45 protein-coding genes and 2 pseudogenes (1 of these 47 running past the window's edge) are annotated in these 57671 nt (G+C 43.5%); 23 read left to right on the forward strand and 24 right to left on the reverse strand.

The window, feature by feature from the left end; genetic code table 11:
- Nucleotides 1-20: 20 nt before the first annotated feature.
- The 3 genes from ACQKCP_RS10625 (at nt 21) to ACQKCP_RS10635 (ending at nt 3062) form a co-directional block, all read left to right on the forward strand.
- The gene (locus ACQKCP_RS10625) at nt 21-1130 is read left to right on the forward strand and encodes a hypothetical protein (RefSeq protein WP_427612294.1); all 1110 of its coding nucleotides are present in this window, start codon (nt 21-23) and stop codon (nt 1128-1130) included.
- 30 nt (nt 1131-1160) lie between these two features.
- Complete coding sequence (locus ACQKCP_RS10630) at nt 1161-2003, forward strand: hypothetical protein (RefSeq protein ID WP_427612295.1); 843 nt, start codon at nt 1161-1163, stop codon at nt 2001-2003.
- Between the two features lie 144 nt (nt 2004-2147).
- Complete coding sequence (locus ACQKCP_RS10635) at nt 2148-3062, forward strand: histone deacetylase family protein (RefSeq protein ID WP_427612296.1); 915 nt, start codon at nt 2148-2150, stop codon at nt 3060-3062.
- A gap of 32 nt (nt 3063-3094) precedes the next feature.
- Here the strand turns inward: ACQKCP_RS10635 and ACQKCP_RS10640 are convergent, their stop codons facing one another.
- From ACQKCP_RS10640 to coaBC, 3 genes and pseudogenes are all read right to left on the reverse strand, one after another.
- A complete protein-coding gene (locus ACQKCP_RS10640; protein ID WP_427612297.1) occupies nt 3095-3877 on the reverse strand; it encodes a TSUP family transporter in 783 nt (260 codons plus the stop codon).
- A 68-nt stretch (nt 3878-3945) separates the two neighbouring features.
- Nucleotides 3946-4362: pseudogene (locus tag ACQKCP_RS10645) on the reverse strand (phosphopantothenoylcysteine decarboxylase); the annotation flags it as partial.
- A gap of 198 nt (nt 4363-4560) precedes the next feature.
- Nucleotides 4561-5358: pseudogene (gene coaBC / locus ACQKCP_RS10650) on the reverse strand (bifunctional phosphopantothenoylcysteine decarboxylase/phosphopantothenate--cysteine ligase CoaBC); the annotation flags it as partial.
- A gap of 128 nt (nt 5359-5486) precedes the next feature.
- On the opposite strand from coaBC, the gene radC reads away from it, so the two are divergent.
- From radC to ACQKCP_RS10665, 3 genes are all read left to right on the forward strand, one after another.
- Nucleotides 5487-6170, forward strand: coding sequence for a RadC family protein (gene radC / locus ACQKCP_RS10655; protein WP_427612298.1), 684 nt, complete (start codon nt 5487-5489; stop codon nt 6168-6170).
- Nucleotides 6171-6519: 349 nt separating this feature from the next.
- Nucleotides 6520-9450, forward strand: coding sequence for an acyl-CoA dehydrogenase (locus ACQKCP_RS10660; RefSeq protein WP_427612299.1), 2931 nt, complete (start codon nt 6520-6522; stop codon nt 9448-9450).
- Between the two features lie 523 nt (nt 9451-9973).
- Entirely contained in the window at nt 9974-11350 is a 1377-nt protein-coding gene (locus tag ACQKCP_RS10665; protein ID WP_057761609.1) for a dicarboxylate/amino acid:cation symporter, read from the forward strand.
- A gap of 118 nt (nt 11351-11468) precedes the next feature.
- Here the strand turns inward: ACQKCP_RS10665 and ACQKCP_RS10670 are convergent, their stop codons facing one another.
- Entirely contained in the window at nt 11469-12224 is a 756-nt protein-coding gene (locus ACQKCP_RS10670) for a TSUP family transporter (protein ID WP_057761611.1), read from the reverse strand.
- Between the two features lie 464 nt (nt 12225-12688).
- Between ACQKCP_RS10670 and nhaA the strand changes: the two genes are divergently transcribed.
- The 3 genes from nhaA (at nt 12689) to ACQKCP_RS10685 (ending at nt 16160) form a co-directional block, all read left to right on the forward strand.
- A complete protein-coding gene (nhaA, locus tag ACQKCP_RS10675; protein WP_179799353.1) occupies nt 12689-13891 on the forward strand; it encodes a Na+/H+ antiporter NhaA in 1203 nt (400 codons plus the stop codon).
- 200 nt (nt 13892-14091) lie between these two features.
- A complete protein-coding gene (locus tag ACQKCP_RS10680) occupies nt 14092-14694 on the forward strand; it encodes a DUF2799 domain-containing protein (RefSeq protein WP_427612300.1) in 603 nt (200 codons plus the stop codon).
- Between the two features lie 77 nt (nt 14695-14771).
- The gene (locus ACQKCP_RS10685; protein WP_427612301.1) at nt 14772-16160 is read left to right on the forward strand and encodes an oxygenase MpaB family protein; all 1389 of its coding nucleotides are present in this window, start codon (nt 14772-14774) and stop codon (nt 16158-16160) included.
- A gap of 153 nt (nt 16161-16313) precedes the next feature.
- Here the strand turns inward: ACQKCP_RS10685 and ACQKCP_RS10690 are convergent, their stop codons facing one another.
- Nucleotides 16314-17048 (reverse strand): NUDIX hydrolase, encoded by a 735-nt coding sequence (locus ACQKCP_RS10690; protein WP_057761619.1) that lies wholly within the window; start codon nt 17046-17048, stop codon nt 16314-16316.
- A 619-nt stretch (nt 17049-17667) separates the two neighbouring features.
- On the opposite strand from ACQKCP_RS10690, the gene ACQKCP_RS10695 reads away from it, so the two are divergent.
- The 3 genes from ACQKCP_RS10695 to ACQKCP_RS10705 all read left to right on the forward strand — a co-directional run bounded on the left by ACQKCP_RS10695 (nt 17668) and on the right by ACQKCP_RS10705 (nt 20577).
- Nucleotides 17668-18483, forward strand: coding sequence for an SDR family oxidoreductase (locus ACQKCP_RS10695; protein WP_427612302.1), 816 nt, complete (start codon nt 17668-17670; stop codon nt 18481-18483).
- Between the two features lie 4 nt (nt 18484-18487).
- Nucleotides 18488-19768: an AGE family epimerase/isomerase gene (locus ACQKCP_RS10700; protein WP_427612303.1), complete on the forward strand. Its 1281-nt coding sequence runs from the start codon at nt 18488-18490 to the stop codon at nt 19766-19768.
- 245 nt (nt 19769-20013) lie between these two features.
- The gene (locus tag ACQKCP_RS10705; RefSeq protein ID WP_427612304.1) at nt 20014-20577 is read left to right on the forward strand and encodes an NUDIX hydrolase; all 564 of its coding nucleotides are present in this window, start codon (nt 20014-20016) and stop codon (nt 20575-20577) included.
- Nucleotides 20578-20659: 82 nt separating this feature from the next.
- Here ACQKCP_RS10705 and ACQKCP_RS10710 read toward each other — a convergent pair whose 3' ends face one another.
- Complete coding sequence (locus ACQKCP_RS10710) at nt 20660-23740, reverse strand: insulinase family protein (protein WP_427612305.1); 3081 nt, start codon at nt 23738-23740, stop codon at nt 20660-20662.
- 296 nt (nt 23741-24036) lie between these two features.
- Here ACQKCP_RS10710 and ACQKCP_RS10715 point away from each other — a divergent pair, with 296 nt between their 5' ends.
- The gene (locus ACQKCP_RS10715; RefSeq protein WP_427612306.1) at nt 24037-24498 is read left to right on the forward strand and encodes a universal stress protein; all 462 of its coding nucleotides are present in this window, start codon (nt 24037-24039) and stop codon (nt 24496-24498) included.
- A 99-nt stretch (nt 24499-24597) separates the two neighbouring features.
- Complete coding sequence (locus tag ACQKCP_RS10720; RefSeq protein WP_057761630.1) at nt 24598-25059, forward strand: universal stress protein; 462 nt, start codon at nt 24598-24600, stop codon at nt 25057-25059.
- Between the two features lie 120 nt (nt 25060-25179).
- On the opposite strand, the gene ACQKCP_RS10725 is transcribed toward ACQKCP_RS10720, so the two are convergent.
- On the reverse strand, nt 25180-26115 hold the full coding sequence (locus tag ACQKCP_RS10725) for a LysR substrate-binding domain-containing protein (RefSeq protein ID WP_427612307.1): 936 nt from the start codon (nt 26113-26115) through the stop codon (nt 25180-25182).
- Nucleotides 26116-26336: 221 nt separating this feature from the next.
- Between ACQKCP_RS10725 and ACQKCP_RS10730 the strand changes: the two genes are divergently transcribed.
- Nucleotides 26337-27458, forward strand: coding sequence for a YeiH family protein (locus ACQKCP_RS10730; protein ID WP_427612308.1), 1122 nt, complete (start codon nt 26337-26339; stop codon nt 27456-27458).
- A 302-nt stretch (nt 27459-27760) separates the two neighbouring features.
- Here ACQKCP_RS10730 and ACQKCP_RS10735 read toward each other — a convergent pair whose 3' ends face one another.
- Both ACQKCP_RS10735 and ACQKCP_RS10740 read right to left on the reverse strand, forming a co-directional pair.
- Complete coding sequence (locus ACQKCP_RS10735) at nt 27761-27970, reverse strand: cold-shock protein (protein WP_045453470.1); 210 nt, start codon at nt 27968-27970, stop codon at nt 27761-27763.
- Between the two features lie 243 nt (nt 27971-28213).
- Complete coding sequence (locus tag ACQKCP_RS10740; RefSeq protein WP_427612309.1) at nt 28214-28636, reverse strand: YbaN family protein; 423 nt, start codon at nt 28634-28636, stop codon at nt 28214-28216.
- 691 nt (nt 28637-29327) lie between these two features.
- On the opposite strand from ACQKCP_RS10740, the gene ACQKCP_RS10745 reads away from it, so the two are divergent.
- Complete coding sequence (locus ACQKCP_RS10745) at nt 29328-30224, forward strand: ABC transporter substrate-binding protein (protein WP_427612310.1); 897 nt, start codon at nt 29328-29330, stop codon at nt 30222-30224.
- Between the two features lie 109 nt (nt 30225-30333).
- On the opposite strand, the gene ACQKCP_RS10750 is transcribed toward ACQKCP_RS10745, so the two are convergent.
- The 3 genes from ACQKCP_RS10750 to ACQKCP_RS10760 all read right to left on the reverse strand — a co-directional run bounded on the left by ACQKCP_RS10750 (nt 30334) and on the right by ACQKCP_RS10760 (nt 37782).
- Complete coding sequence (locus ACQKCP_RS10750; protein ID WP_427612311.1) at nt 30334-31629, reverse strand: VWA domain-containing protein; 1296 nt, start codon at nt 31627-31629, stop codon at nt 30334-30336.
- 127 nt (nt 31630-31756) lie between these two features.
- The gene (locus ACQKCP_RS10755) at nt 31757-34729 is read right to left on the reverse strand and encodes a reverse transcriptase domain-containing protein (protein ID WP_427612312.1); all 2973 of its coding nucleotides are present in this window, start codon (nt 34727-34729) and stop codon (nt 31757-31759) included.
- 83 nt (nt 34730-34812) lie between these two features.
- The gene (locus ACQKCP_RS10760; RefSeq protein WP_427612313.1) at nt 34813-37782 is read right to left on the reverse strand and encodes a valine--tRNA ligase; all 2970 of its coding nucleotides are present in this window, start codon (nt 37780-37782) and stop codon (nt 34813-34815) included.
- 260 nt (nt 37783-38042) lie between these two features.
- On the opposite strand from ACQKCP_RS10760, the gene ACQKCP_RS10765 reads away from it, so the two are divergent.
- The gene (locus tag ACQKCP_RS10765) at nt 38043-39185 is read left to right on the forward strand and encodes a formate/nitrite transporter family protein (protein ID WP_427612315.1); all 1143 of its coding nucleotides are present in this window, start codon (nt 38043-38045) and stop codon (nt 39183-39185) included.
- A gap of 174 nt (nt 39186-39359) precedes the next feature.
- On the opposite strand, the gene ACQKCP_RS10770 is transcribed toward ACQKCP_RS10765, so the two are convergent.
- The 6 genes from ACQKCP_RS10770 to ACQKCP_RS10795 all read right to left on the reverse strand — a co-directional run bounded on the left by ACQKCP_RS10770 (nt 39360) and on the right by ACQKCP_RS10795 (nt 44424).
- Entirely contained in the window at nt 39360-40283 is a 924-nt protein-coding gene (locus tag ACQKCP_RS10770; RefSeq protein ID WP_427612316.1) for a bile acid:sodium symporter family protein, read from the reverse strand.
- 306 nt (nt 40284-40589) lie between these two features.
- The gene (locus ACQKCP_RS10775) at nt 40590-41096 is read right to left on the reverse strand and encodes a YbjQ family protein (RefSeq protein ID WP_427612317.1); all 507 of its coding nucleotides are present in this window, start codon (nt 41094-41096) and stop codon (nt 40590-40592) included.
- A gap of 78 nt (nt 41097-41174) precedes the next feature.
- Nucleotides 41175-41615, reverse strand: a complete 441-nt coding sequence (locus tag ACQKCP_RS10780; RefSeq protein WP_057761652.1) for a YbjQ family protein — start codon at nt 41613-41615, stop codon at nt 41175-41177.
- Nucleotides 41616-41726: 111 nt separating this feature from the next.
- Nucleotides 41727-42284 (reverse strand): YecA family protein, encoded by a 558-nt coding sequence (locus ACQKCP_RS10785; protein ID WP_057761653.1) that lies wholly within the window; start codon nt 42282-42284, stop codon nt 41727-41729.
- A gap of 271 nt (nt 42285-42555) precedes the next feature.
- Nucleotides 42556-42792 (reverse strand): PA3496 family putative envelope integrity protein, encoded by a 237-nt coding sequence (locus tag ACQKCP_RS10790; protein WP_057761656.1) that lies wholly within the window; start codon nt 42790-42792, stop codon nt 42556-42558.
- A 186-nt stretch (nt 42793-42978) separates the two neighbouring features.
- Complete coding sequence (locus tag ACQKCP_RS10795) at nt 42979-44424, reverse strand: hypothetical protein (RefSeq protein ID WP_427612318.1); 1446 nt, start codon at nt 44422-44424, stop codon at nt 42979-42981.
- 449 nt (nt 44425-44873) lie between these two features.
- Here ACQKCP_RS10795 and serB point away from each other — a divergent pair, with 449 nt between their 5' ends.
- The 6 genes from serB to hemJ all read left to right on the forward strand — a co-directional run bounded on the left by serB (nt 44874) and on the right by hemJ (nt 50655).
- Nucleotides 44874-46064: a phosphoserine phosphatase SerB gene (gene serB / locus ACQKCP_RS10800; protein WP_427612319.1), complete on the forward strand. Its 1191-nt coding sequence runs from the start codon at nt 44874-44876 to the stop codon at nt 46062-46064.
- Nucleotides 46065-46381: 317 nt separating this feature from the next.
- The gene (locus ACQKCP_RS10805; protein WP_427612320.1) at nt 46382-47383 is read left to right on the forward strand and encodes a DUF368 domain-containing protein; all 1002 of its coding nucleotides are present in this window, start codon (nt 46382-46384) and stop codon (nt 47381-47383) included.
- A gap of 282 nt (nt 47384-47665) precedes the next feature.
- Complete coding sequence (gene aciT / locus ACQKCP_RS10810) at nt 47666-48058, forward strand: AciT family ciprofloxacin tolerance protein (protein WP_427612321.1); 393 nt, start codon at nt 47666-47668, stop codon at nt 48056-48058.
- A 206-nt stretch (nt 48059-48264) separates the two neighbouring features.
- Nucleotides 48265-48771, forward strand: a complete 507-nt coding sequence (locus ACQKCP_RS10815; RefSeq protein WP_102090478.1) for an SCP2 sterol-binding domain-containing protein — start codon at nt 48265-48267, stop codon at nt 48769-48771.
- Nucleotides 48772-49016: 245 nt separating this feature from the next.
- Nucleotides 49017-50180, forward strand: coding sequence for a biotin synthase BioB (gene bioB / locus ACQKCP_RS10820; RefSeq protein ID WP_427612322.1), 1164 nt, complete (start codon nt 49017-49019; stop codon nt 50178-50180).
- A 40-nt stretch (nt 50181-50220) separates the two neighbouring features.
- Nucleotides 50221-50655, forward strand: coding sequence for a protoporphyrinogen oxidase HemJ (gene hemJ / locus ACQKCP_RS10825; protein WP_057762639.1), 435 nt, complete (start codon nt 50221-50223; stop codon nt 50653-50655).
- A 111-nt stretch (nt 50656-50766) separates the two neighbouring features.
- Here the strand turns inward: hemJ and ACQKCP_RS10830 are convergent, their stop codons facing one another.
- From ACQKCP_RS10830 to ACQKCP_RS10855, 6 genes are all read right to left on the reverse strand, one after another.
- Nucleotides 50767-51405: a hypothetical protein gene (locus tag ACQKCP_RS10830; protein ID WP_427612323.1), complete on the reverse strand. Its 639-nt coding sequence runs from the start codon at nt 51403-51405 to the stop codon at nt 50767-50769.
- A gap of 263 nt (nt 51406-51668) precedes the next feature.
- Nucleotides 51669-52160, reverse strand: coding sequence for a hypothetical protein (locus ACQKCP_RS10835; RefSeq protein ID WP_427612324.1), 492 nt, complete (start codon nt 52158-52160; stop codon nt 51669-51671).
- 118 nt (nt 52161-52278) lie between these two features.
- Nucleotides 52279-52995, reverse strand: coding sequence for a ribonuclease PH (gene rph / locus ACQKCP_RS10840; RefSeq protein WP_057761673.1), 717 nt, complete (start codon nt 52993-52995; stop codon nt 52279-52281).
- 181 nt (nt 52996-53176) lie between these two features.
- A complete protein-coding gene (locus ACQKCP_RS10845; protein ID WP_160023500.1) occupies nt 53177-54976 on the reverse strand; it encodes an AMP-binding protein in 1800 nt (599 codons plus the stop codon).
- A 509-nt stretch (nt 54977-55485) separates the two neighbouring features.
- Nucleotides 55486-57213, reverse strand: a complete 1728-nt coding sequence (locus ACQKCP_RS10850) for an AMP-binding protein (protein WP_298811233.1) — start codon at nt 57211-57213, stop codon at nt 55486-55488.
- A 353-nt stretch (nt 57214-57566) separates the two neighbouring features.
- On the reverse strand, nt 57567-57671 hold the end of the coding sequence (locus tag ACQKCP_RS10855; protein ID WP_427612325.1) for a vWA domain-containing protein. The gene runs 1689 nt beyond the window's last position; only the last 105 of its 1794 coding nucleotides appear in the window; its start codon lies off the right edge, out of view — the gene reads right to left on this strand; its stop codon occupies nt 57567-57569.

Below are 57671 nucleotides of genomic sequence, written 5' to 3' on the forward strand. Positions count from 1 at the left end.
TTAAAATATGACTTTAAAATATGACTTCAAAACCTATGCCGACTTCACAAGATAACCAAACACAAATGCCTGATGCAGAGGCTAAAAATAATAACGTAGATACCAGTTCGTCGAAAGAGCCATCAGCCAGCCGTTTGACAGTAGATAGCTTGATTGATGCTCAAGTCAACTTTATGCAGCAGTGGTTGCACAATCAAGCTGAGCCACTAGCGATGGAAGCCTGGCAATGGTTTGGTGCGCAGCCTTTAAGCAAATATATTACCTGCGATCATTTACAGCAGCTGATGAAAGACTGGCTGTTAAATCAGCAGATGACTGAGGTGATGCGTACCGACATCCGTGATATTTTGCACACTATTATTTATCACCCAGTCAATGACAACGTGCCTTTGTCTGAGCTGGTCGATGATGCCCAAGTCGAAACGCTGGCCAACTATATCGGTAGCCATGAGCAGCAGCGCAACATGTTGATTCATACGCTGGTCGGTAACGAAACCTTTGCGGATTTATTGACCCAAACACTCTATCACGCTATCAATGACTTTATGGAAAGCACCCTCGATAAAGCAGGGGGCGTTGGTAAATTGATGAAGCTTGGGCGCAGCTCTTTTGAAAAGGCAACCAACAGAAATCTCGATGAAAAACTACAAACGTACCTGCATCGAAATATCAAAGATTTGACGCGCAAAGCCGAAGCCAATGCCCAAGAACACTTGTCAAACGAAGAAGTGGCGCGTCTGATGGTTATGGGCTGGGATCGCATCAAAGACCAACCGATCAGCGAGATACAAACCTACTTAAGCGATGAACCCGGTAATAGTAGCATTGACCATATCGAAGCCAGTATCCAACAAAGCTATAACCGCCTGCGACTGTCACCGTATCTGCACAGCTTAGTCTCGGCAAGCATTGACACTTGGTATGCCAATCATCAGTCTGACACGATGGCGACCATTGCGGCGAGTTTGCACATTGATGAAGCGGCCATGAAGCAATGTAGCACTACACTACTGCCTATCGTGTACGATGCTCTTGAGACGCCTTGGTTGACGGCTCATATTCGTGAAATGCTAGCAGCGTTTTATGCACAGCCTGCTATCAAAGAAGGTTTGGCATTCACTCACGATTAATTTATAACTCTTACTTGTCAGCATACTATTATGAGTCAACGCAATAAACTCAGCTTATGGCAAAAGATCAAACGGTTACTGACTGCTGCCGCATCGCAGTCAGTCGTCGATGCTGCAAGCGAGCAAAGGCCTGCATCACTTGCTGATAGCGAGGTTAATAATACAAAAAATATATCAGCTGATATTTCTGATATTTCTCATGAGTTAGAGGCGAATCAGGGCAGCGAACAGAATAACCCTCAAGCACAAGCACAAGCACAAGCAAATACATCTCAACTTAAAACCGATAACTTAAAAACCGATAGCGCAACCGATAGCGCAAATGCAGAACCTGAAGACCAGAGTGACACGCCTATCGTCGACTGCTTAGAGCAATACTTCAATGACAAGCAGTGGCACTACACGCATTATCGACCCAAAACCAACGACAGCCAAAAATCGCATCATTTATCCTTGAGAATGCGTCATAAGCAAATAAACTGTGGCTATCTGTTTCGGGTGCAAGAAAAAAACAAACTACTGGCCATCTATGGCATCTTGCCATTTTTGATACCAGAAACTCATCAAAGCGCCGCAATGCTACTTATCACCCAAATCAACTATGACATGCTAGTCGGTAATCTGGAGATGGATGTCAACGACGGTGAGATACGCTACAAAAATGCTATCGATGTCGAAGCAGTTGGTATAGATAATGAGATCATTGAGCATTTACTGCAAAGCGTGGTCGCGATGACCACGGTTGCCAACGAACTATTTGGCAACTTGGTTAATAATCAAGACCCTGCTGAAGACATGCAAACGTTACTTGTCGAGCTACGTCAACAGTCAGACGCGCGCACGTTCTTTTTACCGACTCAGTTTGTTCAATAGTTCAGTCCGTTCGATAACTCAGTTTGTTCAACAGCTCAGTTCATTCGATAAACTGGTTTTTCGGTCAAGTTATAGTCGACGATAGCGGATACTTGTCCCTTTATTTTTCTATCCAAAAACCATCAATACTAAGCTAGAAATCTTATGCTAAAAATTGCCTACTCTGACGTTTTTCGCTATTCCGTGCCAGAAAAGCACCGCTTCCCCATGCAGAAGTACATTATGATTCCTGAGCGTTTACTGGCAGAAGGCACTATCAGCCAAGATAACTTCTTTGCCCCTGCTCGCTTAAGCGAAGATGAGATTTTGACCACGCATACCGCAGAATACTGGTATCAGCTTAAAACCCAAACACTGCCGCGCAAGGCTGCTCGTGCTATCGGATTTGAGATGACGCCGCAGTTGGTGGAGCGCGGTCGTTATATTGCCCATGCAACGTATGAATGCGCGCTATATGCTCAGCAATATGGCGTGGCGATGAACGTCGCAGGCGGCACCCATCACTCCTTTGCTGGTCATGGAGAAGGGTTTTGTGTTTTTAATGATGTTTGTATCGCTAGCAACTTACTATTAAATCGTGGACAGGCAAAGAAAATTTTAGTGATCGATTTGGATGTTCATCAAGGCAATGGCAACGCCAGCATCATGGCAGATGAGCCACGCGTCTTTGTTTTTAGCATGCATGGTGCAAAGAACTATCCGTTTCGCAAGCAAGTATCAGACTTAGATATTGAGCTAGACAATGATACTGGCGACGCTGAGTATTTACAGATATTAGAAGATACGCTGCCACGCTTAATCGCTGAGGTTGCGCCCGATATGATTTTTTATCAGTCTGCCGTCGACGTGCTCGCTACCGATAAGCTCGGCAAACTTGGTTTGACACAAGCAGGGTGCAAGGCGCGTGATGAATATGTTCTGCAGCAAGCAAAAGCCGCCAATATCCCTGTCGCTATCGTGATGGGTGGCGGCTACTCAGAAGATATCGAAGATGTGGTCGAAGCGCATTGTAATACCTTTCGTTTGGCACAGCAGATATTTTTTGAAGCATTGGTCTAATAAAATATCGCTAAAAAGGCTTATATCTTTAGCTATAACAATGCGGTAATACCTTGCCAACCGACACGTATTCCAAGCACGATTAAAATCAATAAAATAAGCTGACGAAAACGTGCTTGTGGTAAATATCGACGTAAACGGATTCCAACCAAAAGAGTCACTATAGACAGCACACTCAAAAAAGTAATCAGCTGCCACTCATTACTGCTCAGTGCCATGATAGGCTCACGCAACACGATAATTTGAGCAATCTTTCCTAAGAAATAGCACATGTTGCCGACTTTGGCGATGGTGTTTTTATCGTCACTGGCAGACAGTAAATACATCATCAGGATGGTCGACATCGCATTGGTCGAGCCGCCGATGACGCCTGCACCAAAGCCAACGGCAATTAACATAGGCTTGGTGTTTGGTAGACGGATTTGTTTGCCGAGTAAACTACTCACAACGTAGAAAGCAATGACCGCGGCCAACAATAAAAGAATATAAGCGCTATCGACCCATAGCAAGAGTTTCGCACCTAAAATACTACCTAGCAGGCTAGTAAGCGCAAGCAACCAATAGCGTCTGCCGTAGTAGATAAAGTTTTGCCAAATGGTGCGTTCACCGCCTACTAGCCAGGTCATCACATTGACAACTAGCGAAGGGAAAATCACTAACACAATGGCGTGTTGCAATGGGTACATACTAGCAAGCGCGGTGGTCGTCACTAGCGTTGCGCCAAGTCCGCTAATACCATGCAGCAGTGAGGCAAGCGCAAAAATGATCGTCAGCACTAGCATCTGAGTGCTATCGTTACCAGCTATATTCATCATATCGGTCACACCATTTGAGGCTCATCGTCTATATCCACATGCTATCTACACATTTTGAGCCTGTAGCTCTAACTATCTTTACGTTGACCGATTGCTTGACCGATGATGCTAGCTAGTTGCTCAGCAATTTTATCTTTACTGGTCTTCTCAAGTGTTACCGCGTCACGCTCATAGCGCTCAGAGAAAAACACCTGCATCGCATTGTCATCACTAGCAAAACCAATATCTGCACGTGAGACATCATTGCAAGCAATCATATCCAAATCTTTTGCGACCAACTTACCACGGGCATAACGTTCAACATCTTGCGTCTCTGCGGCAAAACCAACGACAAACAACGCAGGATGTGCCAGAGAAATCGTCGCTAGAATATCAGGGTTTTTAACCAGACTGAGCGTCATGGCATCTTGTGTCTTTTTAATTTTTTGCGGTGCGGCTTCTTCCGTACGATAATCTGCCACGGCTGCAGTGGCAATAAAGATATCTGCTTTTACAAATTGGTTGTCATCATAAGACTGTAGCAAGTCATGATTGTCGTTATGGTTATGGTCACTTACATCATCACCGCAACCACAGTCACCATGATGATGTTCGTGGGAATGGTTGTGAGAGTGATCGTGCGTATGATCATGAGAATGGTCATGCTCTTCTTCAAGGACAAATTGAAGCTCGCTATGCGTACCTTCCACACATTGCTGCGCCGCTATCAGCATATCTTCGGCAGACAGCACATCTATCCGTGTGACATTGAGCGGTGTGGGCAATGCCACTTTACCACCAGCGATTAAGACAACGTCTGCACCAGCAGCCACACAGGCACGGGCCAATGCAAAGCCCATTTTTCCTGAAGAGTGATTAGACAAATAACGCACAGGGTCAATCGCTTCTACCGTTGGACCTGCGGTAATGACTACTCTTTTGCCTGCCAGCAATTGCGGCGTTGTATTCATTGCTATGAACAGCAATACCTCATCTAATAATTGCTCAGGCTCAGGCAATCGCCCTGCTCCGACATCACCGCACGCTTGCTCACCACTAGCTGGCTGGATAATTTGATAATTCATATCGCGCAATGTTTGCACGTTTAGATTGACTGCTGGATGCGCCCACATCTGCTGATTCATGGCAGGAGCAATAATGACGGGCGCAGTAGTGGCAAGACACACTGTGGTCAATAGATCATCAGCCATACCCATGGCCAGACGCGCAAGCGTATTGGCTGAAGCAGGTGCAATCACGATTAAGTCGGCCCACTTAGCCAGCTCAATATGCCCCATGCCTGCCTCTGCTTGCTCATCAAGCAACGAGACATGCACTTCGTTACCAGTCAACGCTTGTAGCGTCAGCGGTGTGATAAATGCTTGTGCGCCTGTCGTCATGATAACGCGCACATCAAAGCCTGCCTTAACTAACAAGCGGGCAAATATAGCAGATTTATAAGCGGCGATACCGCCAGTAATAGCAAGCACAATATTGGACATAAGCGTGGCATCAACAAAAAAGTGAAAAGATAAAATTGCGCTTATAGTAACAATTATGAGATAAATTGGGTAAGATTTTCCGTATCTATCTCAGATAACGAGTATCCACCCATTTTCAAGGAGTGACAATGGCGATCAAAGACTGGCATGAGGATGACAGGCCACGCGAAAAACTTTTAAAATTTGGTGCAGCTCATTTGTCTGACGCCGAGATACTGGCCATATTTTTGCGCACCGGTACTCAGTCTCAATCAGCGATTGAATTAGCGCGGCATTTGATTGATCAGTTTGGTAGCTTAGCCGAGCTATTAGCCGCCCCTCAACAGACGGTTCTTGCCTGCCATGGTATTGGCCCTGCAAAGTACGCCCAAATATTAGCCTCACTTGAGATGGGTACGCGCTATCTGGACAGCCAACTCAAAACTGGGCAAGCACTTGGCCGCTCACAAGCAGTCAAAGACTATATCAGCACTCAGTTGCGCGGTGAGCATCGTGAAGTATTTGCGGTACTCTGTCTGGATAATGCCCTCAACCTTTTGAACTTCGAGATACTATTTACTGGTGGCATCTCATCATGTTCCGTCTGTATCAAGCACGTACTACGACATGCGCTAAGCCATGCTGCTAGCCAACTTATCATCGCGCATAATCATCCTCATACCGATGCCAAACCATCGACGGCTGATAACTTACTGACCTATGAGCTAAAAAAAGCCTGTGACCTGTTAGATATCTCGCTTGTCGATCACATCATCGTCGGACGTAACGACACTTTGTCTTATGCCGAGAGCTGCCTTGCCCCTTTTGGTTAGCTCTTTGGCTAGTTTCCGACAATAGCTAGCTACGTGTTCCAACTAGACATATGACTAACCTGCAAACAATTATGTTTGATACATATCATCGACAGAGCGTAGCATTTTGGCTCTTGATAGTTATCGACAACTGTTTCATATTAGTAGCCATTCTTGTCATTTATTCGTCAATTACTTACTAGACCGTTAATACTAGTACTTAAGAGACATAGAACCAAGGATTTAGTAATTAAAGAATCATTCGACATATTTATAAGACAGTAAGTGGCAAGACGAAAAATAATTATAGTTAGCTCTTTCATTTACGTACTTTTCGCATTTTTTATTCAGCGCTTTAAAGGAGATAGTCATGGCAATTGGCTTGTTTATTTTGGCAGTCATCATTCAGTTAGCCGTGGTCTTGGCCATCTTTTTGTTGTCCTTATCACGGGTCACCGGTAGCATCGTCGCCCTGATTACAGTTATCGTCACCGCAATTATCAGCCCATGGTCACTCATTTTGGGTATACCAATGGCATTACTATGCTTGGTCTTACTCGTTGCACCGCTTCGCCAATCGTTAATCACTAAGCCTGTTTATAAGGCGCTGGGCGGTGCGATGCCAAGTATGAGTGATACGGAACGTGAAGCACTTGATGCTGGTACTAGTTGGTGGGAAAAAGAGCTGTTTATGGGTGCGCCAAACTGGGATACCTTTGCCAATTATCCTTATCCGCAGCTTTCAAAAGAAGAGCAAAGTTTCATCGATAATGAAGTAGAAACCTTATGTGCAATGCTTGATGAATGGCAAATCCAGCATAAAGATAAAGACCTATCACCTGAGGCATGGCAATTTATTAAAAGTAATGGTTTCTTAGGTTTAATCATTCCAAAAGAATTTAGCGGCTTAGAATTTAGCTCTTATGCGCAAAGTCGTGTAATGAGTAAAATCGCTTCGCGCTCGCCGACTGCCGCTGTGACCTGTATGGTTCCCAACTCGCTTGGCCCTGGTGAGCTATTGATGCACTATGGTACAGACGAACAAAAGCAGCGCTGGTTGCCAGGTCTTGCGAAAGGTGATGAAGTGCCTTGCTTTGGTTTGACTGGGCCTGAAGCTGGCTCTGATGCAGGTGCTATTCCTGATACAGGTGTGGTCTGTTACGGTATGCACGAAGGCGAGCAAGTGCTTGGCCTGCGCATGAACTTCTCTAAGCGTTGGATTACCCTAGCACCTGTCGCCACTGTCGTTGGTCTAGCATTTAAAATGCACGATCCTGAAGGTCTACTTGGCAATCCTCAAAAGACCGATTACGGCATTACCTGTGCCCTCGTTCCAGCTAATCACGAAGGTGTTGTAACAGGGCCACGTCATAATCCAATCGGCTCACCATTTATGAATGGTACGGTCGATGGCAAAGACGTCTTTATCCCATTGGATTACATCATCGGCGGTGTCGAGAATGCTGGTCGCGGCTGGCGCATGCTGATGGAATGCTTGGGCGTTGGACGTGGTATCTCTTTGCCAGCTCTATCGACATCAGCCAGTGAAATGACTTACCTATCTGTCGGTGCGTTCGCCAAAGTTCGCGAACAGTTCAAAATATCAGTAGGTAAGTTTGAAGGTGTACAGGACGCTACTAGCCGTATGGCGAGTAACACTTATATGTTAGAAGCGTTCCGTCACTTAGTCACTTGTGGATTAAACCAAGGTGGCACGCCATCAGTCATGACGGCCATGGCCAAATACTATGCGACTGAAACCATGCGTAGCGTTGTCAACGACGGTATGGATGTGGTCGGTGGTCGTGCTGTGCAAATGGGTCCACGCAATTTCTTAGCGACACCTTATCAAGCGATTCCTGTCTCTATCACGGTCGAAGGCGCCAACATTCTAACGCGCTCGCTCATGATTTTTGGTCAAGGTGCGATGCGTTGTCATCCTTATTTATTCGATGAGCTTCAGTTACTACAAAGCGAAGACAAAGCGGCTGCCACTGAAAAATTTGATACCCTTTTCTTCAAACATTTAGGTTACACGTTTAACCGTGGCGCCAAAGCTTTTGTCGCAGGTTACATCGGTGGTAGCGATAAGGCGCCGAGTTTCGCCGATAGCTTTACCCGTCCCTATTACAAACACATTAACCGTTTAAGTGCGAGCTTTGCCTTGACTGCTGATATGGCGTTAGGACTACTAGCAGGGGATTTAAAACGTAAAGAGATGCTCTCTGGTCGTTTAGCAGATATTCATAGTCATCTATTTATTGCGACTGCTATTTTGCAGTTCTATGAGCATGGTAGTAAGTCAGAGTCTGAGCGACTCCATGCCGAAGTTGCGCTACAAAACAGCTTGTATACGATTCAAGAAGCCTTTGTGTCATTCTTCGCTAATTTTCCGAATCGTATGGCAGCCAATGTGGTTAGCTTTGTGACTTTCCCAAGTGGACGTATCTTCACCCCAGCAAGCGATGAGCTAAAACGCCAGTTGGGCGATACTTTCATGGATGATTTTGCAGCCAACCCATTCCGCGATTATCTGAAAACTATGGTTTATTACAATACTGATGCAGACGATGTAACTGGGCGTATGGAACATGCTTATCAAACGTTGGTCGAAATCGAACCGTTGTGGCAGAAGTTCAAAAAGGCAGAGCATCAAGACAGCTTTGAAGGTCTAACCTTTGAAGACCATGTGGTACACGCCAGTCAAAATGGCGGCATTACCGAAGAAGAAGCAGAAGTGCTGATTCAATATAATGCCATACGTTTTGATTCATTATTGACTGATACGTTTGACGAGCATCTATCGGAAGCGCTAGAACGTGACAATCCACATGCGCTTGAAAATGCAGTTCATCAACTAACTGATTACGCACAGTTAAAAAGACAAGCTCAAAATAAAAACGGTATCGCTGTGGATACCGATACAGCTGCCGTTGATGAGCTAGCCACTAACGAACCAGCTATTAACGATCTAGACAGTACTGCAAATACAGACGACCATACTGGCGATGCCAATCCTAATCATGGTTATGAAAGTGATGGCAATATAGAGTTGGTGAGTGAGCAAGATACTGTCAAAGAAGTAAATTCGCAGACAGATTTTGAAGAATCAGAACCTGAAGTAGAGGCACTCGATCATCGCCATCGTGACGCTGAATCACATCTTAACGAGCGTATGGGCAATAATCATAATCGTCATCTTGCACCACCTGACGAGATAAATACTGAAGCAAGTGATAATGACATCAAACCTTTAGAACGCCAATCACCTTCATCACGCGAAGAAGATGATAAGGTTTAATGGTCTATGCTGTTTTTAATATTGATATTAGAAACTGAGTATTATTAGATTTATATTAAAACTTTCACTTTTTATTAGCCAGACTATCTATAAACGATAGTCTGGCTTTTTTTGGTCTATTGGAAATCCTGAGCTTAATTAATCATATGAGTCTTATTCTTTTCTTTGCATTTCGATAATTTGAAATCAATGGTTCAATATCAATAGTTTGACATATTCGCTTACCCTAAAAACTCTTTCATGAATATTTTGTTTCATATGGGAAACAAACCGTTTAGAATAAATATTGACTATATTATGGGCACATAGTTGTAACGAGGAATGTACATTTAGAATAAAATCAGAAAAAAATCTTGCAGTGCCCTTAGCTATTCTTTTATATTGTCCACGAAAATGTGACATCGAGCGACAATCACGGGAACTTAATAGTCATAACAAGCTTTGTAGTAAGGCTGATAAGTACAATCATGTTGGCTAATGAACACTTACTATAAAGCTGTTATGCACACAAAGGATATGAATTATGTGGAAGAATTTGGGACTGACGGGCAAGATCATTGTTGCCATGGTGCTCGGTATTGGACTGGGCCTATTTCTAAACTACTCAGGATTGAACGGCGAAGGTGGCTTTGTTAATACTTACATCACCAATGGCTTCCTTGCCATTGTTGGTAAACTATTTGTCAACTCGCTAAAAATGTTGGTCGTACCTTTGGTGCTTATCTCACTGATTTGCGGTGTATGCGGTATCGGTGATATTCGCCTACTTGGACGTATTGGTACCAAAACGTTCATTATTTATATGATAACCACTGCACTCGCTATTGCGACTGCAATTGGTCTTGGCTCGTTATTCGGTATCGGTAAAGGCATGAATATCGGAACGGAAGCCGAGTTTGAAGCAGCGTCAGCGCCGCCTCTACTTGATGTATTCTCTAACATTATCCCATCGAACCCCATCAGCGCGATGGCAAATGGCGATATGTTATCGATCATCTTCTTTGCTATTTTGATTGGTGTCAGTATCTTGATGGTAGGTAAACCTGCCAAAGGCTTAGTGCAGAGCCTAGAGCTGATCAACGAAGTTATCTTAAAGATGGTCACGATCATCATGAACCTTGCACCATATGGTGTATTTGCGCTATTGACCAAAGCAATGGCAGAGCTAGGTTTAGACTTGATTTGGTCACTACTTGGTTATGTCGCGGTATTGGTCGGTTCATTGGCCTTCCACTTCTTTGTTACCATGATGATTGTACTTAAAGTATCTTCAGGCTTGTCTATCAAGACGTTCTTGGCAAAAATGCGTGAAGTACAAATCTTTGCTTTTAGTACCTCAAGCTCGAACGCGACGATTCCTATTACCTTGCGTACGGTTACCAAGCGTATGGGTGTAAACAACTCAGTTGCGTCGTTCACTGTTCCTTTTGGTGCTACTATCAATATGGATGGTACAGCTATCATGCAGGGTACTGCGACCATATTTATTGCCAACATTTACGGCATTGATTTGGGCGTGACCGAATACTTAACCGTCATCTTGATGTCAGTACTAGCATCTGTTGGTACGGCTGGTGTACCTGGTGTTGGTCTAATCATGCTGTCTATGGTATTTGCTCAAGTAGGTCTACCAATCGAAGGTATCGGTCTAATCTTGGGTGTGGATCGTATCCTTGATATGCTACGTACTGCTGTAAACGTCGGTGGTGATGCTGCTGTTACTACTATCGTGGCAAAATCAGAAGGCAAAATGGATCTGGCTATTTACAATGATCCTAACGCTGGTGCAAAAGACGTATTTGATGGTCATATCGATGAAGACAATGAGCGTGAGTTCTCTGAAGTCTTTAGTGATGGCATCATGGGTAGTGAATACGATGATGTCGATCGTCGCCGCTAACCCACTCCTGCTAGATAGAAGTGCATAAAATAAAAAACCTCAGTCAAGTTGGCTGAGGTTTTTTTATGATCAATAACCAGTAAATAATAATGGTTGATACGGTTCTATCAACAACTAATTAGCCAAACACGTACTTGGTCAACATCGCCAGACAGACCAATACAATTACTGGACGAATCAATTTACTACCGCCTTTAACCACCATATGCGAGCCAAAATAGGCGCCGATGGTTTGTCCAACCATCATCGCCAGCCCTACTTTCCACAATACGTTACCACCCAAAATAAAGAAGATTAACGAGCCAATATTAGTCGATAAATTCAATACTTTTGCCGCACCTGTTGCTTCGATAATTTGACGACCACGTAATGCCACATTGCCAAGCGCAAAAAACATCCCAGTACCTGGACCGATATAACCATCGTAAAAACCAATCAACGGTGCCACGACTTTTTGCCATTTGCCCTCTGAGATGCGCGGTGCCGCCTCTACTTCACCCAATCTAGGAGCAAATAATGTATAGATACCGATAGCGGCGATCAAAAATGGAATCACCTTTTCAAGCAAGTCAGGTGGTGACATCTGTACAGCGATGGTGCCAATAACAGAACCAATAAAAGCGGCGATAATAGCTACTTTAATACGTTGCGGTTTGACGACCCCTTTTCTAATCATAGTAATAGACGCCGCTAGTGCGCCTGATGCCGCTTGCAGTTTATTGGTACCGAGCGTTAATACTGGTGGGATATTAGCCAGTAGCATGGCAGGGATAGTCAACAACCCGCCGCCGCCAGCGATAGCATCAATAAATCCTGCCAATGCGGCCACCGCAGTAAGCATTAAAATAATCTCTAACGAGAAAGTTAAGTCCATGACACTGACCTGCAAAATATGATAAGAAGAGAAAAGGAGTTCTGAGATAAGGCTAAAATATCGTTACCGATAAGCTGACAGCTTACCAGTGCTAGCAAAAGAAATAATGACACGTCGCACAGCGCTGCTCATTATAAAGATAAAACCGTAAAAAAAGCCAAAAACGTAACAAAGTCTGCTAAATTTGTCTAGTAACATTCCGAATATACTCAACCGAATAGCGACTTATTAAAAAGATGTAACGACTTACAACTATTGTGCTCGTCAAATCCTCTTTATAATATTGCTATTGTGAATATAAAAAAGTAGACCGTTGGCACTGGCTCAACGTATTTTGTTGTCTATATTGATAAGAGTATGAGAAACTGTTTCTGTCTATTTGCTACCTCAAAATTATAGGTAGCGCAGACATTGATGGATATTTGAGGTTATTTAGTAAATTGTATTTAGCGAATGAGGATGATATGGCAATACGAAGGATTAAGGCATTTTTTGAATTTGAGGCAGCAGGCGGTATCGTCTTAGCATTGGCTGCCATTGCTGCAATGATCATTGCCAACTCCCCTCTTAATGTTTGGTATGAAGGTTTTATTCATGCACCAGTCGCCATTCAGATTGGTGAGTTTGCGATTGCCAAAGACGCTCATCACTGGATTAACGATGGTCTGATGGCGGTTTTCTTTTTCTTGGTTGGATTAGAGCTTAAGCGTGAAGTACTCATCGGTGAGCTGTCCAATGTCAAACAGATAATACTACCAGCAGGTGCCGCATTGGGCGGTATGATTATGCCAGCGATTGTCTATCTGCTTTTTAACTACAATGAGCCTGAGTTTTGGAAAGGTTGGGCCATTCCTGCGGCTACAGATATTGCGTTTGCACTCGGTATTTTGAGTCTTTTAGGTAACCGTGTACCCAACTCTTTAAAGGTCTTTTTGGTCTCTATTGCTATCTTCGATGATATTGGCGCGATTCTGATTATCGCTTTGTTTTACACCAGTGAGTTGTCATTAGAGTCATTGGCAGTAGCTGGTTTATGTTTGCCGTTCTTATATGTTCTTAATCGCCGTAACGTCACCAACATCACGCCGTATCTACTCATCGGTCTGATCATGTGGATTGCTGTACTCAAGTCTGGTATCCATGCAACATTGGCAGGGGTGGTATTAGCACTATTTATCCCGATGTTCGATCGTACTGATCCTGAGCACTCTCCGCTTGAAGAGCTAGAGCATGATCTGCACAATACTGTTGCCTTTGGTATTTTGCCAATCTTTGCTTTTGCCAACTCGGGTATCTCTCTCGAAGGCGCAGGTTTTGCTGAGTTATTCCACTCAGTACCGCTAGGTATTGCTGCTGGTTTGTTTATCGGTAAGCAATTAGGCGTCATGATTATGTGCTGGTTAATCTTTAAACTTGGTATCTCAACTATGCCAAAAGGTATGGACTATAAGCAAATCTACGGCGCAGCTCTATTGTGTGGTGTTGGTTTTACCATGAGTTTGTTCATTGGTGGCTTGGCGTTCGCTGGCGACACCACTATGTTTGATGAGCGCTTGGGTATTATTATGGGTTCAATCGTCTCTGGTATTGCTGGTTACATCATGCTAAAAATGAGCTTAAAAGACAATGCTAGCGGTACATCGGTCGATTTGACTCGCCCGCATTAATGAAACGTAGAGTAGCTTATAGTGGTACTGATTAATATTGATGCCATTTATAAGCTGCTCTATTTTATTTATATATGCGTTATCGTGATGTTTAGAAATAATTTAGCAATCAATGACAAGACTATATAACGTGATTGATTGCTAGCATCATTTATTTGTGTTCATAGTTATTATCGTTATCACAGCTACCGGAGCTAATCATGTACCGACCTATACACCGCGTTGTACGTCAACTGGCATTAGGGTTATCTGTGTTCGGTAGTATCTATCTGCTAGCAGGCTGTGCAACACTCTCCAAGCAAGAATGTCTCGTCGGTGACTGGCAAGCTATCGGCTATAACGATGGCGTGGCAGGTTACCATTCAGATCGATTAGCCTCTCATACAAAAGCCTGTGCCAAAGCTAGCGTCGCCCCTGACTACCAAGCATGGGAGCGCGGTCGTAAACTTGGTCTGCAACAATACTGCACCATCAATAATGCCTATAACATTGGCAGACGTGGTCGTCAGTTGAACAATGTTTGTCCAATTGCTATGGCCAACACATTGCAAGCAGCTAATCAAAAAGGGCTAGATTATTACACCTTAGACAGTCAATTAGACAAAGACAATCGTCTCTTAGATACTTACCAATCAGAATTCGACCAGCTAGAAAATGGTGAAATGCTAGATTTTGCTAATGAAAAAGAAGCCCGTGCACGGCTGCTATCTCTATCTGATGAGATTCGTGATACCAAACGCCGTATCCAAAAGACGCAGCAGCAATTAGATTCACTGAACCAATCCAGTAGTTTTTACGAATAACTAGGGTGCAAAGCTATCGCAATGCAAGTTTTACGCTCTAAGGCATGTCCTCACTCTGAAAATGGTACTTGATAACTATGGATAAGAAAATCATCAATACGGCAAGTACTCCAACTGACAAACCTGACTTTCCATCATCGAATGCTCAATCATCGAACGCTTATCAGCGTCATGGACGTACCACTGCTATCGATGACCATAGCGATTTGCAGGTTTTGAAACGCATTAAACGTTATCTATTGCCAAAAGACTTTACGATCTCGCCTGCTCTACTTGATGAGATCGTGGCAGGTTACGATATTGGCGATCCACTCGCAGATGCGTTAGCCGCTCAGAACATAAAATTTGCAAAGCCTTTACAGCATACTATTCTTGGCGATAGCCCAAAAAATAATCCTGCGAACAATTATCTTGTAAGCAAGGACCTTGTAAACAATCCATCATTTAGCGCGCTCACTGAGCAATTTAGCAGCCATCCTAACTGGTTCGACCCAAAGCTTGCTCAGATAGGTGCAGTTGCCTATCGGCGCTATCCATTGATGCTCATTTGGCTACTGCGTAATGTTGCTCTGATGGCTGGCTATAGCATCCCTGCCCTCTCGCTACCACTCATTCAGACGGGTGCACTGATGCACGATGCGCTACCGCGACTGATGCGTACTTATGCTTATATCCTAGCTGTGTCTGAACACCCTTCATCTAATATGAGTGCAGTTAATCAAAATAAACCTGTCGAGCAAGTGTTAGCCATTGGCTCTGAGGGCTGGCGACAATCGATCCAAGTACGTCAGATACATACTTTGGTACGGCAAAACTTACTCAAAGGGAAAGGCAATGCGGCTACAGGCGTGATACCAAATGCCGAGCAACATCATAACCCTGACGGTAGTTGGAATACTGACTATTGGGGCATCCCTATCAATCAAACCGATATGATTGCCACCCATTTACAGTTCTCCTTACTGATTATGCGCGGTCTACGACTACTGGGCGCACGTATTAGTACAGAAGAAGCCGAAGGTATCTTGCATCTATGGAATCTTGCCAGTTATTGGATGGGGGTTGATTTAGATCGTTTACCAAAAGATGAGGCCGCGTGTTGGGAATGGCTCTATACCTATCTATCGATACAGCAGCTAGACTTTAAGATGGGTCAGCCATTGGCAAAAGCATTGCATGATTTACCGCGTCAGCTGATGGGTGAAGACAATCGCCGTGGACGTTTTGTTGAAATGGTCAACGCGAGTGTCACCCGCACCTTAGTTGGTGATGATATAGGCGATGGTCTGGACTTACCAAAATCAAAGATACGCTTTGGCGTGCTATCTTCTGTACCGATTCTTTTTGCGCTCGATACTGCACGGCAGCATAATGCGTCCGTAGCCCATAAGCTAGAAGCATTCCGTGCCAAGCGCCAAGAAAATATGAACTGGTGGCTTAAAAAGAACGATGATTATTATAAGTAGATGACCATAGTCATTCCAGTATAAAAGCATTACTGCGTTAACCTCGCTTGAAGTATCACATATACATCTACACTCGGTTGCCTTGTACTACTTTTAAGTTGCCTTGTACTACTTTTAAATTGCATCGACTATATTATAAGTAGATGACATTTATCAGCGTTTGTTTTCTACGCGGTAATACCATTCGAGCTGTCGATCAAACCCTGTTTCTAATAGGTTAGCAATTACCCGTCCTGTTAGCCCCCACACTGTCTCACCATCGACCTGCCAGCTCGGCGTTAGTATGGTAGCCATTTGCTCTTGCATTTTATACTCAATTTCATATTCTACCGTTGGTTGAGTGACTAACGATTCTAAATCTGCCCAAAAGATACGTGATATCTCTCCCGCTTCAGGTACGAGTACCAGACCTGGGGCGATGAGTGCTACGATTGGACGTACGCTCATACCACTTTTTGAAGTTTGGATAGGCAGCTGACCAAGCAACTGGACTTTATTGGGCGGTAGCGCTGTTTCTTCACAGGCTTCACGCAATGCAGTGACCACATTATTACCATCGCCTCGATCATGTTTACCACCCACACAAGACACCTCACCCGCATGACTGTTCATATGGGCAGCGCGGCGTGTTAATAATAATTTAGGTCTGCGCTCATGAGTAATCGCGACCAATATCGATGCATCAGCAATGGGTGTCTGATATAAGCTGTCTAAAATACGCGTACTTTGTGAAGTGTTGCCACTCTCGTACATCGCTGGACTCGTCAGCGCGTTCAATGTCTCGTGCTGCACTCGCTCGGCTAGTTTTCTGAGTGTGGGATGACGAATAAAACTTGGGACAGCGACGCTAAACTTGTTAAAGAAATCAATATTTTCGGGTATGGTCATTATCAAATCCTATGAGTGGTCATCTTCATATTACTCATGAAAATACCTGTGCCAGCATACCAGTATAACCTGTTGCTAGTATGGCAGCCTTTCTTATTAGTCCGATTATTGCTTTAGTAGATGCATCTCATATTGATGTTGTTTCAGGCAAAGTGCGATTCATTAACGTATCGGCTGATTGCTATACATATATCGGGTTACTATGATAAATATAAAATTATTTGCCGCTTATGTATAGGCTTTGTTATGTAGACTGAGCCTCCATTAAGGTGAGTTTTTCAACTAAATGACTGTTTTCTGCTGTGTATTCACACCTTTTTAAATTACTCAATACCTTATCCCGTCTACTTTAGACGGTAATAGATTTATTGAATGAGACTTTCTCAATATCCTTTTTGCTTGATATTCGTTCATGGTAATAAGTCTCATAACCGCATTTTTAAATTACCAAACATTAACTGAGTAATATTTCAAAAAATGCATCTGAGTATTATGATAGTCGTTAGTAAGGCTATGAGGCAGACATTCTAAAATAGCATTATAAAAATATCGATGCCAGCGTCATAGGTTTGCTGTAATAAAAATAGATGACACCTCAAAAGAACAAAGGATACAGATTATGACAGACCAAATCGACAAAATGATGCCACCTGCTGAATACATTAATGATAATTATAAAGGCTCAAGAAAACTGGCTGATAAGCGCGTTTTAATCACTGGCGGAGACAGCGGTATCGGCCGCGCAGTGGCTTTTCATATGGCACGCGAAGGTGCCAAAGTTGCCATCCTTTATCACTCTGATGAAGAAAGCGCGAATGAGACACGTGAAGGTATTGAAGCAGAAGGCGCAGACGCGTTGGTATTGCAGGGTGATACGGCAGATAGCAGTAGTTGCAAAGAGGCAGTAGAAGCCGTCGTGGCAAAATGGGGCGGCATTGATGTGCTAGTCAACAATGCTGGTATGCAAAAGCCGTATCATGATTTGTCTGAGGTCAGTGATAAAGACTGGCAACAGCATTTCGATGTCAATATGGCAGGGATGTTTTATGCAACCCGCGCCGCCCTTGAGCATATGAAAGAAGGTGATAGCATCATTAATACGACATCTGTTAATGCGTATGTCGGCAACGATGTATTGGTGCCGTATACCGCTACCAAAGGCGCTATCGTCGGCTATACTCGCGCTCTATCGCAACAACTACTTAGTCGCGGTATTCGCGTCAATCAGGTGGCACCAGGCCCTGTAGTGAGCGAGATTCAACTGGTATTTAAAGACTTTGACAAAGATATTTTAGAATCTATGTCTTCACCAATGGGGCGTATGGGTCAGCCACGTGAAATGGGTGCTGCCTATGTATTTCTTGCTTGCCAAGACAGTAGCTTCGTGACTGGTCAGACCTTGCACATAAACGGAGGCATGATTACCAATGGCTGATATCATGGACTCTCCTGACTCCTCTGATTTGCTATCTGTCTGTTGGGCAGATAGTAGTACTCATCGCCGCTGGTTGCTTGCTGAAGGGCAACGTTTGCTTAACCATTATGCTAAAGCGCGCGTGCCCTCAGGGTTTGCTACTCTCGGTCACGACGGCAATATGGTAGATGACACAGCAAAGAGTATCATCACTGCAAGGATGGTGCATTGCTACGCGCTAGCGGCACTAATGGGTATACCGGGTGCAGCAACACTTGCTGACCATGGCATAGATGCGTTGCTTGATGGCCCATTACACGACTCGGTGCATGACGGTTGGTTTAGTGATGCTTCTTCAACTCATGAAAACCCATCACGCAAAAACGCCTATTTGCATGCCTTTGTCGCTCTGGCTGGCGCGTCTGCTAGCATTGCTGGTCGCCCGCGCGGTTCAGAGCTCATGCAAGCTGCAATAACCGTTATCGATGAGCACTTCTGGTTAGAAAATGAACAATCGATGCTGCCCTCTTTTGCGGCTGACTGGTCTGATCCTGAAGATTATCGCGGCGCCAATTGCAACATGCATACGACCGAAGCCTGCTTAGCACTGGCAGATGCCTCGGGTGAGACGCGTTGGCTAGACCGTGCGCTACACTTAGCCAAGCGTTTCGGCCATGATATTCCTAGTAATTACGATGGTCGCCTACCTGAACATTTTGATAGCAAGTGGAATCTGTTACCTGACTACGATGCGAATGAACCTTCTGATGATTTGAGACCTTGGGGGCTCACACCTGGTCATTTTGCAGAATGGGCAGGACTGCTGCTCAAGGTTGAGTCTGCTTGTATCGCGCATGGTTATGACGTACCTGATTGGCTGCTACCTGATGCTACCGCATTATTTGATAGCGCTATCGAGCGCGGCTGGGCACCTGACGGTCAATCTGGCATGGTCTATACCATCGGCTGGGATGATGAGATTTCAATACCAAACCGTCCTTACTGGGTACAGGCTGAGATGGCTAATACCGCGCTGATGCTATCGCGCCGTACGGATGATCCACGCTTTGAACATTACTACCGTTTAGCTTGGGATTATATTGCCAGTACTTTGATTGATCTTGAGCATGGCGGTTGGCGTCATGAGGTAGATGCAGATGGCAACTTAAGTACGGTCGTGTATCCGACGCGCGAGGATCTTTATCATGACTTTCAAGCCACTGTAACGCCATTGATTCCTACCTCTGCCTCGGTAGCTGGTGGATTACGCACACAGATGCTCGAAACAAAAACCCAATTCCTATAACTTAATTGTTATGTAGGATATACTCGATAAGATAAGAACGCTTTGATGGCGATTGAAATACGCTGTCAGAGCATTTTTGTTGTAATCATAAAAATTAAATAAAATAGCTTTTCTCGTGAAAAATTAAAGGATATGCTTAAAAGCATTTTCCACTATCATTGCTGTATACAAAAGCAAACATCAGAACGGCAAAAAAACTTTTAAGATAAGTGGACACACAATATTTATTAATAAAGGTAGTTGGTATGAGCTATTGTCTCCAATGCGGTCATGAAGCAGAACGAAAAATCCCACCTACGGACAATATGCCGCGTTTGGTATGCCCTAATTGCCACTATATCCACTACGAAAACCCAAAAGTTATCTGTGGCTCGCTGGTGGTACATGAAGACAGAGTGCTACTCTGCCGCCGAGCGATTGAGCCACAATATGGGCTATGGACGATACCTGCAGGTTTTATGGAAAACGGCGAAACCATGGCTGAAGGCGCCGCACGCGAGAGCTATGAAGAAGCTGATGCCATCGTACTGAATCCGCATCTATACTGCATTTATGACCTACCAGATATTGGGCAGATCTACTCTATCTATCTGGCCGATCTAAAAGATGGCGCGTATGGTATTGGCTCAGAAAGTCTCGACTGTGCCCTGTTTAGCGAAGAAGATATCCCATGGGATACACTGGCGTTTGAAGCCATTCGCCGTACTCTAAAAAGCTACTTTGCTGATCGTAAGCAGTTCAGTGAGCTATCAGAATTTCCGATTCATCAAGACAAAATTGGCAAAGATTTGAGTATCAAGCGATATTAGTCAATTACCTAACCGCAAAAAGCCAAGCATGATGCTTGGCTTTTTTGTGCTTAACTTTTAATCAAAAACAAACCTAATTGTCTTAGCTCTTAATTCTACAAACCTCAAAGCCTAGGCCTTTTACTGCCTCTTCTTTGTCATAAGGCGCTAGCACGGCACGTACATGCTTTTTACCTTGCAGATATTGCTTGGCAACGCGCTGCAAATCAGCGACCGTCACGGCTAATATTGACGCACGCATTTTACGCTGCCAGTCAACACCGCGATGATGCAAGTTAGCAAAACACGCTTTGATTGCTTCGCCTGCAGGAGAGCCCGGCTTATCCATGCCTGAGATAATACCTAAGATAGCTTCTTCCAGCTGTTCATCGGTTTGTGGCTCGTTTAATAGCCATTCGATACTGGCATCAAAGTGAGCAAAAGTCTCAGCGCATTGCGGATCGCGATAGCTAAAGAACTTAAAGGCACAAGCGTTGGCATCGTAACCTGCACCGCCACCATAGGCACCGCCGCGCTCACGAATCGCACTGTGCAAATAGCCGTTACGTAAGTAAGGCGCTAATACCATGAGTGCAGCGGTATCAGGATGGTCAGCAGCAGGTACGGTATAAGCACTGGCGTTATGATATACGTTAGTTGGTACTAGCCATGCTAAATCTGCAACATCTAGCACGTCATTTTTAACATCGTCGCCATTTTCTAATGCTTTGACTGTATCAGTCGCACCATTTAGCGCAGTATCTAATTGCAGGTTTGCAAACTCACTTGGGATACTTGCTGCTGCGTTCGTTAGATCATTAGAAGCGGTCGACGCTTGGCTGTCTTTCCAGCTATCAACAATTAAGCTACTCAAGCGTTCGGTTTGCTCTGCTTCACAGATAATAACGGCATGCTTAGGCAAGCTGATCAGACGTTGATGTAAATCCATCAAGCTCGTAGCCAGTTGATCCCACTGAGCATCATCTGTACTAGCATGTGCCAAGAAATCCTTAAGTGCGTTCAATGCTGGTAGGCCGCTGCGCACATATTCCAACTGCGCTTGGCGACTCATGCCACGACTGGCCGTTTGCATGGCGTATGAATGACCAGATCCTGCTAGATTTGATTGCCAACCTGCTTGACGCTGTTGCAAGATTTCTTTGATACGGTCATGCTCAGAAAAAATACTGTGCTCCATCACTTCTTTGAGCAAATCAATCGCTTCAGGCTTACGATTTAGCGCACGCGTTGCTACAACAAAGTAGCTGCTAATCGCTTGGCTATCATCGACGTTGGTACGTTGGCTGATACGTGCAGTCACACCAGAAGAATGCGCTGCCTGCTTGGCTTGCATCTCATGAGCACTGAGCGTGTCAGTACCTAGCTCAGACAATAGACTTAAATAAATAGGTAGTAATGGATGATTGATCACATCATTAACTGGTAGCTCATCTGCGCTCGCATTACCGATGGCCTCAGTAAGCGGAACAATCACTTGATAGTAATAAATGCCATTAGTGCCAGCTTCATACTCAAATAGCGTGCTGTCTTGCCCGCTCAAACGCACCTGCTTTTGCGTGCCTTCTTTAAAGCTGATATCCGTTGGTACGTCTTCTAGACCTACTTTTGGTAACAAGCTTAAATCATCTGGCGCAGCTTGACGTGCAGCCAAATCTAAGGCTTGTTGCTTTAAAATAGCCTTGTCATCAGCAGTCAAATCCATCGCGATAGTATCCAAACGAGTCTGCTCAGCTGCTGCCAAACGGGCTGTTTTTTCGCTATCAGGGGTCATCGTCACGCGTACGCGATGCTGATTGTCCAATAGATGCGTTTTAATCAAGTTCGGTAGCCACTGCGGATCGACGACTTGCTCACGTAGCCACTGTAGATGCTCATCCACTTCCCAAACGTCGATAGGGTTGCCATCATGAATGGCGGTACTAAAGCCCTCTAGCATCAGGTTTAGACCATAAGGAATGCTATCGCCACCAATGTGACGCTGATCAATTTCAATCTGATGCAAAATAGTTTCGATTGTCTCATCATCAACTGGTGAATTTGCCACTTCGGTCAGCAAATCAATAATGCCCTGCTCGACCGCTTCGGCATGCTCAGGGTTAGAGCCGCGCAGACCCGTATAAAAGACCATCTCATAATGACTGTCATCAAGACCCAATAGTGGACTTGGCGCCTTACCTAGTGGATGGCTGTCAAGATAAGCACGCAATGGCGAGCCTGCATGCTCAATCAATACACCTTCTAATAGACGCAATGCCAAACGCTGCTTAGGATCGGTAATCGATGGTAGTAACCAAGCAACCACATGATGCGTCTGATCTGGGCCTGCTTCGTCAGCAGTATAAGTATCGACCGCACTGATTGGTGCAGACAAACGCTGTTCTGGACGCGATACATGCTTTTTGCCTACTTCAAACTGAATCAAGGCATCTTCATGAATTTTGACTTGCGTCTCAGCAACAGGGATATTACCGAAGCTCATGATGACACTGTTTGACGGATGATAATGACTCTGGTGAAACTCGGTCAGCTCAGTATGCGTTAAGTCAGGGATATCAGCAGGATCGCCGCCTGAGTTATAATGATAGGTCGTCGTTGGGAACAGATGATGAGCAACCGTATGATATAGCTGATCAATCTCGCCACTCATCGCGCCTTTCATTTCATTAAACACGATACCCTTAAACTGCGGCTTATCATTTTCATCAAGCTCTACACGGATGCCTTCTTGGGCAAAATCGAGCGGATGGATATTTGGGAAAAACGACGCGTCTAGATAGACAGCAAGCAAGTTAAAGTAGTCATTTTTGTTTTGCGTGGCATACGGATAGGCCGTCCAATCAGCGGCGGTCATCGCATTCATAAACGTATTTAACGAACGTTTAATCATTGAAAAGAACGGATCACGTACTGGGAACTTGTTCGAACCACATAATGCCACGTGCTCTAAGATATGCGCCTCGCCTTTTGAATCCATTGGCTGGGTGCGAAAACCGACCAAAAACGCATTTTCATCACTTGGATGGGCCAGATGATAATGCATCGCTCCTGTTTTTACATGCTGACTGATCAGCACATCCATCGATAGCGCCTCAATATGGCGATGCTCAATCAGCTCAAATGCTGGATGCAAGGTTAAATCAGCAGTAAATGGCGTGTCCGTCATAGTTATCCTTATCGCTTATTATGCGTATAGTGCCCTGACTGTCAGGGAAAATAGAGTAATAAATTGGCTAAAAAAGAGTTGGCTTAGCGCTATTAGTGGGGCTGCGACATGGATAAGTCAAGGCAGCAGTCATGCAATAATCCACCACATAATCTACGCGGCTATCAACTTTAGCTATTAAAGCCTTATAGTTACAAATTTATAAATATCCACAATTTTATTATGGATTTATCGCTTAACAAAGAAGTCCTGCACTGCTACTATAAAGTTAACTATTAACAGGAGTGGAGTACTTTATGAGCTACCAACACGTTTTACTGGTCACTGACTTGCTGTCTGATGCGGACAAAGTGGCGCTAAAAGCCAAACGTATTCTCGCAGGCTCTCCTGAAGCCAGACTGTCTGTCTTGCATATAGTCAAGGATGACATGGTGCGCTTCGGTTACGAGCTCGTGCCGTCCTCTAGCCTCTCGGGTGATGTCGATAGTGAAAAGTGGCAAGAAGCACGGGCTAAATTAGCGCAATTTTTGGCACGTAACGAGCTAGAAGCAATCAACTCTGAGGTCACCGCTGCCATCTCTAATAGCAAAGGTATCATTAACTATTGCCGTGAAAAAGAGGTCGATTTACTTATCATTGGACGTCATGAGCGCCATGGTATTGCGGCTTGGTTGGTAGGAGCCACTGCCGACAGTATCTTGCCAAATGCCCCTTGCGACAGCTTAGTGGTGAAGCTTGATCAGCCTGTCTTGGAATAATTGGCATCGCTCTAATCCGCTGCTAAAGACGACAAGCTTTACTTAACAGCGCCCTAGAGTAGTGCTATAGTAAATACTATCTGACATGAGGAAGACGCTATGAGTTACGAACATATTTTACTGGTCACCGACTTACTCTCTGATGCAGATATAGTCGCCCAAAAGGCCAAGCGCATCGTCGAAAACCGTCCAGGCTCTAAGCTATCTGTTTTGCATATTGTCAAAGACACCATGGTTGGCTTTGGCTACGAGCTGGTACCCGCCTCTAGTCTATACGATGAGATTGATGATGAACGCTGCCAAGAAGCGCGTGCAAAGCTGGCGCAATTCCTTGAACGCAATCAGCTAAATGCAGCAACGTCGGAAGTCACGACTGCCATTTCTAGCAGTGAAGGTATCGTCAGCTACTGTCATAAACACGATGTCGACCTATTGGTCATCGGTCGTCATAAGCGTACTGGTATCGCTGCATGGATCAGTGGCGCAACTGCGGATAATATCTTGCCCAATGTACCTTGCGACAGCTTTGTAGTGCGACTGGACAAGCCTGTTTCAGCATAACAATATGCTTCGATTGTCTTATCTAATATCAAGCATATCTTAAACAAAAAAGCGTAGCGTAACTTTTGACGCTGCGCTTTTTTATGGCTAATAGATTTTAAGTTCATCCAGTCTTATCGTTTAACCTTGTTGAATAATATCTATAAAGGTTTGCCAAATGGGGCTTTGGTGCCGAGCTTTGTGCCAGACCAGCCACCATGTCCTTGATAGATCAATTCCCGCTACATTTACCTGTACTAGCTCACCTTTCGCGAGTTCCGTCTCAATCACATGCTGCGATAGACAACCAAGACCAATATCTGTACTCACCATATGCTTGATGGCCTCGGATTGATGTATGGCCTTTACCACTTCTGCATTGGGTAGATACTTAAGCAATTGCTCGTCGATAATCTGCCGTGTGCCCGACCCTGCCTCACGTACCAATAGCGGCAACTGCGCTAACTGATTAATACTCAGCTGATAGTAGTCCTTATCTTCGCTATAGGTAGCCACATTCTTTAGCCACTTGCTATCACGCTTGGCAAATATCACTAGCGTATCGGTACGCCATTCGCGCTGCTCAATAACTTTCATATCTATCGGACGCGGCACTCCTTCTACCAGCGCGATATCGATATTTAGTTGCTCAACCTCGCTCACTACCTCTTGCGTATTAGCGATATACATATCGACATTAGCATCGGGTAGCGCTTCATATAGCTTGCCAAGCAATGACGGCAGCACGTAGTTGCCGATAGTAGTACTGGCACCGATATGAATCTGTCCTGCTTGATATTGATGATAATGCTCAAGCGTGAGCGACTGACCCAAAATCGCCTGTGCCTGTATATAAATAGGATGAGCGTTGGGATGCTGATTGAGCCGGCGACCGACGCGCTCAAATAGTGGCATCTGTAGTCTAGACTCTAACTCTGTCAACGCGCTACTGACTGCTGATTGTGATAAGTGCAGCTCCTCACTGGCGCGACTGGTGCTACCTGTCTGATAAATACTGACAAAAACAGCGAGCTGCTTAAGCGTAATCTTTGGCACTGTCTGCACAGATTTTTTCATGATATCAATAATACCTTATGTCATTTTTTAGCTTGTCTTGTTCAATATGCATGTCTTTCATTGCAGCTTATACGCGGCATATCGACTTCTATCATAATCTCTAACCTAAAAAATCGATAGTTTATATCTCATTAATCTGTTTTTATTATAAATGCAGTGGGCATATACTGTCTATTCATAAGCTTATGCTTATCTTAATATAAGTAATAGGATGCCGCGTCATGCACACACTTGTCCAATCAGTCAGCAACTCCGTTCATAACTATACTCCCAATCACCGTCACTTAACGGGATTGGTAGTTGTTCTGATTGGTAGTTTGTTTTGCTTATGGTTGGACAGCAGTTTGGATATCTGGTCAAACGGACGTATCGTCGGCTTGTCCTCTTTAACGCTAGCGATATTGCTAGGCATGATATTAGGCAATACTATCTATCCCAAATTCGCTGAACGTTTAAACGGTGGCGTTTGCTTTGCCAAAGGTCAAATCTTGCGACTTGCAATTATGTTTTATGGGTTTAAGTTAACCATGACACAAGTTGCGAGCGTCGGTATGCCAGCGATTATGACTGACGCGCTGGTACTAACGTCAACCTTTTTGCTGACCTATTGGTTAGGTACTAGATGGTTAAAAGTCGATAAAGAAACGGTTATCTTGATTGGCTCAGGGGCAAGTATTTGCGGTGCTGCTGCCGTCATTGCCGCAGAGCCTGTGGTCAACGCGCAGGCCCATAAAGTCACTGTCGCCGTGGCAACCGTGGTGGTGTTTGGCACTATCGCGATGTTGCTATATCCTTTTTTATATCATCTTGGTTGGTTACAACCTTGGCTAAGCGCCCAGCAGTACGGCATGTACACTGGCTCAACCGTCCATGAAGTAGCGCAAGTCGTAGTCGCAGGTAATGCAATTAATACCGAGATTGGTGATACCGCTGTCGTGACCAAGATGATACGCGTCATGATGCTCGCGCCTTTCCTGCTTGTATTATCGTTTGCGCTAACTAAAGATCGCACCGTAGATAGTGCGGCTGTAGAAGAAGATAATAAAGACGAGACAGCGTCATTTATGACTCGTGTTAAACAAGTCAAAGTACCATGGTTTGCGTTTATCTTTATCGGCATTGTGTTGATACATACTTGGGTGCCGATGTCTGAGAGTATCGTACGCAGTATGGTGATGCTAGATGATGTACTACTGACGATGGCTATGTTTGCGCTAGGTTTGACCACTCATTTGAGTGCGATCAAGCAAGCTGGCGTTAGACCCCTTATCTTAGGTGCTATTATGTTTGGTTGGTTGATACTGGGCGGTGGTCTGATTAATATCGGCATTAGCTTTATATAATAATTCGACTGTTCATTCTTAACTGCTGATGTCATTGCACAATATAAAAGGCCTCCAACTATCTATAGTCGGAGGCCTTTTTGCATCTTTTATTTGGTCTAATATGATTGGCTAAAACTTTTAATCTTGGACTAGTACTGACTTTAATACCAGTACCTTAAATACCAGCCTCTCAAGTACTAATGCTTTAAACACTAATGCTGTAAATACCAAGTCTCTAAATGCTAAAACATAGACGAAAAAAAACGAACCCGAAGGTTCGCTTTTCTACATCTATTCATCTATCTGTCTATAAAGACAAATTAGATAGCAACGATGTTATGTGCTTGTGGGCCTTTTTGGCCTTGAGTTACAGTGAACTCAACTTCTTGGCCTTCAGCCAAAGTTTTGAAACCTGAACCAGTGATTTCGCTGTAATGAGCAAAAACGTCTGCGCCAGTTTCTGGAGCGATAAAACCAAAGCCTTTAGCTTCGTTGAACCACTTAACTGTACCTTTTTGAACGTCTGACATAGTATAATCCTACTTTTAAATTTATTAATGGTCTAGTGACCGGTAACGCTTGCAAATAGCTACTGAACGATAAATATTAAAACGAAGGATTATAACTAATACTACGAGGTAATGATTTGGTGCAGAACTGCTCTTAAGCTTGGGCGTATTATAAGGGGTACATCCCAGTATCGCAAGTCTTATCTCATGTTTCGTGTAACCAGAGCCGTTTATTGGCTGATTTTGGCGCAAATTGCAACGGATTTAGGCATTTGGTAAACGGAACAAATATATCGCTACCCCACTACAGACAGCGGCTACCGCCCATGCTATCCACATCATATCGGCAGGCAAACGATAAAATAACATAATTGTCGATGCTGCCATCATAACAGTCGCTAAACACTTGGCATAAAGCGGAACGGCATGATTCTCCTCCCAGTCACGGACGAATTTGCCAAAGTATTTATGATTAATCAGCCAAAAATGAAAGCGTCGAGAACTACGCGCCCAGCAGCCTGCTGCTAGCAAGATAAAAGGCGCGGTGGGCATCACTGGCAACAATATACCGATAATACCTAAGATAAAAAACAACCAACCAAGCGTCAAAAAGGTCCAACGTAGCATTGGGCTGTTGGATTGATCGGTCTTGGGTCGGTAATAGAACGCTTTTTTATTATCGGTCATATAAGTTGTCGGTCGTGTAAGTTATCAGTTATGCTAAATGTCAATTGTTTAGAGTAGCGCCTATTATATAAGCAGCGGCATAGAAGGCTAATCATGCAATATCACTCGTCTGTGCACAAGACTATTTATATAAGGTTTTTGCTATTGATAAGTATGTTTGGTTAGTAATTGGGTAAGCACTAATAATAAATGCTGCACTCTTTTATTAATCCGTCGCTAAAAATAACTATCAGTAGCCGTGGTAGACAACAGCTATCATAAAGAGCGGTTAACGAACACCAATCATCACCTGTCATTGTCGTGCTTGATACGCTTGCATCCCATCTTGTAAGTCGTCTATGATGACGCAGTAACTATCGATGATATCCATGAGCAGTACTGATCAAAAATAATGCCATACCAATCAATCTTGTCGGGGTGCTTTGATTTAACGCTGTAGACACAGCCTACATCATCGCTGAGACACACCCGTGAACCTGAAGCAGTTAGCACTGACGTAGGAAACAAGCGTGACACGCCCTCAGAGGTCTATAAATAAGAGCAGTCTATAGATGATGTACTGGTGATAACCATATCAAACGCCGAGCATCTGACAGTTAGCATCGAGACCTCGCCTTTCTTATTTGGCCTTTCTTGTTTTGCCTTAATCGTATCAGTCTGATTGTTTCCCATACCTAAAAAGGAAACAACCATGCAACCGACCACCAAACTTACTCTGACCCTCGAATGGTTTTTAAACCCTGATCATCTGCCCTTTATCGCGGGTGTGATCACAGGCGCATACGAGCAAGCAGGTCTTGATATTACTATCATCGAGCCTGACGATCATTATGATGGCTTTGCAGAATTACAGAACCAAAGTATCGATCTGCATGTGAATGAGCCGATTCATCTGTTTGAGCATTACGCGCCGAATTTGCGTGCGCTTGGCTGTTTTTTTGAGACCGATGGCGGCATATTGATGCAGCAGTCTAGTATGGATAAGCTCAAAAACAATCAACCGATTCGCATCTGCACCCCTGCCGCTGAAGAAAAAACCAATCGCATTGGCTTTGAGATATTGGCGCGTTATGCCAAAAAAAATGGCTTTGCTATCAGCCGTGACAATGTGACTTTTGTGCAAAAAGACTTTTATCATATAAAAAACCTGCAAGAGGACCCAAGCCTCGATGGCGCATGGCTATGCTTTTATAACTTTGAAGGCGTTGAAGCGACTCATGAAGGATTGGACTTTACGTTTATCGATCAGCATCTGTCACCTTATCCGAACTTTTCGGCGTTAGAGATTCTGACTACGGATGAGATCTATAGCGCGAAAAAGGAAGCGATAGATATCTTTATCCAAGTGACCAACCAGATGACAGAGCTGTGCAAAAACGAGCCAGAGACTGCTCACCGTATGTATTATGACTATAGTAAAACCGAAGCCGATACGCTGATGGATGCCATTATTGATAATACACTGAGCAGATTGCTCACGCCAATCAAGCCTGATGCAAATAAATGGGAAGAACTGCGCAAGATGCTAGCCGAAATCGATATCGTGACCTTGACTGATGAGCAATATCAATCGCTTTGGGCGCTGTAGGTATTCTAGAAGTTAAGATATTTTGAACTATAAAAAACCGCCATAGTATTTGCTATGGCGGTTTTTTATTTAGCTGTAATCGAATAATGAGGTTAGCGCAGTCATATTTTTATAGTGAATTGACTATGCCTAGTTGCTTGGCTTCTTTTAGCCACATTGGAAACTCTTCTAGCATGTTTTCATACAACGCTTCTTCGCTAATGTCGTCCAAGTCATCTAATTCAAAAAAGTCGCAATTATCAATTACGCGCCCTGTCATGTCGTCTAATTTCTTAAGAATGCCATAACCGCGACCACCCAGTCCCACAAATTGCCAAAATATCGGTAGTTTCGCCGCTTCCGTCATGACTCTGGTGATACCGCGATTGTCATTCACCCCACCATCACTGATGAATAGCACGTAGATAGGCACATCTAGGCCGTCTTTTTGATAAAACTCCGTCACGGCTTTCATGACTTCTGCTTCGTTATTCACACGTGGGCCAAGTGCCCATTTGCGCCAGCCGCCATGAGCGTTGTTGATAAAACCGTCATAATTGCTCAGTCCAATCTCGCCCAAATACTGCGGATCTCGGGCAAACGCCCAGCAGTCTAGTGCTTGGTCGTCATCGAAGTTCACTGCCAATGGCAATATGCGATTGACTACCTCTTGCACGCGGCCTTTTTTGTACTGTCTATTCATTGAACCTGAGGCATCTAACACCAACGCTACCTTTGCGGTTAATTGCTGCAATTGGCGTTTCTCAAGCGATATCGTGGCTTTTTTGGCCAGATTGACCAGTTTTGGCGCTTTGTCTAGCATGACCTTCTCTAACGACGGTTTTGCTTGCACTGGCGTTGCGGTCACATCTGCTTGTGAGCTGCCCTCTTCTACGTCACCACCGAAATGCTGCACGATGGCAGCAAGTCCACCATTAAATCCTTGCGCGACGTTGGATACTCGCCAAACGCCACTTTTACGATACAGCTGCATCAACATACTGGCTTGCTGCTGGGCAAAATCTGCTGCTTGATACTCTGCCTGTGCCTTTTGCGACTGCTGCCAAATGCCAATCTCTAGCGATTGAATTTGATTGAGCGGGGTGTCGGCTGATAATACAAAAAACAAGCTGTCTATATTCGCAGCCAGTTTGGATAAGTTGACCTCAAACTCGGCTTGGATGCCTTTATTCGCCGTTGGCTGCGACTCATAATGCGTGAGCTTGATTTGCCCGCATGGTGAGGTTGGCTGATTATAAAACACCATGTAATCATCATTGATCAGTTTGCCCGCTGCGTCTAAGGCAAAGCAGCTGATGTCCATCTCTATTGGGCTTTGGCGAGTAAATTTGAGCGTGATGGGTGCGGTATCATCAATAGCAAGATTGCTTAAAGGCGCGCGTTGTCCGACGGTGAGATGGTTCATGGTGTTCCTTACGTTAAAGTGTTATTCCTTTAAAGATAATAGACTAATTACTGACATTAAAAAACCGCTACAGTATTTGCTGTAGCAGTTCTTTTACTTGGCAGTATGACAATTTGGTTCTAGAATCTTAATCGCTATTTCTCTTATGTGAGTTTTTATAGTTAAATCCAGGAGGTACGCTTTTAAAGGTGTTTGTTGATATAGAAGTATAACCTGTTTTGCCAAACTGAAAATCTCTCAGCTTAGATATATCAACAGTAGTTTTTAATACACATTCATTTTCACCACCCTTTAGATACAACATCTTCTTAAGTTCTGTTTTAGATGGTCGCAATACACAAGAGCCACCATATTGGGATGTGTTTACCTGCACAACGTAACAATGCAGATCTCGAACTACAGACTCCATAATATGATCATAATAATTAGTATCAGAATTGAAAACAGAGGCAACCAGTAAGTCTATTTCATTTTTAAATATAGCTCGATGATTAATATCAGCTAGCTCATAGCAATTGTAGGTAGCTAAAGATACTCCTCTCCATTTGACCTTATGGTAACAACTTACTTTATTCAAACTAAAAGGTTCTATAGGAGATTTTAAATGGTATTCATTAATCAATCTATCTTCTCTAGGTGAATAATGGTTTTTAAGCCTTGCCGTAAAAATATTCTTTCTGTAGCGCTTTACTCCCTCAATATAAGGTAAAGACTCAATCATTAAGTTATACGCTATTTTGTTTTTTGATACCCAATGTTCTAAGCCAAATATAACTCCTATATTTCTTGTTCTGGAAAAGGATATAATATACGGTAGCCAGAGCACAGGTACACTGACCTCAGGAAGAACCAGCAGATCACATTCATTTCTTTTAGCTGACTCTAAAATATTTTTTAATTTATTCCATCTTTTGATAGATATGTTAGGTGCTTGATCATCCTTAAGATTTATATATATATCCGATTCATCAATTCTTATATTAGCTATGCCAACACCAATTTCACCCAACTTACTATTATCGGGTAAGTTCACATCTACGATTTTTAGAGAGTTACTCGATAAATTAGGATTAGTTTCAACCTTAATACTATCTAGAGTGAAACCATATTGATAGGCATCTTTACATCCTTTGAAATATTGTTCAAAGTCAAAAGCAATCTCGTTTTCGCGCCCTTCTGGAGAAGAGTTTATTTTCTCTAACAGTTTCAACAATTGAAGCTCATCAAAGTTAATAAATCTTGGAGAGTATTCCACCTTATTCTTATCAATCTCTAGATCTGTAGAAGTAAGTATCTTATCTTGATTTATAAAGCTCCCACGATAACTACTATAGTTTATTAAAGGCCATACAACCAAGTCATGATTAAAAATATTACTAACTTTAAATTTTTGTGCTAGCGCCTCTTCTGGGGGTAAAAGCAGTGAAATATCAACAAAACTAATCTCTTTTCCCATCCTCGAAAAATTCACAGTTGGTGCTTTTGCTAGGTGAAAGCATATATTATTATACGCTTCAAGAGATTCGATAAGGCTGTTACGGTATCTTTCATCTTCTATATCAAGATAAGCCTTACTCGAAGTCGAAATTATTTCCAAATCTATTATACTTTTAAGTTCTAGGGCTTCTGTCAATCTATTATTGACAAAAAGATATTCATATATTTTATGCCAAAAACCATAAAATCTTAATATGTTAAAACCTTTAAAAAGATGTTTTATCTTATAATAAATATCGGTTGAGTTATTAAACCCACAAAGTTTATTTGCTAAAATATGGCTATTTAAAAAATTCAACAGTTCTCTTTTGTTTTCTGTTACACCTATTAAACTCTTTAAATGGTCTTCCTCCTGACTATACAAGGCCTTATAAGCGAAAAAATCTAAATCCTCATCAATATGGCTATTATGAAAACTAATTATACTAGTTTTTGAATCCAATTCTTTCTTCAAGAACTTCAGTCCTGCCTTGCTATCATCTTTCCCAAAATGTTGTAAAACCACTTTCTTCATTTGAATTTTTGGATTATCTAAGTTTATTGATCCAGTTAGACAAACCGTCAATTCGCTTCCTTCAAACTTTATCAACTTACCTAGATATCTATAGATAAAGTTCTTTATTGTATCTTCAGAAGACAGTATTGGTTTTTTAAAAACCATTAAAATATCATCTACATATCTTCCATAATACGAAGGTCTAACAACTTCGGAAATATGTTCATCAAAGCGCTTTAATGCATAATTACCTAATATCGATGAGCTAACAAAACCGATTGGAAGAGTATTTTTATTACAATTATTTTTACTTGATCCTAATCCAAGGCTTTGTCTCCTCAAAGAATTATAAGACTTTAAAACATCTTCTAACATTAGAGTTAAATTTTTGTATTTATTTTCTGGTAGGTTCCTAAAATCTATATCCAAATTATAGTAGAAAGACTTTATATCTAAAGATAAAATTGCTACATCTTCGTTGTTCTCGGATATAGAAGCTGCTTGCTTAACAGCTTTTCTTCTCCAATGGTCATATTGAGTAAAGTAGTATTTATATATCTTATTTGATTTATATTCTGACGTATGATTTGTAATAAAACTTTTAGCGTCTTTTGATAATCTATTCCCATAACAATCGTCAGATAAAGAGTTATCTAACTCACTACCCGCCAATAAAGACCAGAGAACATCAAGTAAATGAAACTCTATAGGAGCATCAATTATAAAGTTACAGCCTTCAAATTTATATCTTTCCTTCGAATTATTATTCGTATAAAAATTTTCTTCTTTATAACTATCCTTCTCGTCACTAACCTCTAGAAACCTTTTTGGTAAATATCTGACCTCAATTTTATTTAATAGTGCAGTAAACTCTTCAGACTCTAAAAAATTTTCATTATTTATTTTCTCGGAGAAATTCTGAAAAAAATCCTCCAATAGTGAGTAGTTAAGATTAGGATAGTGCGCAGACTTATTATTTCTTTCTCGACATTGTGCGAACTCGAACTCTGCAACTCTTTTCTTTATAAACAAATTGTATTTTTCATTATATGCATACGTTTTCAAATACTTGTATGCTTTTCCTACCATTTCAGCTGTTATATTCACATTCAAGTCCTTGTGGAGCACTACTATTTATTTACACATCCCTGTGCATTGGATTAATTAAATCTAAACCAGTCAATAAATTCTCACAAATTCTTTAACTGCTCCATTTGCGCCGTCATCGCGGTCAACTGCCCTTCTAGCTCAGCCAGTTTCGCCTTCTCAGCATCGACTACTTCCGCAGGTGCTTTACTGACAAAGCCTTCATTGCCTAGCTTACGCGCGATGCCTTCGGATTGTCCTTTCAACTTATCATATGACTTACCTAGACGTGCCAGCTCAGCCGTAGGATCGATTAGCCCTTTCATCGGTACGAGTACCCGTAGCTGACCGACCATGCTTGATGATGACAATGGCACATCATCGCCTTCTTTGACGATCTCTAAGCTCTCGACTTTGGCAAGCGCTTTGAATTGGTTTTTGATACGTGAGAGACGCGCTTCTTCATCGCTAGAGGCGTTTTGGAGTAGCACTGGCAGACGTACCGCGTTACCCAGTTTCATCTCACCACGGATGTTACGGACGCTCGCGATGAGTTCTTGTAGCCACGCCATATCCGCTTCAGTCTGCTCACTGATTTGGCTGGCATCGGTCTGTGGATAGTCAGCGACCACGATGCTGTCGGTGTTTTTACGACCCAGTAGCGGCGCGATAGTCTGCCATATTTGCTCAGTCAGATACGGCATGATTGGATGGGTGAAGCGTAGCGCAGTCTCTAGTACGTGCAGCAGCACATAGCGAATTTGCGCTTTACGCTCGTCCGATACCGAGTCATCATTTAGGCTGGCTTTGGCAAGCTCAACGTACCAATCACAGTACTCATTCCAGATGAACTCATAGATATCTTGACTGACCATATCTAAACGATACTGAGCGAAATGCTGATGAATGTCTTTGATGCTAGAGTTCAGACGACTCATGATCCATTTTTCTGGTAATTCCCAAACGTCAGGGTTTGCCATTTGATCGATAGGCTTGGCGTTGCTGTCACCATCGACACAGTTCATGAGTACAAAACGGCTGGCGTTCCAGATTTTATTACAGAAGTTGCGATAGCCCTCGACACGCTTTAGATCAAAGTTGATATCGCGACCAGTACTGGCTAATGAGGTAAAGGTAAAGCGCAGTGCGTCCGTACCATAAGCTGGGATGCCTTCTGGGAACTCTTTACGCGTTTGCTTCTCAATCTTGGCCGCGTCTTTTGGATTCATCATATTGCTGGTGCGTTTTTCTACCAGTGCTTCTAGCTCAATACCGTCAATCAGATCAATCGGATCTAAGACGTTACCTTTTGATTTTGACATTTTTTGACCATTGCCATCACGTACCAGACCATGCACATAGACGGTCTTAAACGGTACTTGCGGCGTGCCATCTTCGTTTTTCACGAAGTGCATGGTCATCATGATCATGCGGGCAACCCAAAAGAAGATAATGTCAAAACCTGTCACGAGCACGCTGGTCGGGTGGAAGGTGTCCATCACGCGTGGATCGGCGTTGACGTCTGCCCAGTCAAGCGTACTGAACGTCCATAGACCAGAGCTGAACCACGTATCGAGTACGTCATCGTCCTGGCGCAGTTTTACATCGTCGCTTAGGTTGTATTTGCTACGTACTTCAGCTTCATCACGGGCGACATAGATTTCACCTGTCGCATCGTCATACCATGCAGGGATACGATGTCCCCACCAGAGTTGACGGCTGATGCACCAGTCTTGTAGATCCGTCATCCACGCCATATACATGTTTTTGTACTGCGCAGGGACGAACTCAATGCTGCCGTCTTCTACTGCGTCAATCGCAGGCTTGGCAAGCTCTTTAACCGCGACATACCACTGATCGGTCAACCACGGCTCAACGATCGTACCACCACGCTCAGCACGCGGGGCTTTTAGCGCGTAGTCTTCGATGTCTTCTAGCCAGCCTTGCTCGCCTGCCTGCTCTACAAGGAACTTACGCGCAGCGAAACGCTCAAGTCCTGCGTATTCGCTCGGCGTGGTCTCTAATTCAGGCTCACGTGTTTGCAAATCAGGATAAACTTCCATCGCTGGCAAAATATTGGCGCGCTCATCAAGAATATTAATCAATGGCAAGCTGTGACGACGACCTAGCTCATAGTCATTAAAATCATGTGCTGGAGTAATTTTGACACAGCCTGTACCGAAGTCTTTTTCGACATAATCATCAGCAACGATAGGCACGACACGGCCAGTGATTGGCAAGGTAATGGTTTTGCCGACTAAATGTGCATAACGCTCATCGCTAGGATTAACGGCGACAGCGGTATCACCAAGCAAAGTCTCAGGACGTGTGGTGGCAACGACCAGATAGTTTTTACCATCTTGAGTCGTTAGCTCTGTATCCGTGAAATGATAGCGGAAATGCCATAGACTACCTTTTTCGTCGTGGTTTTCTACTTCTAAATCAGACAATGCCGTTTGGAACTTTGGATCCCAGTTCACCAAACGCTTACCACGATAGATCAAACCATCATCAAATAGACGAACGAACACTTCTTTTACCGCGTTAGACAGACCGTCATCCATGGTAAAGCGCTCACGCGACCAGTCAACCGAGCTGCCCAAACGGCGAATTTGGCTGGTGATATTGCCGCCCGACTCTTCTTTCCATTCCCATACTTTATCGATGAAATCTGCACGCGTCATATCACGGCGCTTGATACCTTGCGCTTCCAGACGACGCTCAACGACCATCTGGGTGGCGATACCCGCATGATCCGTACCTGGTTGCCACAGCGTATTGTCGCCATCCATGCGGTGATAACGAGTGAGCGCATCCATGATTGCGTTATTAAAACCATGACCCATGTGTAGCGAGCCGGTGACGTTTGGCGGTGGCAGCGCAATAGAAAACGACTCGTCTTTGTCAAAAGTCGGCTGAAAATAGCCGCTTTCTTCCCAGCCTTGATACATACCTGCTTCAACTTCCGCAGGGTTATAGGCGCTCTCTAATTGGCTTAGCGCCGCTTGGATCGACTGGGTCAGATTGGTTTTCGCATTGCTATCAATGCTGGTATCGGTATTAGGATTGCTCATAATAGGGTGATCTTATTGTTGATAATGAATGTGGTCAAAATGAGATAGCGTAAAACGCTATAAAAACAGGAAAAATAGTTGATAGTGTGATTTTAACGCAGATAGGCAGATTTTGTTAGATGGTAAGACAATTTATAAAGCCTGAAGGCGATTTATTACCCAAATTGTTAATCAATTAACAACAGCAATCAGAAGAATGAGAAATATAATAGAGATTACTTATGCAGCAAAATCATTAGCCTATAACCAGCGAGCCAACCGTGTCCCAAGATACCGAGCATGACCATGATTCTCAGGCTAATCGACCAAACGATGAGCGTACAAATGCGAGTACCACTACTCCTGTGCCTGAAGATGGCGATACACCAAAAGAAAGCGGCAGCCCTTCTAAAGACATTGAGGTAGATAATGACGCAGACGACACTACAGACAGTCATGCAAACGAAACTTCAGATAGTGACGCAGACGAACCTATTAAAGCCACCGAAGACTTAGAAAACGATGACTTACCAGAAGAAATCAGCGACGAAGACAAAGAAACCATCAAAAAGGTCGCCAGTGATGACAATCTAAGCCAAGCGAAAAGCTACGCCAGTATCTTAGTCGAGCAAGTTATCCACGCAAAAGAAACCTTTGAGCGTTCACTTGGCTCGCTATTTACCAGCGCCTTTACGGCTGGGCTAGAGATTGGCATCAGCTTTTTTATGATTTTATCAGCGTTTGCCTTGCTCAATGACGTGATACCAAGTCGCTATGCCATGGTGCTGTCGTCACTGCTGTATCCAATCGGCTTTATTATCGTGGTGATTGGTCAATCGTTATTATTTACAGAGCAGACCTCCCTCTTGAGCCTGCCTGTCTTAAATAAAATTGAGCCGCTGCACAAACTGCTGCGGCTATGGGGTATCGTCATCGCTGGCAATATCGTTGGCGGCTGTATCTTTGCAGCATTAATGATTGGTTTAGGACTGCATATGCATCTGTTTACAGACCATGCTATCGATGTCTATGCCGAGCATATCTTAGGTTTTGAGTGGTGGGTTATCTTTGGCAGCGCCGTGCTAGCAGGCTGGATGATGGGCGTGGCCGCATGGCTGGTGACCTCCGCACGAGATACGCTTAGCCGTATCGTACTGGTAACGCTTATCACTGGCAGTATTGGGTTTTTAGGTTTGCATCATAGTATCGTGGGCAATATCGAGGTATTTTCAGCACTGCTATATGGCAATACCGTCAGTCTTTGGCGCTATTTGGTATTTTTAGTCGTGGTACTGGTGGGTAATACGGTCGGCGGCGTGGTATTCGTCGCGGTACTCAAAAACCGTACATTCTTATTCGAAATTGAAAAAGTCAAAGAGCAAGCCGCTGAGGCAAGAGCGAAAATGGACAGACGAAGATTCTAGATTTGAGCCAAAACTGGCTTGAATTAAAACGAGCACTAAACACAAAAACCCATAACCAGCTTCATTATACAAAGCGAATTATGGGCTTTTTTTATTGCATCCTACATTGCTGCTTGTTTGCCAATACTGTCTCAACTGGCGCAACAATGCGTTACTACGGTTATCCTAAACCTCTTACATTCTACGTGCTGCCAATACGCTATTTTCTATCTCGGTTCTTTTGGCTTTATTATGCTGGGCAGTAAATACTCTGACCATGATACCGGCGGTCAAGAACATGATTAGTGTATAAATGGCTGGCGTCATCGACATCTTATAGTTAGCTAACAGCGTCAATGCCATAAACATTGAAAGCGTACTGTTTTGTAAGCCGACTTCCATAGTAATCGAGCGTCTTTGTGCATGGTTTAGACCGAACCATTTACTGGTGTAATAACCAAGCGCCATCGTCGATACGTTCAATATCAATGCCACAGGGCCAGTAGCGATTAATGCTTCAACGATAATGTCTCGTTGCACATAGCTTAAGAAAAGTACCAAGAAGCTCAAAAATATCACGCCAAAACGAGACACCATTACCTGTCCCTTATCGGCAGCGTTAGGCGCATAGCGTTTGATCAACATACCAATACTGACGGGTAAGATAGTCAGAGCAATTAGGCTGATCATGGTCTTGACCACTGGTAACTGAAACTCACTACCCGCACCCATGAAGTATACGAGCGAAAAACTGAGGACGATAGGAATGGTAAATACGGTAATGACACTAGCAATAGCGGTCATGGTGACCGAAAGAGCGACGTCACCTTTGGCTAAATAGGTAAATAGATTCGATGTCGTGCCACCAGGACACAGTACCAGCAACATAACCCCAACGGCATACTCTGGCTCGAGAGACATAGTGGTTGCCAAAGCAAAACCTACCAATGGTAAAAATATTAGCTGATTGGTCAAGCCTATGGCGACTGCTTTAGGGTATTTGACGACTCTCTTAAAGTCATTGGTAACTAAGGACAATCCCATTCCCATCATAATCAAAAAGATACTAATGGGAATGACTTTTGCATTTATAAACGTGACTAACTCAACACCTTCCATAACTACATCCTTGTAGATAGAGCCCTTACACGGGCAGGTTTATGACAACCTCGTCATGCTCAATCAGCCAATCCTGCTGATATCTTGGGTAAAAGCTACCGACGTTGTCAGCTCTTTATATGACACTTTTCCATACAGTCGTGTTTTTTAAATCGACAATGTTTGATAAAACTGGTTACTACGAACCGAAATAATAACGGAACGGCAAAATTCAGTATATCGTTGTAAAAGTGTATGGTTTTGATTTTTCTGACTACTCGTCAGTCAATTATAGGTTTTTACACTTGAAAATAAAGTAGAAATGATTTAAGCAGAGGTTCTGTGATTTACAGCAGATGTAGAGTGAGTATGGTCGATACTGATAACAGCTGTACCGTAGGCGATGGCTTCGACCATACTGCCTAATTGGTTGACATTGGTTACCTCAAGACGTAACCCGTAGATATGCGTGTAGCCTTTGGCTTTTGCCTCAGTCCGCATACGAACGATGGCTTCACGGCGTGCACGATCTAGCAAAGTCTCATAGGTGGTTAAGTTTTTGCCAAAGACACTCAATACGCGAGCGATAATCATTTTGAAATAATCTTGAGCGATAACGACACTACCAAGCACTAGCTCGCCTTCACTACCCGCTGCTAACTTGGGACGGTATAAACGTTCGCTTGAGACAGTGATATCGCCCAATGCTTGCTCTGCTACTGTTAGCTGTGCCAAATGCTGACGCTCATGGCGCGACCCAAAGAACCAGCCAGCCGCGAATAAGAAGACAAACGGCCCATAATTGATGAGCACTTGCGTGAGTGAATCATTCATAGCACGTTTCTCATCATAAAAAGCATCGGTGCTTTTAACATTATAGTTTTTAGCATTGTAGCTTTTAGTATTATAGGATTAACCAAAAGGATTAAAACGCGGTAAATCATCGGGTGCGACTTGGGTCTGAGTATTCGTATTTTGACTAGAATGGTTGTAACCATCGCTTGGTGGGTTTTGATATTGCTGCTGTGATATCGGCGCGACCTTGACCGCCGTACCATAGACAAACAACTCTGAGGCACCTTGGGCAATACTAGAAGTCGAAAAACGCAGACCGACCACTGCATCAGCCCCTAGCGCCTCTGCTTTGACAATCATACGATCGATTGCTTCTTGGCGTGACTCTTCTAATAGCTCGGTATAAGCCGTCAGCTCGCCGCCAACGATGTTTTTTAACCCAGCAAATAGATCCTTACCCACGTGCTTTGAGCGCACGGTACTACCGTACACCACGTCTAGACGTTCGGTGATTTGATAGTTAGGTAGGTGTTCAAGGTTAGAGAGTTGCACAGTCATAGGATGACCTTATCGGTAACTTATAAAACATATAGTAAATCAAACTGCTCTGATACAGCATAGGCAAAATAGAAACAGCACTGCTAGTAGCAACGCTGTTTGTTAGCCTTACTAATCGTTGGTATGAAACAATAAAAACAGCTCAGTCAAATTGCCTTCGATGCTATTGGCCATTTGTACCATTTTGTCTTCGTCTTTACGCATCTCAGACAGCTCTGGATCTTCATCATCAATACCGCTTAGTACGATCATTGGCAAAGTCAATACCGCGACATCTTCTGCCGTTTCTTGATCTTCAAACCAATCGCTTGCTTCATCACCATACATGGCATCGACGAAACCAATTGACCAAGCAACGATGTCTGACTCGTCGGAGAAATCAACCGCCACCTCTTCGTTACCAGCATCTTCACCAAATGGTAATTCGATCGGCGTCTCGTTTTTTAGCTCAGCCATGATCGAATCGCGCCAGCGTTTGATACCGTCGATGACGTTTTCTGGAATCTCACTTACGTGACCTTCGAACAGGGCATCCATCCAGTTAGGCAATGGACGACCGATGACCGTCGCTGTCAAAAAACCATGCGCTGCGACACTATCTAGCACGAACTGGCTTTCTTGATTGTCCAAATAGTCTAGTAATTCATCAAAACTTAGTTGGTTACTCATAATTTGGTTTTCCTTAGCAGATAGATGTCATCAATCGCAGTGGCGATCGGTTAAATAAAAGAGGACGAGTACTTAGTTTAAGATTAAAGGCTGCTTAATTAATCAAACTCAAGCAACCTCTATCAGGCAAGTATTATCGAGATGAACTGGTTGCGATCAAACCTAGAAAATTAGCAAATAGCAGGCAACCAGTTTGATGGGATGAATAATTTTAGTCATTAAAATAGCCACTAGAGCACTTTAGTCCACTGAAACGACTGATGCCGACAAATTAAAAATCGTCATCATCCCAATCATCGCCGTCTTCATCGAAGTTGTCTATGTCGTCTAGATCGTCTTTTAACTCTTTAGCCAAACGCTTTTCTTCTAGCAAATTATCGATTAGCCGACGTTTTTCAAGACTACTTAAACGTGTACGTACGCTCGTCTCAGCTTCTTCAACCATCTTTGCATCATCATCGTCGACAAAATCATCATCAAAATCGTCGTCAATATCAGCGTCACTCATGACAAACTCCTATCATTTTTAGGCAAGGGTATTAAGAATACATCAATATATATATGCCTTATAAAGTCTCTATTGAATGTTGTCAATCCTTTTTCGCAATATGGTACATTTCAACTCTACGATTAAGATAGTCCAGTAGGCTATATAACAGACAATTGTAATATAAATGACCAAATACAGTCGGCATTAAATGTGTAGCTCATCCTCATCTTCAATCATTAGAACTGCGTTGCGCACATCAGCCAAACGCTGAATCAATGAGTCGTTAGCACCATCAAATATCGCACACTCGCGCTCATAGACAGTGGTTGGGCGCATGATGTTATGTACTTGTACATGATTGCTGATTTGCTTGAGACCGGCATTTGGCAATAATATTAATAGTTGCTCTTTTTTGCCAATACTCTGGAGCAAATGAGTCATTGGCTCTGATTGCGCGTCATCACTCACACCCGCTTTTGCTGGCAAAGCAAAGCGCGACAGCTCAATATGCTTGTCGTGGATAATTTTGTTGAGCATTAAATAAAGCTTGGCAAGCATCACGCCTGCGAGTGCCACTTTTGCATGACTATTATCAGCCTTTAGTACCACACTTGCGCCATTATCTTCAAAGTGCGCTTCATTCATCGCACTCACGCCCAGTAGCAAGGGTTGTCTTAGCAACTCAGTCACGGCCTGATTGAACAGCTGAGTGCAGAGTGCTAGATACGGAAGACGCTGCGCAGGTGCAAGGCGTTCAAGCATATTGAACTCATCATGGAATACGACTTGGACTTTGACGCTATCAACAGACCGTGTGGCAGATAGCTTAGACGTATGGCTGGCAGCTTGAGAAGTGACCTCGTCTGTATCTGCTATTTCGCTTTCGCTACCTTCACTCCCACTCGCTAGATTGTCAGTATCGCTACCTGTCTCTTGGTTTTGCTGGGTTCTAAGATACTCGTTCACTTCATTATGCACATTAAATTTGCGTGCATTAGTCACTTCGTCATCTGTTGCGTTTACCGTATTATCCGTCGCTACTTGACTGTCTGCTAAATGAGACGCTGACTGGCGCTCAAGTTCACGGTCATAGCCACGTTGATCGACTGGTCTATATTGGTCACGATATAGCTCTTGGATATCTCGACTTAATGCATTGATTTGCTCTTTGGTCGGACGAGCGAGGTAACCGTAAATCAACCAAAGCAGTAAATGCAGCAGCATGGTGCCAATAACAAACGGCCATTGCATGGCGATAATCTCGCCTTTGCTGACGTCTTTTAGGGTCAGCGCAACACTACCGATAACTGCATCGCCATTGGTGGCGATTTGACGAATAGTGTCACCTTGCTGCATCGGCGCATTGCCTACTGGCACCAAGATATCATCGTTGTTGTCCTTAATCAGTATCCGTGTGACGTCTTGCTCGCTGGTATAGCGATTGGCAATAACGCTTAAGCTCACGCGGTCTTCATTTTCTAAAGACAACCTTGCTTCATCAATCAGCTGGGCGACCATCTGCTCGCCTTTTAACGCACGACTATTGCTCAGCTGTTGGTCAGTACTAATGACCAATAACAGCGTCTGCAAACAAAAACTAACCAGAAGAATAATGGCAAACAACCCTTGCCGCGGCGCTAAATACGTCATGATATGTTAAACTTTTTTGGAGAGAAGAAATTAAAAAACGAGGCTACTGCTCATTTTTTGGCTAATTTTTAAACAATTGTGATGCGCGCTAACTGTAATGCGCACATAGTGATAAAACAGTACTGATTATTAACGACTATCGACACTATCAATATTGTTGCCAGCTTCGCTATCTTTTGCCTTACAATCTTTTGCAAAGGCATCGTTAATAAGAAAGCATCGTCAAGCAACAGCCAGCTTATCTCATCTACTATATCACCATAATAAGCCTTATAGCATGAGCGCTTTATAAATTTATCATAATAACTTTATTGCATTTTCTATGGCTTCTTACGCCATAAAATCTGTTTTTTAGCATCATTGTTACTTTGCGCGTCATCTATAGGCGCTGCCCAGTAAAACTGTTATTATTCCTAATCTTATATGAGCATACAAGGGACAATTGAGCCATGCCAAAAAATACATCTTATTCGTTACCAAAAGACAGCAAAGCATGGCAACAAGCCGTTGATTCTATTGCGGCATTATTACCCGAAGATACCAATTTGCAAGACTTTGATGCGCTACAGTCACTACCTGTTTTTGCGCTCATCGTCGTACTGCCGATTCAGGTATCTGCATTAGATATTCATCAGTACGTTCAATCGTGGGTCGACGAACAGCCAAGTTGGCATCTAGTGACCGTCGCCGAAGATACTGACGCTAGCTTCGTCAATATCACGGTATCTGATACAGAACCTACAGCTGCAGACGCACAGCGCCTACCCTTTACCCATACTCAGGTCTACCGTTATCTGCTAGTACCAGTCACTGACACACTAATGCACCCTGGCAAAAAAACCGCAGCCGCTCACATTATTGATGATCAACTAACCGCTCGCCTGCGTCATGACCTAACTGAAGAATATAACAATACACGCAGTGCAGATAGCACAGGCAACATAAACGTCGTGGACTGTCATATTCTGTCTGTTGGTCATATGCTGCGGACACACAAGCTTGCCTGCTTTGACATGGATTCAACCTTGATCGAGCAAGAAGTCATCGTAGAGTTGGCAAAAACGGCTGGGATTGGCGAAGAAGTTGAAGCCATCACTGAAGCAGCAATGCGCGGTGAGATTGATTTTGATGAATCATTTGCTCAGCGTGTGGCTTTGCTAAAAGGCACTTCTACTGATGTGCTTGATGATATCTGTAGTCGCCTAACGTTATCGATTGGTGCGCGCACGACAATTAGTGCGCTAAAAGCATTGGGTTATCATACGGTGCTGGTCTCGGGCGGCTTTACTTATTTTGCCCGTTATATCGCTGAGCAGTTGGGTATCGATGAAGTACATGCCAACGCTCTAGATATCGAGGAAGGTGAAGTGACTGGTCATGTACAGTGGCCTATTGTCAATGGTGCCAAAAAAGCCGCTATCGTTGAGCATACCGCTGAGCGCTTAGGCATTGAGATGTCACAAGTGGTCTGTGTCGGTGACGGTGCTAATGACTTAACGATGATGGCACTGGCCGATCTGGGTGTGGCCTATCATGCCAAACCAATCGTTCAAACACGTGCTGATGCCGCTATCAACGTGACAGGGCTTGAAGGTACTCTGTACGCTCTTGGCTACCCAGCACTGGCGCCTACTGAGTAATTGCAGAACGCTTTATGCCACTCCATAAGCTAGGTTAATGTTTTGTCATTAATCTGGCTTTTATGCTTTAGGGCGCGGCTTAACCAAGAAAAGTAGCGTAGATAGTACCGATATATTAACTAGCTATTTGACGATGTCTGACAAGATTTATCCATTTTTAGTTCAGTTAAATGACTATCAAATGAATTGAAGACATGCCTTAGTACGTGATGATAATTAATAAAATCTGCTATGCACACTGATGTTTAGCTCACGCCTGTTTTCATCTAATGCTTATTTTCAGATAACACTTATTTTTAAACGATAAAGGAATGCCCATGACGGCACCACAATCTCCACGGCCAACTCAGCCGTCAGCGCCAACGCCAACACCATTAGAGCCAGATACGGTACCTGTACGTACCGATAGCCCAAAACAGCTGGTAGGTATCTATGTCAGAGGTATGGCTATGGGAGCAGCTGATATTGTGCCTGGCGTCTCTGGCGGCACTATTGCGCTGATTGCAGGGATTTACGAGCGCTTGATTAACTCACTTGGCAGTATTGGCCCCAATCTTTGGACGATCTTTCGACAAGAAGGTGGCATCAAAGGATTCGCTGCAATTTGGCGACAAGTAGATGCGACATTCCTATTGTGTTTGCTACTGGGTATTGCCACTAGCTTTGCGACCTTAGCCGGTATCATTAAGCACTTATTGGACAATCAACCATTGCTTATTTGGTCGTTCTTTTTTGGACTGGTCGTCGCAACGGTGTTTATCTTACTTAGTGAAATTAAGCGCTGGAATATAGGACGTGTCGCACTGTTCGCGACTGGGCTTATTGCCGCTGTGGTCATTAGTAGTATGCCGTTACTCACGACCACGCCTAGCTTACCGTATCTATTTTTTGCAGGGGCAATTGCTATTTGTGCCATGATCCTACCGGGGATATCAGGGTCGTTTATTTTGCTTTTGTTAGGTGCTTACGATGCGGTATTAGAAGCAGTCGATACAATGAATTTGAGCGCCATTTTCACAGTCATTGCGGGTATGGCGACTGGGCTATTGCTATTCACGCGCGCACTTAAGTGGCTACTCTCACATTATTACCAAGCTACCTTGGCATTGCTGACAGGCTTTATCGCAGGCTCTCTAATAAAAGTATGGCCATGGAAAGTAGATGCGCTAGGCTCGCTCAACACTGAAGCTGTCCATAATGTCATGCCGTGGCAATACCCTACTGGCGCACAGTGGTCAACGACAGTAGGACTTATGCTACTCGGTGCTATTCTAGTTTCGCTATTATCTTTGTGGGGTAACCGTACCAATCGAGTTTAAGTATTTAGCAAACTGTCAATCCTGTTTGCTAGTTTGGCTTGGTTTGCTAGCTAACAAACACCCTCTCGAGCAAACAAAACCATTTCCGTATTACTCAAAATAAGCGCCATTCCTCACGGCGCTTAGCCTAACATCTAGACATCAAATATCGCAAAACAAGCCAAAAAACCAAACGTCAACGGTTGTCGCAAAGTCGCCTGCACCCTCTTCAGCTTTACTCAATAACCTCTCATAATAGTCTCATTGGAATTCACCTTATGAATAGCGAGATGAATGATGTTAATGACTATATTTTCTTTTATCGGTGTAGAGGCATGGAGCGGCGCGGCATGGCTAGGTTATGGACTACTAGCCAGTTTAGTAGTGGTGCTCGCCTTGTCGTCATATCGTTGGCTACTGCTATATCTGTTTGGCGGTATGGCTTACTGGTTCACCGTTGAGTTGATTCAAAATATATTAGCCGGTCGTCCTATGTTTATGGAGCTATCATCATGGCATCGCTATATCATCGCTATGGGTATCAGTTGGTTACCGTTGGCAGCTTGGGTACTGTATCGAGCATTGCGCTATGATGATGTAAGTCAAACAGTTAGTCAGCAACGTGAGCTAGAAGCCGCACGCTATATCGAACACACTCCTGTCTACGATGATAACTATCAGCCACGTTTCCGTTAAAACTGTCCTATTTGTACCTGTGCTTGTCTATATCAATACCTTACTTACGTCAGTGACATCGAATGTTACAAGATACTTAACGCTCTCTACTTAACTCCTAAAGAGTTGGCACCCTGTGATAGTTTATAATCCAGTTATATATTTGTCATAAAAACTGGTATAAAGTACGCTTTATTTTTATGCCTCATTTCTTTAGGAGTTCTGCTATGTTTACTGTTCCTGTATTAGATATCAAATCTGATCCATTAGATGCTTTATTGGCTGTTGTTGGCTATCGTTTGTCTATGTTAGCTGATAGCGATAACGAAGACGTCAAAGCGTTATTCGCTGATCGCCAAGTTACGATTGAGTTTGCTAGTACTGAGTCTGATATCGCCCGCTCTTTTAGTTTTGATAATGGACAGTTTAGTCAACAAAGCGGTCATGCAAAAGAAGCCGATTTGACCATCACTTTCAAAGACTCTATGACTGGCGTTAGACTGCTTACTAAAGGTAGCTTACCTGCCTTTATGACTGCTGTACAAGAAGGTAACTTGAGCATTGAAGGCGACTATAGCCTAATGATGTGGTTCAACAAACTTGCTAAGCATATCGTTCCAGCTATCCCAGAAGAGTGCAAACCATATATCCAAAAGGCCAAACCTTACGCTTATAAAGCACAGAAATTTGCTGAGCATTGGGTTGGTATCGCTAAACACAAACTTGGTAAATAAAAAGAATGGTGCACTGAGCGGTAGTCATTGGTAGAATGGATGATATAGAACTAAATAGCCAAACGTATAGTTACTATTTATGTGCGCTACTGTGACAATTATACATACTGTCTAGCAGTGTTCTGATTTTCTAAAAAGGTTGCGGTATACTATACGGCAACCTTTTTTGTTACCTTATAAATGACAATAGATAAAAACATTGGTTTTATTTAATACCCTCTCATTCTTATAAAAGGACTTACCTTATGGCAGGATTGCTTAGCATCTCCGAACCTGACGCCACCCAGCCAACTGATCTAGCCACTCAGCCAGATGCGACCAAGAGTGATTTTTTGGCCAGCCTAGCTACAGACGCGACTCAAACTGATAGTAAAGTAGCTACGACGTATAGCCGTGAAGAAATCGCGCAACTGTTTGACTTACCTCTAATGGACTTGTTGTTACAAGCACAAACCATCCATAGAAAGCACTTTACTGCCAATGAAGTGCAAATCAGCACGCTACTCTCTATCAAAACGGGCAACTGTCCTGAAGATTGTGGTTATTGCTCACAATCAGGTCATCATCGCGACACCACCAAACTACAAGCAGAAAAGCGCATAGAAGTTGACAAAGTTATCGCTGCGGCCAAACGTGCCAAAAACAGTGGCTCATCGCGCTTCTGCATGGGTGCCGCGTGGAAACATCCAAGTGCCAAAGACATGCCTTACGTGGTTGAGCTGATCAAAGAAGTAAAAGCATTGGGACTTGAAACTTGTATGACGCTGGGTATGCTCGATACCAATCAAGCGACACAGTTGGCCGATGCAGGGTTGGATTATTACAACCATAACCTAGATACTTCGCGTAGCTACTATGAGCAAGTCGTTAGCACGCGCAGCTATGATGAGCGTTTAGATACGATAGAAAACGTGCGTAACTCTGGCATTAATGTCTGTAGTGGTAATATCGTTGGTATGGGCGAAAGCCGTGACGACCGCATCGATTGGGTACTTGAGCTGCTAAAAATGCCAAAAGCGCCTGAATCAATTCCAGTCAACTTACTGGTGCCTATTGCAGGTACACCGATTGGTGACAAAGTACTGGCCGAAGGTCAGCTGTCTGTACTTGAATGGATTCGTACTATTGCGGTCGCCCGTATTTGCTGCCCGACTAGCTACGTGCGTCTATCTGCTGGCCGCGAAAGTCTATCTGACTCTGAGCAAGCATTAGCATTTATGGCAGGCGCTAACTCGTTCTTTTATGGTGACAAGCTTCTTACCACTGGTAATGCAAGTCAATCAGGCGACGATAGACTCATGCGTGAGCTTGGCCTAACCAAACAGTTTGCCGCACCAAGAGCACCTAAAGTACTGCCTGTCATGGATGCGATGAATGGTCATCAAACACAAGTTGTATTGGCAGATTAAACCCACGCTAAAAAATACAAGCTAAGCAAGAGAAACTATGATGGCAGATTATTTTAACTGGATTAAAGCGGCGCACATTATCTCGATGGTCTGCTGGTTTGCGGCGATATTTTATTTGCCGCGCCTGTTTGTCTATCATGCGATGAGCGACGATAGCATCAGTCATGAGCGCTTTGCCATTATGGAGCGCAAGCTGTATCGCGGCATCATGACCCCATCGATGATAGCGACATGGATCTTTGGTCTATGGATGTTAGGTCTGGGCTGGGATGTCTACAAAACTCAAGGCTGGCTACACGTCAAATTGCTATTAGTAGTGCTGCTGTCAGGCTATCATGGTGCTTGCGGCTTTTACCGTAAAAAGCTGATAGATAATCCACATTATAAAACGCATAAATTCTGGCGATGGTTTAATGAAGTGCCTGTCTTTGCCTTAGTGATTATTGTGATTCTAGTTGTGGTAAAACCGTTTTAGTATCAGAAAAACCATTTAACCTGTAAAACAAAAGCGTCCGTAACTTCAATGAGTTGCGGACGCTTTTTTATTTACTTATAAAACAGGTTGTCAAACTGGAAATATCAAACACTAAACGCTCGGGCGCATAATTTGATAAACATTACTCAAATCATAAACGCGATAACGAGCTGGTTCACGGCGATTTTCACCAGCATAGCTCAGTATCAAAGCCTGCTTGGCACGCTCATCGACCCAACCGACAAACAGTCCACTATGCTCGACGCCATTGTAACCATGATTAATATAATAGAGCCAGTCGCCTGCTTCAATCTCGCTGCTACTAGCATAGGGCCCTTGCGCATAAGTGCCTTTATGTATGGTATTGCGCGATACTCCTGCCCGATTGAATACCGCATTTAAATAGTCCCAGCAGCCACCTTGAATAATTGTGCGCTCGTTAAGTGCCATTTTGCGTGCAGTACTGACCACCTCACGTGCTGCCATACTACTCTGCGTCTCGGCATTGCTCAATAGCGGCAAATATTCGCTATCGACATTGTCATAGTTGCCTGATAAAAACGCTGGTAAAACCGTAGGTGTTGAACGCTGTACCTCAGGGTAACGATAGGATGTATTTGTCGTTGGTTGAATAGATTTTTGGGCGATAAGCATGCTCATACTATCTGCATAGGCTTGTCCTACCATGCCGCAGGTAAATAGTAAAAAACCGCACGACGCGGCGACTGACGGTATAGACAAACGCAACATGACTAACTCCTTGTCAACTAGATCTCAATGACAATATCAATAATAAAAAGGATAAATTTTATAATCCTACTTATAAACCATTTGCGCACAAATCTGCAAGCACTATTCGCCTGCGATAGGTGATAGACGGTATAAATATACTGATAGATGACAATATTGGAGAGGCACGTCGAGTGAAATTTAAAATGACATTTGAGTTAGAAGTTTGGATAATACGAAGATAATAGCTATGCTTTGGTAAAGTATGAAATTAAGAAAAGATATTAATTACTCTTCATTTTAATATTTACATGGCGTTTCGTTAGCGCTTGCCCTTCTAAGATAGCTTTCGCAGCTTTTGCTTCTTGAGCACTCTCGAAACCAGTAATATGATATTTGCGAACGTCACTGCTATCGACAATCTGTAATTGCTCGCCAATCAGCGTTATCTTATCACCGTCAGTCAAATGAATATGCTCACGCTTACCTAGATTGTCATGGACCAACTCGCCAGCCCTTACCCACAATGTACCACTGCTAATCATACCGCTCATAGCCTTTTTATGCTGTTGGCGCTTTTTATTGAAAATAAAACTACCAATGATAAGCAGTGCAAGTGCACCAATGGCTAGACGCTCAGGCAATAAGCTCATCGCCATGGCGACTGCGACAGCCCCTACCAATAATGCCGAACCAAACCAAAACATGCCATTATCAGCAGCATTTGATTGCCCTTGTAAGGTGATTCTGGCGCCATCATCAGTCAGCTTGAGCATGTGTTGTTACCTATTACGTAATGTACGAATATTTTCTATTAAAAAACTGCCTATTAGCAGCTAACAGGCAGTTATTGACACTAAAAACAAAGACAGTGTGTTGTATCTAAACGCTAGTCTACCAACCAAGCGCCGTCTGTTGCATTTTAATCAATTCAGCGATGCCTTTTTCAGCTAATGACAGCATAGCATCTGCTTGAGCACGAGTGAACGGCTTTTCTTCAGCAGTACCTTGCAGCTCAATGTACTCGCCTTTTTGGGTCATCACGACGTTCAAGTCGGTATCGCAGCTAGAGTCTTCTTCGTAGTTCAGATCAAGATATGCTTCGCCATCTTTCATACCAACAGAAACCGCCGCAACCAATCCGATTAGCGGATCTGCTTTGAGTTTCTTGGCTTTTTGGATACTCTCTAGCGCATCGATAAGCGCAATCGCAGCACCAGTGATACTAGCCGTACGAGTACCACCATCCGCTTGCAACACATCGCAATCTAGATAGATGGTGTTTTCACCAAGCTTACTCAGATCAATCATGGCACGCAAGCTACGACCAATCAAACGCTGAATCTCTTGCGTACGACCTGACTGCTTACCGCGAGCCGCTTCACGCTGATTGCGCGTGTTGGTCGCACGTGGCAACATACCATACTCAGCTGTAATCCAACCTTTGCCTTTACCTTTGAGCCAGCGCGGCACACCAGACTCTACACTGGCAGTACATAGTACTTTGGTATCGCCAAAACTTACCAATACTGACCCTTCAGCATGCTTCGTATAATGGCGCTCAAAGCTGATCGAGCGAAGTTGGTCAAGCTCACGATTGTCAATACGCATAAAAATTCCTAGTACAATGTTATAAAAGCAGTGTCATAAAAATACCTATCAGTCGTTAGTAAACACATTGATAGGTATGTAGTCGACTAAAATCTTAAGATATCCTAACGTGACAACGGCGCAATAGCAAGATTCGCACCTGCCATTACGCCACCGTTATCAATAGAATGTCAGATATAAACTATTCTAACCCTTCCATCTTACGCAATTCCTTACGTAGGATTTTGCCAACGTTCGACTTTGGTAATTCGTCAACGAACTGTATATGACGTGGGCGCTTATAGCCAGTCAGTTGTTTTTTGCCATATTCTAGTAGCTCTTTTTCAGTCACGTCGCCTTTTTTGACCACAAACAGTTTTGGTTCTTCGCCGCGATCATCGTTCGGTACACCAATAGCACCGCATTCTACGACTGCTGGATGCTCACTCATCGCCTCTTCAATTTCGTTTGGATAGACGTTAAAACCAGACACCAAAATCATGTCTTTTTTGCGATCGACAATTTTGATAAAGCCTTTTTCGTCCATGATGCCGATGTCGCCCGTTTTTAAGTAACCGCTAGCCGTAAAGGATTCAGCAGTTTCTTTCGGACGATTCTGATAACCAATCATGACCTGTGGGCCTTTTACGCAGATTTCACCGCGATCGCCCATGGCTACTATATTTTCGTCATCATCAATGAGTACGATATCGGTGCTAGGCGCAGGAATACCGATTTTTCCGGTAAATTCCGCAATAGTCATCGGATTAAATGCTACGACAGGTGAGGTCTCAGACAAGCCGTAACCTTCAACGATAGGCAGGCCAGTGATTTTGTGCCACTCTTTCGCTACGCTAGGTAATACTGACATACCGCCGCCGATAGATGCTTTTAGGTTAGAAAAGTCCAAATCAGCAAAGTTATCTTTGTGTACTAAGCCATTAAACAAAGTATTCACAGCAGGGATAAACGCTGGCTTATACTTGGCCATCTCTTTGATAAGCCCATCAAGATCGCGCGGATTTGGAATGAGTAGCGAGGCATAGCCTTGATACATACTACACATACCGCAGACCATAAATGAGAATACGTGATATAACGGCAGTGCGGTCAAAATCACGTCTCTACCATCTATATCATCATCAAATGCACTGTTCATCAGCGCGCTGACCTGTAGCATATTGGCGACTAGATTGCCATGAGACAGCATCGCGCCTTTCGCGACTCCTGTCGTACCACCAGTATATTGCAGTAGCGCCACATCGCTTAAGTTTAACTCAGGGCGCTGGTACTTACTGGCTGACTCCGCATTCAAAGCATGCTTGAAGCTCACGCTATTCGGTATGCTATAAGCAGGAATCATCTTTTTAACATGACGAGCCACAAGATTAACCACGGCTCCTTTAATCGTACCTAGCATATCACCAATGGTACACACGACTACATGCTCTACCTGACCTTTATCTTCTGCATCTTGATACGTCTTGGCAAAGTTTTCAACGATAAATAGCGCTTTCGCACCACTGTCATGCAACTGATGTGACAGTTCACGACTGGTGTATAGAGGGTTTACATTGACCAACACCATCCCTGCACGAATGATACCCAAAGCGACCACTGGATACTGCAAGACGTTGGGCATCATGACCCCAACTTTATCGCCTGCGACCAGTCCTATTGACTGCAAATAGCTAGCAATCTGGCGGCTATATAGATCTAATTGCTTAAAAGTAATCGATGAGCCCATGCAGATATAGGCAGGTTTTTGGCCATAACGGCTAAAATTACGCTCGAACACATCGAGTAAAGAGGTATTGTCTTCTGGCATCTCGATAGTAGCATCGATGCTATAGCGCTCATAAGCGCTCAGCCACGGACTATCACTGTCGATGGTCGGCATAGTAGGAAACGCATTGCTTTGATAAACGTCGTTAGTAGTATTGGCTTTATCATCAGTTGCAGCGCTATTATCTGTCGTTTTTTTATTAATATTATCCGTCATAATTTTCCCTAAATGTTACTGTTAAAAACATTGAATATGCTAATGGAAACACCATTTTTTATGATTATTGCTGACAGCAGAAGCTTATGAATAAGAAATAGATAAGTATGATCGGGTTTGTCATTCATAAGCTTTGCAAATTAAAGTGTGTTACTGGGTCTATGATAAATAATACTACCACTCAGCACGACTAAGTCGAAAATGATATTTACTACCTTGATTTCGCCTGTTACCTTAAGCAAAACCAGTACGATTTTTTGGATAAAAACAAAAATACGTCGATGGGCACTATAGCAGTTTTAATAGATATTCTCTATTAATAGTAGCTGTTATCCGCAAATGTCAAAAGCGATAAAGACAAAAAAATGATAAGACAGCATGGTTGCAGCCTTATCATTTTTGGTTACTACTTTAGTTACTACAGTATCTAATCGTGCGACACTTGCACAAGTGTCTTTGGTTAATACACGCAGCTATCAAACAACTATCTAGGTGCGTGTATCGACAAATTAACCGTGGTTCTTTTCTTCAAGTACGCGTAGATCTTTACGCAAAATCTTACCAACGTTCGATTTTGGTAGCTCGTCAATAAACTCAACACGACGAGGACGCTTATAACCTGTTAGGTTCTCTTTACCGTACTCAAGAACTTCTTCGGTGGTCAGACTAGGATCGTTACGGACAACATAGATCTTAGGAATCTCACCGCTTTTCTCATCTTCGATACCGATGACGCCACATTCTAAAATCTTAGGATGGCCAGCCATGACTTCTTCAACTTCGTTCGGATAGACATTAAAACCAGACACCAAAATCATATCTTTTTTGCGATCAACGATGGTCACATATCCGTTGTCAGCCATGATACCGATATCACCAGTACGGAAGAATCCATCTGCTGTCATGACTTCGGCAGTAGCATCTTCACGGTTCCAGTAACCTTTCATGACCTGTGGGCCACGAACACTAATCTCACCGCGCTCACCAAGTGCTACTTCATTACCTGCATCATCCAAAATTGCCACATCTGTTGCTGGCATCGGTACACCAATGGTACCTGTGAATGTCTTGCTGTTGCTAGGATTAGAGGTCGCTACTGGTGCTGTTTCAGACAGGCCGTAACCTTGAATGATAATATTACCAGTTACTTGACGCCATTTCTCTGCTGTTGGACTCAGTACTGCCATGCCGCCGCCCATCGATTGACGCAGCTTGCTATGATCCATCGCGATAAATTCTTCGTTATTGGCAAGTGCGTTGAACAACGTGTTGACCGCTGGGAAGAACGCTGGTGGGTTGGCTTTATATGCTTTTAACAAGCTATCAAGATCGCGTGGGTTTGGTACTAATAGCACCACACAACCGCGATACAGACCGAACATACCACATACAGTGAATGAGAAAATATGATACATCGGCAATGCCGTCATAATCACAGGTTGCTCACCTCTTTGATCGAAATCATCAAAAGCGGTGCCCAAGAAGGTATTAGACTGAATTAAGTTTGCTACCAAGTTTTTGTGCGTTAGCATCGCGCCTTTCGCCACACCTGTCGTACCACCGGTATACTGTAGGACAGCGATATCATCAAGCGTTATATTGGTTGGACGCTTATATTTGCTAGCCGTGACTTGCTTTAGTGCCGTTTTGAAGCTGATGCTATTAGAAATGCTATAGTCTGGCACCATTTTTTTGACATGGCGGACGACCGTATTGACCATAAAGCCTTTGAGCGTACCCATCAAATCGCCCATACCAGTAATCACGACTTTATCGACCACATTGCGACCGATGTCTTGATAGGTTTTGGCAAAGTTTTCGACCATGATTAGCACTTTGGCGTCTGAATCGGTCAATTGATGCTCAAGCTCTCTGGTAGTGTACAGAGGGTTGACGTTGACTAAGGTAAAGCCTGCACGTAGTACAGCGATGACAGAGATGGGTAACTGCAAAATGTTGGGCATCATGACCGCAACTTTATCGCCTTTGACCAATCCTAATGACTGTAGATAAGCGGCCATTTGACGGCTGTATAGATCTACTTCTTGGAAGCTTAACGATGAACCCATGCAGATATAGGCAGTTTTATCAGCATTTTCAGCGAAGCTTTTTTCGAAAATATCGATAAGTGACGTATTGTCGGCTGGCAACTCAATGTCGTACTCCAAACCAAGTTCTTCATATGTTTTTAGCCAAACTTTATCGTCACGACGGGTTAAGTTTCCTTGATTTTCCATAATCTTTTCTCTCCTAGTAATAATACATTACCGTCAACCCACGCCAATCACAGTGTGATAAATATACAAAACATCAGAGTCTTGCCTATCGTTATGATAAAAAGCAAGACTGCGACATATTTGTATAGTGCTGAGCGAACAATATAGCGGTAAATAGCCCTTTGTTCATTAACATACACACTTTATACATAGTACTCAATACAAAAGATTGCTACACCAGTTCTCAAATAGGCTTGACGCTCAATATCCCTATATATATCAACATATTAAATTAAAAATATCAGTCAAGCTATTAGAAAATATGACCCTTGACTTTTAATTATTAATGACCATCCCGACACGATATCTGTTCACTATTGGCTATTTTTTAGCGCACTCGCCAGCTCAGTCAACGTCACAAAGTTGCGACGAGTACCATCAGTATCGCTACTTGGTCTATCTGCGATACTACTTTTGGC

The sequence above is a fragment of the Psychrobacter sp. NPDC078631 genome (genome assembly GCF_050268165.1).
GTDB lineage: Bacteria > Pseudomonadota > Gammaproteobacteria > Pseudomonadales > Moraxellaceae > Psychrobacter.

Bases quoted from the DNA above. Each gene is read 5' to 3' on its own strand.
- ACQKCP_RS10625 (WP_427612294.1), top strand. From the start codon at position 21: ATGACTTCAAAACCTATGCCGACTTCACAAGATAACCAAACACAAATG.
- ACQKCP_RS10630 (WP_427612295.1), top strand. From the start codon at position 1,161: ATGAGTCAACGCAATAAACTCAGCTTATGGCAAAAGATCAAACGGTTA.
- ACQKCP_RS10635 (WP_427612296.1), top strand. From the start codon at position 2,148: ATGCTAAAAATTGCCTACTCTGACGTTTTTCGCTATTCCGTGCCAGAA.
- ACQKCP_RS10640 (WP_427612297.1), bottom strand. From the start codon at position 3,877: ATGATGAATATAGCTGGTAACGATAGCACTCAGATGCTAGTGCTGACG.
- radC (WP_427612298.1), top strand. From the start codon at position 5,487: ATGGCGATCAAAGACTGGCATGAGGATGACAGGCCACGCGAAAAACTT.
- ACQKCP_RS10660 (WP_427612299.1), top strand. From the start codon at position 6,520: ATGGCAATTGGCTTGTTTATTTTGGCAGTCATCATTCAGTTAGCCGTG.
- ACQKCP_RS10665 (WP_057761609.1), top strand. From the start codon at position 9,974: ATGTGGAAGAATTTGGGACTGACGGGCAAGATCATTGTTGCCATGGTG.
- ACQKCP_RS10670 (WP_057761611.1), bottom strand. From the start codon at position 12,224: ATGGACTTAACTTTCTCGTTAGAGATTATTTTAATGCTTACTGCGGTG.
- nhaA (WP_179799353.1), top strand. From the start codon at position 12,689: ATGGCAATACGAAGGATTAAGGCATTTTTTGAATTTGAGGCAGCAGGC.
- ACQKCP_RS10680 (WP_427612300.1), top strand. From the start codon at position 14,092: ATGTACCGACCTATACACCGCGTTGTACGTCAACTGGCATTAGGGTTA.
- ACQKCP_RS10685 (WP_427612301.1), top strand. From the start codon at position 14,772: ATGGATAAGAAAATCATCAATACGGCAAGTACTCCAACTGACAAACCT.
- ACQKCP_RS10690 (WP_057761619.1), bottom strand. From the start codon at position 17,048: ATGACCATACCCGAAAATATTGATTTCTTTAACAAGTTTAGCGTCGCT.
- ACQKCP_RS10695 (WP_427612302.1), top strand. From the start codon at position 17,668: ATGACAGACCAAATCGACAAAATGATGCCACCTGCTGAATACATTAAT.
- ACQKCP_RS10700 (WP_427612303.1), top strand. From the start codon at position 18,488: ATGGACTCTCCTGACTCCTCTGATTTGCTATCTGTCTGTTGGGCAGAT.
- ACQKCP_RS10705 (WP_427612304.1), top strand. From the start codon at position 20,014: ATGAGCTATTGTCTCCAATGCGGTCATGAAGCAGAACGAAAAATCCCA.
- ACQKCP_RS10710 (WP_427612305.1), bottom strand. From the start codon at position 23,740: ATGACGGACACGCCATTTACTGCTGATTTAACCTTGCATCCAGCATTT.
- ACQKCP_RS10715 (WP_427612306.1), top strand. From the start codon at position 24,037: ATGAGCTACCAACACGTTTTACTGGTCACTGACTTGCTGTCTGATGCG.
- ACQKCP_RS10720 (WP_057761630.1), top strand. From the start codon at position 24,598: ATGAGTTACGAACATATTTTACTGGTCACCGACTTACTCTCTGATGCA.
- ACQKCP_RS10725 (WP_427612307.1), bottom strand. From the start codon at position 26,115: ATGAAAAAATCTGTGCAGACAGTGCCAAAGATTACGCTTAAGCAGCTC.
- ACQKCP_RS10730 (WP_427612308.1), top strand. From the start codon at position 26,337: ATGCACACACTTGTCCAATCAGTCAGCAACTCCGTTCATAACTATACT.
- ACQKCP_RS10735 (WP_045453470.1), bottom strand. From the start codon at position 27,970: ATGTCAGACGTTCAAAAAGGTACAGTTAAGTGGTTCAACGAAGCTAAA.
- ACQKCP_RS10740 (WP_427612309.1), bottom strand. From the start codon at position 28,636: ATGACCGATAATAAAAAAGCGTTCTATTACCGACCCAAGACCGATCAA.
- ACQKCP_RS10745 (WP_427612310.1), top strand. From the start codon at position 29,328: ATGCAACCGACCACCAAACTTACTCTGACCCTCGAATGGTTTTTAAAC.
- ACQKCP_RS10750 (WP_427612311.1), bottom strand. From the start codon at position 31,629: ATGAACCATCTCACCGTCGGACAACGCGCGCCTTTAAGCAATCTTGCT.
- ACQKCP_RS10760 (WP_427612313.1), bottom strand. From the start codon at position 37,782: ATGAGCAATCCTAATACCGATACCAGCATTGATAGCAATGCGAAAACC.
- ACQKCP_RS10770 (WP_427612316.1), bottom strand. From the start codon at position 40,283: ATGGAAGGTGTTGAGTTAGTCACGTTTATAAATGCAAAAGTCATTCCC.
- ACQKCP_RS10775 (WP_427612317.1), bottom strand. From the start codon at position 41,096: ATGAATGATTCACTCACGCAAGTGCTCATCAATTATGGGCCGTTTGTC.
- ACQKCP_RS10780 (WP_057761652.1), bottom strand. From the start codon at position 41,615: ATGACTGTGCAACTCTCTAACCTTGAACACCTACCTAACTATCAAATC.
- ACQKCP_RS10785 (WP_057761653.1), bottom strand. From the start codon at position 42,284: ATGAGTAACCAACTAAGTTTTGATGAATTACTAGACTATTTGGACAAT.
- ACQKCP_RS10790 (WP_057761656.1), bottom strand. From the start codon at position 42,792: ATGAGTGACGCTGATATTGACGACGATTTTGATGATGATTTTGTCGAC.
- ACQKCP_RS10795 (WP_427612318.1), bottom strand. From the start codon at position 44,424: ATGACGTATTTAGCGCCGCGGCAAGGGTTGTTTGCCATTATTCTTCTG.
- serB (WP_427612319.1), top strand. From the start codon at position 44,874: ATGCCAAAAAATACATCTTATTCGTTACCAAAAGACAGCAAAGCATGG.
- ACQKCP_RS10805 (WP_427612320.1), top strand. From the start codon at position 46,382: ATGACGGCACCACAATCTCCACGGCCAACTCAGCCGTCAGCGCCAACG.
- aciT (WP_427612321.1), top strand. From the start codon at position 47,666: ATGACTATATTTTCTTTTATCGGTGTAGAGGCATGGAGCGGCGCGGCA.
- ACQKCP_RS10815 (WP_102090478.1), top strand. From the start codon at position 48,265: ATGTTTACTGTTCCTGTATTAGATATCAAATCTGATCCATTAGATGCT.
- bioB (WP_427612322.1), top strand. From the start codon at position 49,017: ATGGCAGGATTGCTTAGCATCTCCGAACCTGACGCCACCCAGCCAACT.
- hemJ (WP_057762639.1), top strand. From the start codon at position 50,221: ATGGCAGATTATTTTAACTGGATTAAAGCGGCGCACATTATCTCGATG.
- ACQKCP_RS10830 (WP_427612323.1), bottom strand. From the start codon at position 51,405: ATGTTGCGTTTGTCTATACCGTCAGTCGCCGCGTCGTGCGGTTTTTTA.
- ACQKCP_RS10835 (WP_427612324.1), bottom strand. From the start codon at position 52,160: ATGCTCAAGCTGACTGATGATGGCGCCAGAATCACCTTACAAGGGCAA.
- rph (WP_057761673.1), bottom strand. From the start codon at position 52,995: ATGCGTATTGACAATCGTGAGCTTGACCAACTTCGCTCGATCAGCTTT.
- ACQKCP_RS10845 (WP_160023500.1), bottom strand. From the start codon at position 54,976: ATGACGGATAATATTAATAAAAAAACGACAGATAATAGCGCTGCAACT.
- ACQKCP_RS10850 (WP_298811233.1), bottom strand. From the start codon at position 57,213: ATGGAAAATCAAGGAAACTTAACCCGTCGTGACGATAAAGTTTGGCTA.